Genomic DNA, 57317 nt, shown 5'->3' with positions numbered 1-57317 from the left:
CAGCGACTTCACCACCGGCAGGCCGATCGTCAGGTTCGGCACGAAATGCGCGTCCATGACGTCCACGTGCAGCCAGTCCGCGGTCGCCACGGCGGCGGCCTCGTCGGCGAGTCGGGCGAAATCGGCGGACAGGATGCTCGGGGCGATCATCGGCTGGTGGACCACGGCTGGTGAGTCTAGGCTTCCGCGATTGCCCGGACCTGCCCAAGGGCGTGTTCGGCGTCGCCGCCCCGTTCCGGCCCGCGCCTTCCACCTGGTCTTTTCCGACTACTCACCCAAGTAGTTCCCCTGACGGTGTGGTGGCCATTACGTTCGGCGCGGGGGCAGCAACTGGGGAGCACTGGGGATGAATGCCGATTTTCACGACAAGATCGCACTGGTCACGGGAGCCTGCACGCCGCTCGGCGTGGAACTGGTCGAGTCGCTGGCCGGGCAAGGGGCTCTGGTCGCGGCCGTGGACAGCGACGGAGCCGGGCTCGCGGGCCTGGTCGAACGGCTGCACGGCGACGGGTTGAGGATCGCCGGGCGGCAGATCGACGTGACGTCGAGCGCAGCCGTCGACGCGTTGGTCGACCAGGTCGAACGCGAGTTCGGCCCGATCGACGCGCTGGTGACCACGGCGGGCGCGTTGCGGCCGGGTCCGGCCCTGTCGGTCAGCGACGAGGACTGGGCGCACAGTTTCGCCGTCAACGTGGACGGCGTGTTCAACGTCTCGCGGGCGGTCGCCTCGCGGATGGTCCAACGGGGTCACGGGACGATCGTGATGGTGCCCGTGCAGGTGGTCGCGGTGCCCCGGTCGGGGATCGCGGCGTACGCGGCGTCACGGGCGGCGGCGGTGGCGTACATCGAGTGCCTCGCCGTGGAGGTCGCGGCGCACGGTGTGCACTGCGCGGTCGTCGCGCCGGCCGACATGTCGGCGGTGGCCGACGAGGTCCGGTTCGTGATCTCCGACCCGGTCCCGGGCCCGATGTCGGACGCGGTCGGGGCCTGAAGGTCCGGAAGGAACCGGGCTCGGGAGGTCCCGGGCTCGGAAGGTGTCCGGCTCGGGAGGTCTCGGGCCGGGACGGCGCGCGGGCAGGTCAGACCGTCGAGGTCTCGGCGGTCTCCTGCTCGTGCGCCCACCTCGCCAGCTCCACCCGTGAGCTGATGCCGAGCTTCTTGAAGATGCCCCGCAGGTGGTAGTTCACCGTGTGCGGGGACAGGTACAGCTGCTTGGCCACCTGCCGGTTGGTCATCCCGGCGCCGACCAGTCGGGCGATGTCCCGCTCCGGCTCGGACAGCCGCCGCCACTGCGGCCCGGTCGGATCGGACCACCCGCGCAACCGGGCCACCTCGCCGTCCGCGCCCATCTGCTCGAAGATCCGCAACGCCCGCGTGGTGTGCGCCTCCGCGCGGTCGGCCTCCCCGGCCTCGGCGAGCAGCACGGCCAGGTCCTCGTTGGCGTTCGCCCTGGCCCACGGGTGCCGGTGCCGCCCGGCCGCCGCCAGCAACTCCTCCGCGCTGCCCTCCAGCAACGCCCGCGCGTGGACCGCGCCGACCGACACCGCCGCGAAACCGGGGTTGTCGGTCGCCAGCCGCTCGGCCGCGCCGACGACGTCACCGGCCAGCTCCCGGTCGCCGACCGCGGACGCCTGCCGCACCAGCCACGGCGCGGCGCCCGGCTCGTCCACGAGCATCCGGCGGACGACCCCGGCGTCGGCGATCCGCTCACGGGCCTGGTCCACGACCCGCTCCGGCCCGCCCTCGGCGTGCGCCAGCAGCAGCTCGACCCAGTCGTACTGGCCGGAGTGCAGCACCGCCTCGCCCGCCGCGAGGTCGGCCCGGAAGCGGCGCACGTGCTCGGCCGCCGCGGCGACGTCGCCCCGCTGCAACGCCACCGTCGCCGCCACGGTCGACGCGAACGGCACCAGGATGCGCAGGCCGCGGTCGCGGGCGGCGCACAGGCCGTCGTCCGCGGTGGCCGACGCCAGGGCCAGCTGCCCGGCCTGGGTGAGCACCCTGGCGCGGGCGATGGTCCGGGCGGTCGGCGCACCGGTCGTCACCGCTTCGTCCTCGTCGTCGGCGACGTGGTCGCGCACCAGGCGTTCGGCCTGCTCGAACTCGCCCAGCGCCGACAGCCGCATCGCGTGCGACACCGCGGCCTGCGACTGCCACCACGCGGTGGGCCGGTCCACTCCCCACCGGGTCGACTCGCGGCCCCAGTACATGGCCTCGGCCAGGTTCCCGGCGCTCCACTCCAGGCACGAGTGGACGGTCGCGGCCATCACCACGTCCGCGTCGCTCGGCTCGCGTTCCCGCGCCGTCAGCATGGTCATCGCCCACGCGCCCGCCGGGACGCCGGTGGCGAAGTACAGCGACAGCAGCCGTCCCGCCGCCGCCAGCCGGCGCAGCGGTTCGGGCACACCCTCGGCCTTCTCCGCGTGCTCCATCTCGGCCGCCGCGTCGGCGGGCCGCCCGTCGGCCAGCAGGATGCCGCCCAGCACCACGTGCAGCTCGGCGGCGGCGCCGGCGGGCACGCCCTGCGCCAGGCTCTCGCGGGCCAGGGCGATGGCGGAGCCGAGCTTGCCGTTCCCGGCCGACGCCCGGACCTCGTCCACGGCGTCCACTCCCCTGCCTCCCGCCGGCTCGTGCTCATCGGGGGACGCGCGCAGGACGGCCGTGTCGTGGCGCAGGGCGTGCCGCACCGATTCCGGCATCGACTCCACCACGGCCCGCCAGACCAAGTCGGAGACGAACTCCAGTCGTTCACCGACTCGCACCGCCAGTCCGGAAGCGAGCACTTCGGCCACCGCCGGTCGCAAGGCGTCCACAGTTTCACCCATTCGAGTGACAACCTCACGCAAAGGGAATACCCGCCCAATCACCGCGGCGACCCTCAGCAACCGGGTGGCGTCGGCGGACAGCGCGTCGACCTGTCCTCGCACCAGCTCCCCCACCCGGCGCGGCAGCCACCCGCCGCGCAGCCGGGCCACGCCCCCGTCCACCTCCAGCTGCCCTTCCTCGCGCAACCCCGTGATCAGCTCGGCGGCCAGGTGCGGGTCGCCGCCCGCGGTGGCGACCAACGAGGCCAGGTCGGGGTGCGGGGTGGCACCCAGGAGGGAGGTGGTCATCAGCCCGATCACGTCATCGCCGACCGGTCCCAGTTCGAGCACGCAGCCGTGCGCGGCCAGCGCGGCCCGCACTTCGGAACCCGCGTACGCGCTGGTCAACGTGATCATCGCGGTGATCCGCCGTGCCCGCAGCCGGGGCAGCAGGGCGAGCAGGGCGGCCGGGTCGCGGTGCGCCTGGTCGACCGCGATCAGCGTGCCGCTGTCGGCGCGGTCGAGCGCGCGCGCCACGTCGGCGGACGCGGCCAGGTGCTCACCGCAGGACAGGACGACGGTGTAACCGAGGTCCCGGGCGGCGCGGACCGACTCGTGCAGCAGGAGCGATTTTCCGGAGCACGGCGGCGCGTCGATTGCCATCAGGCCACCCGGTGCGGACAGGAAGCGGAGAACCGAAGCCCATTCACAATCCCGGCCGTACAATTTCGACACAATCCAGACTGCTACGTATCTCGACCGACTGTCAATTCAGCCGCGAGCGCCGTTCCGCCCGTTTTCCCCGAATGCGGCGAATGGCGCAACCCCGTCCAGTTCCCGGAGCACCGAACCGGGATCGGTCGCGAGGACCGCCCCGGCGGAGCGCAGCACGGCCAAGTGGCCGGTGAACGCGGGATGGGCGGCCTGGTCGTCGGACAGCTGCGGCAGCACCACCATCGGCGTGCGGCGGCCCAACGCCTCGCACAGGACCGTCAGCGCCTGGTTGTCACCGATCCCGAGGGCGAGCTTGGCCAGTGAGTTCGCCGTCGCCGGCGCGAACACGACCGCGTCCGGCACGGGGTGCGGTTTCGGCTCGGTCGGCAGCCGCGACGTCGAGCGCACCGGCAGGTCCGTCGTCGCGGCGAGCGCCGCCGCCTGCGGCTCCAGCCAGCGGGCGACGGTCGGGGTCAGCGTGACGGCCAGCCGCCAGCCCCGCTCGGCCAACGGCCGCGCCAGGCCGTCCACCAGCCACCGCTCCACCCCGCCCGCCGCGGAGGCGACCAGCCCGAGCACCGGGCCGGCCGCCGCTGTTCCCGCCACCTGGCCCGCTGTCACGCGGGCCGTTGGAGCAGGGCGCAGAACATCGCGTCCGTGCCGTGCTTGTGCGGCCACAGCTGCACCTGGGGACCGTCACCCAGCTCGGGCACACCGGGGAAGTACTCGCGGGCATCCAGCCAGTCCGCGCCGGTGCGGCGGGCCACGTCGGCGACCACGCCCACCGTCTCGGACAAGTGCGGCGTGCACACCACGTACGCCACCACGCCACCCGGCCTGACCAGCGTCAACGCCGCCGTCAGCAGTTCGCGCTGCAACCGGGCCAGCGGTGCCACGTCCGACGGCTGCCGCCGCCACCGCGCCTCCGGCCTGCGCCGCAACGCGCCCAGCCCGGTGCACGGCGCGTCCACCAGCACCCGGTCGAACGACCCCTCGGGCAGGCCCGACTCGCGCCCGTCGGCGACGTGCACGGTCATCGGCACGTCACCCGCCGCCTTGCGGATCAGGTCCGCCCGGTGCGGCGCCTTCTCGACCGCGTCCAGCGACGCGCCGGTCAACGCCGCCAGCGCGCCCAGCATCACGGCCTTGCCGCCGGGGCCGGCGCACAGGTCGAGCCACCGCTCGTCCGGGCCGTCCAGCGGCACGCGCGTCAACGCCACCGCGCACAGCTGGCTGCCCTCGTCCTGCACCGTCGCCAGCCGCTCGCGCACCGGGTCCAGGTCGCCCGGGTCGCCCGCGCCGGTGTCCAGGTGCACCCCGTACGGCGAGTACGGCGCGACCTCGCCGCCGGTCATCGCGGCCAGTTCGTCCGAGCTGCACTCGCCGGGCCGCGCGGCCAGGTGCACGGCCGGGCGCATGTCGTCGGCGGCCAGCGCGTCGCGCAACGGCTCACCGCGACTGCCCAAGGCCTCGGCGAACGCCTGCGCGATCCACCTCGGGTGGGCGTTGGCCATGGCCAGGTAGCCGATCGGGTCGGCGTCCTCGTCCGGCGCGAGCTCCTCCACCCAGCCCGCCTCGTCCTGGCCGGTGACCCGGCGCAGCACCGCGTTCGCGAAACCGGCGGCCCCCGAACCGCGGTCGGCGCGCACGAGGTCCACCGTGGAGGCGACCGCGGCGTGCGCCGGGATGCGGGTGCGCAGCAGCTGGTAGGCGCCCAGCCGCAGCGCGTCGAGCACGGCGCCGTCCACTTCGGACAGCGGGCGGTCGGCGCACGCGGTCAGCACCGCGTCCAGCAGGCCCTGCGCGCGCAGCGAGCCGTAGGTCAGCTCGGTGGCGAGGGCCGCGTCCCGTCCGGTGATCTTGCGTTCCCGCAGGATGCCGGGCAGCACGAGGTTCGCGTAGGCGTCCCGCTGGCGGACGGCGCGGAGCGTGTCCAGCGCGGCCTGCCGCGCGGGGTCGCCGACGGGCGGGCGGGGCGGGGTGCCGGTGCGCCCGCGCGGCGGGTGTGCCCGCTGCGGCCGGGACGGCCGGGAAGACCTCTGGGTCATGAAATCCGCTCCCCCGCCTCGATCCGGGCGCCGCGCGCCCAGTCGGTCGCCGACATCCGCTTCTTGCCCTGCGCCTGCACGTCGCCGAGCACCACCGGGTCGGTGGCCGTGCCGACGAGCACGCGTTTGCGCTCCACCCTGATGTCACCGGGCGGTAGCGGTTCGTCCGACTCGACCGGGACCACCGGGCCGAGCTTGATCCGTTCACCGCGGAACTCGGCCCACGCGCCCGGGTCCGGCGTGACCGCGCGGGCCACCCGGTCGAGGGCGGCGGCGGGCGTGCCGAAGTCCAGCCTGGCGTCGTCGACGCTCACCTTCGGCGCGTAGCTCACGCCCTGGTCGGGCTGCTCCACCGCCCGCAGCGTGCCGTCCGCAATACCGTCCACAGTGGACAGGAGCAGCTTGGCGCCGGACTCGGCGAGCCGGCCGAGCAGTGCACCGGCCGTGTCCCGGTCGCGCACCTGCTCCGTCACCACGCCGTACACCGGGCCCGCGTCCAGCTCCTTGACGATGCGGAACGTGGTCGCGCCGGTGATGTCGTCACCGTGCCGCACGGCCGCCTGCACGGGCGCCGCGCCGCGCCAGGCTGGCAGCACCGAGAAGTGCAGGTTGACCCAGCCGTGGGTCGGGATGGCCAGCGTCGACTCGGGCAGCAGCGCGCCGTAGGCCACCACCGGGCACAGGTCGGGCTCCAGCTCGGCCAGCCGCGCCCGGAACACCGGGTCGCCCGCCTTGGCCGGCGCCAGCACCTCGATGCCGTGCTCGTCCGCCAACGCCGCGACCGGCGACCGCTCGACGCGGCGGCCACGCCCGGCGGGCGCGTCCGGCCGGGTGACGACCGCGACCACCTCGTGCCGGTCGGAATCGAGCAGCGCGCTCAGCGACGGGAGGGCGACGTCGGGCGTGCCCGCGAAGACCAGGCGCATGTCAGACCCCTCCGGACGGCACGTGGGGGCTTGGTCGAGACGGCCGGGTTTCTTGGTCGAACACGCACTCTCCTCGCATCTTCCGCGGATCCGCAGACCGCAAGTCTAGGAGAGCGCCCCCGAGGCGGCTCGGGGGCGAGTCATCGCGCGCCGGGCAGCGGCGATCACGCACCGAACAGGGGGTGCGGCGACTGCTTGATCGCCGGCACGCCGCCGTCGAACCACGACTGCTGCCGGATGGCCTTCATGGCCTCCTTGCGGGTCGCGTCGTCCAGCCGGTCCAGGAACAGCACGCCGTCCAGGTGGTCGGTCTCGTGCTGGACGCAGCGCGCCAGCAGGTCCGAGCCCTCGACCTCGACCGGCTCGCCGTGCATGTTCCAGCCCTTGGCCACGACGTGCAGGTGCCGCCGGCAGTCCCAGGACATGCCGGGGATCGACAGGCAGCCCTCCGGACCCTCCTGGTACTCCTCGCCGACCACGTCGAACGTCGGGTTGACCAGGTGCCCGGCGAACCCGTCGCAGTGGTAGGTGAACACGCGCAGGCCGACACCCAGCTGGGGCGCCGCGAGCCCGGCGCCACCGGCCTCGCTCATCGTGTCCCACAGGTCCTTGACCAGCTTGCGGAGCTCGGCGTCGAAGTCGGTGACCTCGACGGCGGGCGTCCGCAGCACCGGGTCGCCGAACAGCCGGATCGGTTGGACGGTCACGCGCACTCCTCGCAGCCTGGGGAGTCCAGTCTACGAAAGCCCGCCCGGTGCCCCGGTCACGGCCGGGGAAGGACCACCCGGGCCGCGCCGCCGCCACGCCGGGACGTCTCCGCCGCCGCGCGCCAGCGGCCGTCGGGCAGGCGTTCGACCGCCGTGACCGCGCCGATCTCACCGGCCGCGGTGAACCGGTGGCCCAGCAGGCGCAGTGCCTCGGCTTCCGGCGCGGCCAGGAACGCGGCCTCGGCCTGGGTGTTGGCGGCGTTGCGCTGCGACGCCCGCGGTGCGGCGATGGCCTGCACGAGCGGCAGGCCGCGGTCCAGCCGTCGGGTCAGGACCTGGAGCACGGTGGTGATGATGCTCGCGCCGCCGGGTGAGCCGAGCGCCAGCACCGGCCGGTCGTGGTCCAGCACGATCGTCGGCGACATCGAGGAACGCGGTCGCTTGCCCGGACCGGGCAGGTTCGGGTCCGGCACGCCCGGCGTCACCGGGGTGAACGAGAAGTCGGTCAGCTCGTTGTTCAGCAGGAACCCGCGGCCCGGCACCACGATGCCGCTGCCGCCCTCCTGTTCGATCGTCAGGGTGTAGGCGACGACGTTCCCCCAGCGGTCGGCGACCGTGAGGTGCGTGGTGTCGGTGCCCTCGTACGGGGTGGCGGCGGGTTCGGCGGTCGTCGCGCACGGGGTCGGGTGGCGCGGGTCGCCGGGCGCGACCGCGCCGGTCATGGCCGCCGTCGGCGAGATCAGGCAGGCCCGGCTGTCGGCGAAGCCCTGCGACAGCAGCTCGCGGGTCGGCACGTCGCTGAACGCCGGGTCGCCCACCCAGCGGTTGCGGTCGGCGAACGACAGCCTGCTCGCCTCCAGGAACCGGTGCAGGTACTGGACCGGGGTCTCGGCGGCGAGGTCGGTGGTCTCCAGGATGTTCAACGCCTCGCCCACGGTGGTGCCACCGGACGACGGCGGCGCCATGCCGAACACGTCCAGGCCGCGGTAGCGGAGGTGGGTGGGCTCTCGCAGCGGCGCGTCGTACCCGGCGAGGTCGGACGCGGTCATCCCACCGGGCCGGACCCGGCGGGTCGCCCCGGGTGCGACCGGTGGCCGTTGCACGGCTTCGACCACGTCGCGGCCGACGTCACCCCGGTAGAGCGCGGACACGCCGTCCTCGCGCAGCTCGCGGTAGGTGTCGGCGAGGTCGGGGTTGCGGAACGTGCTGCCGACCGCGGGCGGCGCGCCTTCGGGCAGGTAGAGCGCGCGGGTCGAGGTGAAGTCGGCGAACCGGGCGGCGTTGTCGGCGACCTGGCGGTGGAACGTGGCGTCGACCGTGAACCCGTCCCGCGCCAGCTCCTCCGCGGGGCGGACCGCGCAGTCGAGCGACCAGGTCCCCCACCGCCGCAGCGCCTCGTGCCACGTGCGGGGCGTGCCCGGCACACCGACCGACAACCCGCTGGTGACGGCCTCCGAGAATGGGATCGGCGCGCCGTCCTCCACGAACAGGTCGGCGCCGGCCGCCGCGGGCGCCGTCTCCCGGCCGTCCACAGTGGACACCCGGCGGGTGCGGGCGTCGTAGTGGACGAAGAACCCGCCGCCGCCGATCCCCGCCGAGAACGGGTCGGTGACGCCCAACGCCGCGGCCACCGCCACCGCGGCGTCCACGGCGTTCCCACCGCGGCGGAGGACGTCGATGCCGATCTGCGACGCGTCGGCGTCCACGCTGGACACCACCCCGCCGGAGCCGACGGCCTCGGGGACGCGCGGCGCGTCGGTGGCGGCGGGTGCGGTGGCGGGCAGGAGCGGGACGAGGAGGAGGGCTGCAAGGGCGCTGGCGACCTTCGACCGGAGCATCGTTCCCTTGTACTCCACACCGGACGAAAGCAGAACCGCCTACTCGGGGGACGACGTCAGAGGACTTCGAGGGGGTCGAGCTTCACCCGGACCACGTCGGGTTCCTTGCGGGCGCTCCGCACGGCCAGCACGTCGGCCAGCACGGCCGCGAGGGCGCGGCCTTCCGTCCTCGGCACCCGCACCAGCGCGCGTTCCTTGTCCTCGGACAGCGGCACCGGCCCCAGGATCTGCCCGTTCGGGGGCAGCCGCAGCTCCTCCAGCACACCGGCCAGCGCGTCCGGCGCCCCGTCCACGGTCGCCATCCGCACGGCCGGCGGGAACCCCAGCTCGCTTCGGGCCGCCAGCTCCTGGCCGGCGTGCCACACCGGGTCCCAGCGCACCAGGGCCTGCACCGGCGCCAGCGAGGAGTCGGCCACCACGACCACCCGGCCCGCCGCGTGGACCAGCGCCGCCGCCGTCATCCAGCGACGGAGGGTCTCCTCGGCCGCCCTCAGGTCGGCTCGGCCCAGCAACGCCCACCCGTCCAGCAGCAGGGCCGCGCCGTAGCCCCCTTCGGCCACCGGTTCCGCGCCGGGCGTGGCCACCACCAGCGACTGGCCGCCCGGCACGGTGGCCAGCACCTCGTCGCCACCCGACGTCCGCACCGGCACCCCGCTGAACGCCCGCCCCAGCTCCTCCGCCGTGCGGCGGGCGCCGATGACCTGGCCCCGCAACCGGCGCGAGCCGCAGTTCGAGCAGCGGAACGCCGCCTCCGTGGCGCCGCACCACCGGCAGTACGCGGGCCTCGGCACGCCGTCCTGGGTGCCGCCCGGCAACGCCAACGGCCCGGCGCACCGACGGCAACGCGCCGGCGAGCGGCACTGCCCGCACGCCAGGGCGGGCACGTAACCGCGCCGGGGCACCTGGACGAGCACCGGTGTGCCCGCCGCCAGGGCGGCACGCGCCGCGTCGAAGGCGATGGACGGCAGCCGGGCCGACCGGGCCGCCGCGTCCTTCACCTCCTGCCACTCGTGATCGCCCACGGCCGCCACCCGCGGCGCGACCGAGCGCAGCGTGTCCCTGGCGGCCACGACCTCGTGCGCCCACCCGCTGTCGACGAGCAGCTGCGCCTCCGCCGTGCGGGCGAAGCCGCCGATCAGCAGCGAAGCACCGGTCAGGTGCGAGCGCTGGACCAGCACGTCGCGCACGTTCGGGTACGGCATCCTCGGCTCGGAGTGCAGGTCGTCGCCGTCGTCCCACACCGCCACCAGTCCCAGGTCGTGCACCGGCGCGAAGGCCGTACCGCGCGTGCCGAGCACCACCCGCACCACGCCGCGCCGCACGGCCAGCCACCGCTTGTACCGCTCGGACGGCCCGAGGTCCGCCGACAGCGACACCACGCCCGCCTCGCCGACGAGCGCCACGCAGGCCTGGTGCAGACGCGCCAGGTCGCGGTGGTCCGGCACGACGACCAGCGCGCCCTTGCCGGTCGAGGCCACCGACGCCGCCGCCTCGGCCAGCCGCGCGGGCCAGTCCTCGGCCGGCAGCGCCTGCCACACCGCCCGCGCGGCACGGCCGGAGCGCAACGCGTCCAGCAGGTTGGGCCCGAACGGGTAGCGCGACCACCCTTCGTCCGACGGCGCCTCGGGCACCGGGGCGGGCTCACCGGAGGGCTTCGCCTCGACCCGCGCGTGCCGGGGCGGTACCGCCATCCGCAGCACGTCGACCAGCGACCCCGCGTACCGGTCCGCCACGACCCGCGCCAGCTCCGCCACCTCCGGCGACAGCACCGGTTCCGGCGAGATCACCCGGTCCAGGAACGTCAACTTGCGCCCGTACTCCGACGACCCGACCCGCTCCAGCAGGTACCCGTCGACCAACTGCCCGGCGAACCGCACCCGGACCCGGCAGCCGGGCACCGCGTCCGCGTCCTGCTCGGTGGACACCTGGTAGTCGAACGCCCGGTCGAGGTGCGCCAGCGGCACGTCCACGCAGACGCGGGCAACCGGCAGCGAGGCGGCGGGAACCTGCTCCCCGCGCCTGGTAGTCGCCTTGCCCGCCACGGGTGGAGGTCTACCAGAGACCGGCGGGAACGTTCATCGGACAGGGGGTCATCGGGCCATTATCGAACACGTGTTCGAGGTTCGCAAGATCACGACCGGGTGATCACCGGCGCCACGCTCTCCCGGCCGTTCTCCACGTGACCCGCCAACCTGCGGCGGAAGGCGCCGGACGACACCGTGAGGTCGTACCAGCCGTGCCGGAACGCGGTCAGCCACGGCACCAACCGCCGCTTGCCCGGCCGCACCGTCACCTTGAAGTCGCGCCCGTCGCCCACCAGGGAGAAGGTCACGTCCGCCGGCCCGGCGTTCGCCAGGGTCATCGACAGCACCCGGCTGTGCCCGTGCACCGACGACTCCACCGCCGCGTGCTCTCCCCTGGTCCCGGCGAACTCGCGCCGGAACCCGTTCGGCCCGACCACCGCGAACCGGTACTCGTGCTCGAACGGCACCGCGAACTCCACCGAGGACCGCACGTCGAGGTGCACCGCGTCCCCCGCGTGCGGGTGCAACGCCAGGCGCACGCTCTCGTCCCCGGAGTTCCGCAGCCCCAGCCGCACCTCGCCACCGACCACCGCGCCGGACGCGTCCGGCTGGTAGGGCAGCGGACGGGCCGGCCGCCACCCCGGGAGGTGTGCGCCCACCGGCCGCCGCCGACCGAAGTCGAACGCCGACGTCAAATCTCCGCACGCGGTCCGCTGCGGGGCGCCGATCCCCGGCGCCGACACGCCCAGCCACCGCTCCACGAACCGGGCCGCGGACGACTGGTCGAACACCTGCGAGTCCACGTACCCGCCGACCGTCCAGGGCGACACCACGACCACCGGCACCCGTGGCCCCAGCCCGAACGGCCCGCCCGCCGCGCCACCGCTGCCGTGCTCGCCGTCGTGTCCGCTGCCGTAGTCGATGAACAACGCGGTCGAGTCCCACACCTCCGGCACGGACGCCAGCGCGTCCAGCACCTCGTAGGCCCAAGAGGCGGCGGGCGGCGGCACCAGGTACGACACCTGCGGCAACCCGCCGGACTCGACGTCGGCGCGGAACGACGGACCGTCCTGGTAGACCCGCCACGATTTGCCGGCGTCCCGCAGGTGCACGGCGTAGGTCGCCCACGGGTACCCGGAACCGTGGAAGGCGTCGCACACCGTGAAGGTGTCCGCCAGGTCGTCGTAGTGGTCGTTCTCCCCGGTCAGGAACACGACGTGCCGGAGGGCGGCCATGCCGCCGCGCACCGGCTCGCGGGCCGCCGCCTCGTGCACCGACCGCGGCAGGGTGGTGCGACGGGGAACCTGCATGACGTGGTGTCTAACGCCTGCGGGTGAACTCGGGAGGTCCTGCGGACCACGCCGGTGAAGCCGGTGACGGACATCGGCGCGAAAGCCCGGAGACGACCGTGCCGCCGATCCGGGACCACGCCGACCGGTTTCGTCGGTCGGCGGTCCGGGATCGGCGGCACGCTCAGGCGTCGGCCAGGGCGGTCACGCGCCCGCGGCGGCGCGGAGGGCGTCGGCGCGGTCGGTGTTCTCCCACGGCAGGTCGAGGTCGGTGCGGCCGAAGTGGCCGTACGCGGCGGTCGGCGCGTAGATCGGGCGCAGCAGGTCCAGGTCGCGGATGATCGCGGCCGGACGCAGGTCGAAGACCTCGCCGATCGCCTGCTGGATCTTGGTCGGGTCCACCGTCTCGGTGCCGAAGGTCTCCACGAACAGACCCACCGGGGCGGCCTTGCCGATGGCGTACGCCACCTGGACCTCGATGCGGGTGGCCAGGCCGGCCGCCACAGCGTTCTTCGCCACCCAGCGCATCGCGTACGCCGCGGACCGGTCCACCTTCGACGGGTCCTTGCCGGAGAACGCGCCGCCGCCGTGGCGGGCCATGCCGCCGTAGGTGTCGACGATGATCTTGCGGCCGGTCAGGCCGGCGTCACCCATCGGACCGCCGATGACGAACCGGCCGGTCGGGTTGACCAGCAGCCGGACGTCGGTGGTGTCCAGGCCGAGCGCGTCGACCTCGGGGGCCACCACGTGCTCGCGGATGTCGACGCCGAGCAGCTTCTCCAGGTCGATGCCGTCCGCGTGCTGCGTGGACACCACGACGGTGTCCAGCCGCACCGGCTGGTCGCCCGCGTACTCGATGGTGACCTGGGTCTTGCCGTCGGGGCGCAGGTACGGGACCGTGCCGTCCTTGCGGACCGCGGTCAGCCGGCGGGACAGCCGGTGCGCGAGCGCGATCGGCAGCGGCATGAGCTCGGGGGTGTCCGTGCAGGCGTAGCCGAACATGAGGCCCTGGTCGCCCGCACCCTGCTTGTCGATCTCGTCCGCGGTGCCCTCGACCCGCTTCTCGAACGCGGTGTCCACGCCCTGCGCGATGTCGGGCGACTGCGAGCCGATGGCCACGTTCACGCCGCACGAGAAGCCGTCGAAGCCCTTGGCCGACGAGTCGTAGCCGATCTCGACGATCTTGTCGCGGACGATGGACGGGATGTCGGCGTACGCCTCGGTGGTGACCTCGCCGGCCACGTGCACCTGGCCCGTGGTGACCATCGTCTCCACCGCGACGCGCGAGCGCGGGTCCTTCGCCAGCAGCGCGTCGAGGATCGAGTCGCTGATGGCATCGCAGATCTTGTCCGGGTGCCCCTCCGTCACCGACTCACTGGTGAACAGCCTGCTGCTGTGCTCGCTCACGACACTCCCTAACTGTCCGATCTGCGAATGCTTGAAGAATACCGAGCGCCTGGGCGCGTACGGGTCAGAGTCCGAGCGCAGGCGCGACGGCGTCCCACAATGTGGACGCCAGTCGAGCCTTCGACCCGTGCGGGATCGAGGTCTCGGCGCCGTCGGCGGACAACAGCCAGCCGGCGTTGTCCTCGACCTCGAACGCCCGGCCGTCGCCGACCGCGTTGACCACGAGCCAGTCGCAGCCCTTGCGCTTGAGCTTCGCGCGACCGTACTCCAGGACGCCCGTGACGCCGTCCCCGGTCTCGGCCGCGAACCCAACGATGACCTGCCCGGACCGCCGCGCGGCGACCAGTTCGGCCAGGATGTCGGGGTTGCGGGTGAGCGCGACCGGTTCGGGGTCCCGCTCGGTCTTCTTGATCTTGTGCTCGACCAGTGCCGCGGGCCGGAAGTCGGCGACCGCGGCGGCCATCACGATGACGTCGGCCCGCGCGGCCACCTCGTGCATCGCGGCGCGCAGCTCCAGCGCGGAGCCGACGCGCACGACGTCCACCCCGGCGGGCGCGACCAGGTCCGCGGTGTGCGCGGCGACCAGCGTCACCCGCGCGCCGCGCTGGGCGGCGACCCGGGCGAGCGCGTAGCCCTGCCGGCCGGACGAGCGGTTGCCCAGGAAGCGCACCGGGTCGAGCGGTTCACGGGTGCCACCGGCGGACACGGCGACGTGCACGCCTTCCAGGTCGCGCGGCAGCGCGTCGGGGCGCGCCAGCAGCAACCGGGCCAGGTCGACGATCTCGGCCGGCTCGGGCAGCCTGCCCTTGCCGGTGTCCTTGCCGGTCAGCCTGCCGCTCGCGGGCTCGGCCACGACCACGCCGCGGGACCGCAGCAGCGCCACGTTGGCCCGCGTCGCCGGGTGCTCCCACATCTCGGTGTGCATCGCCGGGACGAGCAGGACCGGGCAGCGCGCGGTCAGCAGCGTGTTGGTGAGCAGGTCGTCGGCCAGGCCGTGGGCGGCCTTGGCGATCAGGTTCGCGGTGGCGGGCGCGACGACGACCAGGTCGGCGGACTGGCCGAGCTTCACGTGCGGCACGGCCGGGACGTCCTCGAACACGCCGGTCTGCACGGGCTGGCCGGACAGCGCCTCGAACGTGGCCGCGCCGACGAACTTCAGCGCGCCGTCCGTCGGCACGACGCGCACGGAGTGGCCGGACTCGGTGAGCCGGCGCAGCACCTCGCACGCCTTGTAAGCGGCGATGCCCCCACCGACCCCGAGAACGATCCTCGGGACGACAGGGGCGTCAACGGCCTCGGTCACTCGCCCTCGGTGTGCTCGAGCAGACCCGCGTGGATCTCCCGGAGCGCGATCGACAGCGGCTTCTCGCGCGGGCCCGGCTCGACCAGCGGGCCGACGTACTCCAGCAGGCCCTCGCCCAGCTGGGCGTAGTAGTCGTTGATCTGCCGCGCCCGCTTGGCCGCGTAGATCACCAGCGCGTACTTCGAGCTGACCTGCTCGAGCAGGTCGTCGATCGGCGGGTTGGTGATGCCCTCCGGGGCACCCGAAAGCGGGCCCAGCTCGGTGTGCGTGGTCACTCGTCAACGCTCCTGCGGTCGGTGTGTTCGTGCCCGGTCGGTCGTGCACCCGGTCGTACGCGGTGGGTCGTCCCGTGCCGCTCGACGCGTGCGGTCACGCGCCGGGCACCGGGCCGACCACCAAGTTTAGCAAGCTCGCGGCGGCGGACTTCACGTCGTCGTTCACCACGACCTCGTCGAACTCCGGTTCGGCCGCCAGTTCCTCCCTGGCGATCTCCAGCCGGCGGGCCACCACGGCCGGGTCCTCCGTGCCGCGGCCGGTCAACCGGCCGACCAGGTCCTCCCATGACGGAGGGGCCAGCATGACGAGCTGCGCGTCCGGCATCGCGAGCCGGACCTGCCGCGCGCCCTGCAACTCGATCTCCAGCAGGGACGGCGTGCCGGCGGCCAGCGCCCGCTCGACCGGTGCCCTGGGTGTGCCGTAGCAGTTGCCGGCGAACTCGGCGTGCTCCAGGAGCTCGCCGTCGGCGATCATCTTGTGGAACTCGGGGACGTCCACGAAGTGGTAGTGGACCCCGTCGACCTCGCCCGGCCTCGGCTTCCTGGTGGTCACCGAGACGCTGAAGTGGATCTCCGGTCCCATTCGGCGCAGCTCGCCCAGCACGCTGGACTTGCCGACGCCGGACGGGCCGGACAGAACGGTGAGGCGGGGCCGGACGCGGACGTCCGACCCCACCCCGGTGCCATCACTCACTCGCCGCTGAACTCGGTGAGCAGCGCCTTGCGCTGCCGCTCACCCAGGCCGCGCAGCCGACGGCTCGGAGCGATCTCAAGGCGCTCCATGATCTGCTGCGCACGCACCTTGCCGACGCCCGGAAGGGCCTCAAGCAGCGCGGACACCTTCATCTTGCCAAGGACCTCGTCGCTCTCGGCGGCCTTCAGCACGTCCGTCAAGGTCGTGCCGCCACGCTTGAGGCGCTCCTTGAGCTCAGCCCGAGTGCGACGAGCGGCAGCAGCCTTCTCCAGCGCTGCGGCCCGCTGCTCCTCGGTAAGCTGGGGAAGGGCCACGATTTCCTCCGTGGTGTGGGAATTTCAATTCTGGATCGGTGCCGCGACCGTACCGAGCGCAATTGCCTGGGTACAACGTGGGTCCCAGTCAGGTGAATCTTTCAGCGCTGGAGTTGGTAGCGGCGGGTGGTAGTAGTACCAACACCCTCCGACTGGCCCATCACCCGCCACCGGTAATGCCATGCGCACATCCTGTGTGGTATGCGCCTGGCGGGTGCTGGACCTGCCGGTGGCCAGGACCGTACCAGGGACCGTTTGCGCAGGTGAGCGGACCACGTGAAGCGTGTCGCGATTTGGTCGTGATCACATCTCCAGGGACGCCCGGATCGCGTCCACCGCAGACCGCAATGATGCGGCCTCAGGGCCGTGCCTGAGCACGTCCCGGGAGGACGTCGGCAGCACTCCGCGCAGGTCGGATCCGAACAGCGCGCGCAGGTCCGCGACCGTTGCGCCCTGCGCCCCGAAACCCGGCGCGAGGATGGGTCCGCGCAGGTCAGAGAGGTCGACGTCGAGTTCGTCCAGGGTCGCGCCGACGACGAGGCCGACGTCCCCGAACGGCTCCGCGCCCGCGTTCGCACGGGCCGCCGCGTCCACGACGGACTGCGCGACGGAGCGCCCTCCCGGGCCCACCGCGCGCTGCACGGAAGCGCCCTCCGGATTCGAAGTCAACGCGAGCACGAATAGTCCGCGACCGCTCGCCGCGGCGGCTTCCAGGGCCGGGTCGAGCGATCCGAACCCGAGGTACGGCGACACGGTGACCGCGTCGCCGGCGAGCGGCGAGCCCTCGGTGAGGTAGGCCGCCGCGTACGCGGCCATGGTCGAGCCGATGTCGCCGCGCTTGGCGTCGACCAGGACCAGCGTGCCGCTGTCCCTGAGGTCCGCGATGACCCGTTCCAGCACCGCGACGCCCCGCGAGCCGTGCGCCTCGAAGAACGCCGACTGGGGCTTGACCACCGCGACCCGGCCGCCGAACGCCTCCACGCAGGTCAGCGCGAACCGCTCCAGCCCCGCGGCGTCCTGGGAGAGCCCCCAGGACGCCAGCAGGCCCGGGTGCGGGTCGATGCCCACGCAGAGCGGTCCGTGCTCGGAGATCGCCTTCGAGAGGCGTGCGCCGAACCTCACGCGTCACCCCGCAGCGCCGCCTGGAGGGCCTGGAGCGGCCGGACGCCGATGTCGCCGCGGATGGCGGCCTCGATGCCGTGCACGGCCGCCGCCGCGCCCTGGATCGTGGTGACGCACGGGATGTCCTTGGCCACGGCCGCGGTGCGGATCTCGTAGCCGTCGATGCGCGGCCCGTTGTTGCCGTACGGCGTGTTGATGATCATATCGACGGTGCCCGCGAGGATGGCGTCCACGATGTTGTCGGCGCCCTCGAAGTGCTTGCGGACGACCGTGCACGGGATGCCGTTGCGGCGCAGCACCTCGGCCGTGCCGGCCGTGGCCAGCACCTCGAAGCCCAGGTCCGCGAGCCGCTTGACCGGGAAGATCATGGCCCGCTTGTCCCGGTTGGCCACCGACACGAACACCCTGCCCGACGTGGGCAGTGAGCCGTACGAGGCCGTCTGCGACTTGGCGTAGGCCATGCCGAACGACACGTCGATGCCCATCACCTCGCCGGTCGACTTCATCTCCGGGCCGAGCAGCGAGTCGACGCCCTTGCCCTCCGGCGTGCGGAACCGGTGGAACGGGAGGACGGCCTCCTTGACCGCGACCGGCGCGTGCGCGGGCAGCTTCGCGCCGTCGCCGGTCTTGGGCAGCAGCCCTTCCGCGCGCAGCTGGGCCACGGTCGCGCCGAGCATGATCCGGGCGGCGGCCTTGGCCAGCGGCACCGCCGTGGCCTTGGAGACGAACGGCACGGTGCGGGAGGCGCGCGGGTTGGCCTCCAGGACGTAGAGCACGTCGTCCTTCAGCGCGTACTGCACGTTGAGCAGGCCGCGCACGCCGATGCCGTCGGCGATGGCCCGCGTCGACCGCCGGACCGCCTCGATGTCCGACTCCCCGAGGGTGATGGGCGGCAGCGCGCACGCCGAGTCGCCGGAGTGCACGCCGGCCTCCTCGATGTGCTCCATCACACCGCCGATGAACACGTCGGTGCCGTCGTAGAGGGCGTCCACGTCGATCTCGATGGCGTCGTCGAGGAACCGGTCGACCAGCACCGGGTGCTCCGGGCTGACGTCGGTCGCGCGCTGGATGTAGCCGCGCAGGGACTCCTCGTCGTAGACGATCTCCATGCCGCGCCCGCCGAGCACGTACGACGGCCGCACCAGCACCGGGTAGCCGATCTCGTCCGCGATGGCCTTGGCGTGCGCGAACGACGTGGCCATGCCGTACTTCGGCGCGGGCAGCCCGGCGTCGGTGAGCAGCTGGCCGAACGCGCCGCGCTCCTCGGCGAGGTGGATGGCGTGCGGCGGGGTGCCGACGACCGGCACGCCCGCGTCGGCGAGCCGCTGCGCCAGGCCCAGCGGTGTCTGGCCGCCGAGCTGCACGATCACGCCGGCGACCGTGCCGGAGCGCTGCTCGGAGTGGAACACCTCCAGCACGTCCTCGAACGTCAGCGGCTCGAAGTACAGCCGGTCCGCCGTGTCGTAGTCGGTGGAGACGGTCTCCGGGTTGCAGTTGACCATCACGGTCTCGTACCCGGCCTCGCGCAGCGCCATGGCCGCGTGCACGCACGAGTAGTCGAACTCGATGCCCTGGCCGATCCGGTTCGGCCCGGAGCCGAGGATCAGCACCTTCGGCTTGTCGCGCTGCTCGGCCACCTCGGTCTCGGCCTCGGGATCGAGCTCGTAGGCCGAGTAGTGGTACGGGGTCTTGGCGGCGAACTCGGCGGCGCACGTGTCGACCGTCTTGAACACCGGCCGCACGCCGAGCTTGTGGCGGAGGGCGCGGACGCCGTCCTCACCGGCCAGCTCGGACCGCAGCGCGGCCACCTGCCGGTCGGACAGCCCGGCCCGCTTCGCCTTGCGCAGGAGGCGTTCGTCGAGCACCGGCGCGTCCTCGATCTCGCGGCGCAGCCCGACCAGCCACGCCATCTGCTCGATGAACCACGGGTCGATGCCCGACGCCTCGTGCACCTGCTCGATGCTCGCGCCGAGCCGCAGCGCGCGGTCCACCGTGTACAGCCGGCCGTCGTGGCCACCGCGCAGGGCGTCCATGGTGGACTCCAGCGACACGTCGGGGTCCGGAGTGGTCCAGAACCCGGCGGCCTTCGTCTCCATGGAGCGCAGCGCCTTGCCCAGCGCCTCCACGAAGCTGCGGCCGATGGACATGGCCTCGCCCACCGACTTCATGGTCGTGGTGAGCGTGCTGTCCGCGCCGGGGAACTTCTCGAACGCGAACCTCGGCACCTTCACCACGACGTAGTCGAGGGTCGGTTCGAAGCTGGCCGGTGTCTCGCCCGTGATGTCGTTGCGGATCTCGTCCAGCGTGTAGCCGATGGCGAGCTTCGCGGCGATCTTGGCGATCGGGAAGCCGGTCGCCTTCGACGCGAGGGCGGAGGAGCGGGACACCCGCGGGTTCATCTCGATCACGACCATGCGGCCGTTGCCGGGGTGGATGGCGAACTGGATGTTGCAGCCGCCGGTGTCCACCCCGACCTCGCGGATGACCGCGATGCCCACGTCGCGCATGTGCTGGTACTCGCGGTCGGTGAGGGTCATCGCCGGCGCCACGGTCACCGAGTCGCCGGTGTGCACGCCCATCGGGTCGATGTTCTCGATGGAGCAGACGACGACCACGTTGTCGTTGCGGTCGCGCATCAGCTCCAGCTCGTACTCCTTCCAGCCGAGCACGCTCTCCTCGATCAGCACCTCGGTGACCGGCGACTCGGCCAGGCCGGAGGCGGCCAGCCGCTCCAGCTCCTCCGGGGTGTGCGCCATGCCCGAGCCGAGGCCGCCCATGGTGAACGACGGCCGGATGACGACCGGCAGGCCCAGCTCGGCCACGGTCGCGCGGACGTCCTCCATGGTCTTGCAGACCGCGCTGCGCGGCACGTCCGCGCCGATCTTGCGGACCAGGTCCTTGAAGATCTGCCGGTCCTCGCCGCGCTGGATGGCGTCGATGTCCGCGCCGATCAGCTCGACGTCGTACTTCTCCAGCACACCGCGCTCGTGCAGCGCGATGGCCGTGTTCAGCGCCGTCTGGCCGCCCAGCGTGGCCAGGATGGCGTCCGGCCGCTCGGCCGCGATGACCTTCTCCACGAACTCCGCGGTGATGGGCTCGACGTAGGTGGCGTCGGCGAACTCGGGGTCCGTCATGATCGTCGCCGGGTTCGAGTTGACCAGGGAGACCCGCAGGCCCTCCTCGCGCAGCACCCGGCACGCCTGGGTGCCGGAGTAGTCGAACTCGCAGGCCTGGCCGATGACGATCGGGCCGGAGCCGATGACCAGAACGTGCTTGAGATCAGTCCTCTTCGGCATGGTCAGCGACCCTCGCTCATCATCGTCACGAACTCGTCGAACAGCGGGGCGGCGTCGTGCGGACCGGCCGCCGCTTCCGGGTGGTACTGCACGCTGAACGCGGGCACCTCCAGGGCGCGGACGCCCTCGACCGTGCCGTCGTTCGGGCAGTAGTGGCTGAGCAGCACGCGGCCGAAGTCGGAGGTGAACTCCTCCCCCGGCTCGCCCTCCAGCGCGAAGCCGTGGTTCTGCGACGTGATCGCCACCTTGCCGGTGGACACGTCGATGACCGGGATGTTGATGCCCCGGTGGCCGTAGCGCATCTTGTACGTGTCGCGGCCCAGCGCGCGGCCCAGGATCTGGTTGCCGAAGCAGATGCCGAACAGCGGGATGCGCCGGTCCAGCACGCCCCGGGTCAGCTCGACCGCGTGCGCCTGGGTGGCCGGGTCGCCGGGGCCGTTGGACAGGAAGACCCCGTCCGGCTTGACCGCCAGCAGGTCGTCCACGGTGGAGGTCAGCGGCAGCACGTGCACCTCGATGCCGCGGGCGGCCATCATCCGCGGGGTGTTGGACTTGATGCCCAGGTCCAGCGCGGCGACGGTGAACCGGCGCTCGCCGACGGCCTCGACCACGTACGGCTCGGCCGTGGTCACGTCGCCCGCCAGGTCGGCGCCCTTCATCGTGGGCGCGCTGCGGACCCGGTCCAGCATCTCCTCGACGCCGCCCAGGTCGTCACCGGAGAACACGCCCGCGCGCATCGCGCCCTGCTCGCGCAGGTGGCGGGTGAGCATCCTGGTGTCGACGCCGGCGACGCCGACGATCCCCTGGTCCACCAGCTCCTCGTCCAGGCCGCGCTTGGACCGCCAGTTCGACGGCACCCGCGAGGGGTCGCGGACGACGTACCCGGCGACCCAGATGCGGCCGGACTCGTCGTCCTCGTCGTTCCAGCCGGTGTTGCCGATCTGCGGCGCGGTCTGCACCACGATCTGGCGGTGGTAGGACGGGTCGGTGAGGGTCTCCTGGTAGCCGGTCATCCCGGTGGAGAACACCACCTCGCCGAGGCTCGCGCCGACGGCGCCGTACGCCTCACCGCGGAACACGCGGCCGTCCTCCAGGACCAGCGCCGCGTTCCTGTCGATCTTGCCGAGGTCGGTCATGCGGAGTCTCCCAGCGCTTGCACCCACTGCTCGTACACGTCCTTGTCGTCGCCCCGGAACCCGGTGTCGAGCACCTTGTCCCCGAGCCGCCAGCGCACGACCAGCAGGCCGTCCGCCGTCATCACCTTGCCCGCGAGGCCACGCGCCGTGCGGGCGCCCGTCACCTGCTCCACCGGGATCCACAGCGCGCTCGCGCCCGTCCGCTCGACCAGCACGCCGTTCTCGGTGAGCTTGAGCGCGGCCTCGGCGCGGTGGCCGATGTCGCCGACCGCGACCCGGTCCTGCCAGTCGTCGCCGATGGTGGTGCCGACGTAGACGCCGGTCGTCTCCAGCACCGTGGCACCGGTGTCGGCGGGCGGGCTCGGGAACTCCGGCAGCACCTCGGCCTGCACGCGGGCGCGGCGCTGCCAGCCGCGCCACATGCCGTACAGGCACAGCAGGAAGACGGCCAGCAAGCCCAAGGACAGCAACAACCTGGTCATGCCGGAATCCTTCCGCCGACGGCCGTCACGCGCCCGCGCAGCAGCGTCGCCACCACCGCGCCCGGCAGCTCCATGCCCTCGAACGGCGTGTTGGCCGCGATGCTGGCGAACGCCGCGCCGCGCACCGTCCAGGAGGCGTCCGGGTCGACCAGGGTCAGGTTGGCCGGCTCGCCGACCTCGATCGGACGGCCCTGGTCGGGCAGGCCCGCGATCTCGGCGGGCCGCTCGCTCATCACCCGCGCGACGCCGCGCCAGTCCAGCAGGCCGGTGTTGACCATCGTCTCGACCACGATCGACAGCGCGGTCTGCAACCCGAGCATGCCGGGACGGGCCGCGGACCACTCGCAGTCCTTGTCCTGCACGGCGTGCGGCGCGTGGTCGGTGGCCACGCAGTCGATGACGCCCTCGGCCAGCGCCTCCCGCAGCACCTTCACGTCGGCCGCCGTGCGCAGCGGCGGGTTGACCTTGTTGACCGGGTCGTAGGTGCCCAGGCGGTCGTCGGTCAGCAGCAGGTGGTGCGGCGTGACCTCGGCCGACACCTCCGTGCCGCGGGCCTTGGCCCACCGGAGCACGTCGGCCGTGCCGGTGGTGGAGACGTGGCAGACGTGCAGCCGGGCGCCCGCGTGCAGCGCCAGCAGGCAGTCCCGCGCCACGATCGACTCCTCGGCGGCGGCCGGCCAGCCCTGGAGGCCCAGCCGGGACGCCTGCTCGCCCTCGTGCGCCTGCGCGCCGACGGTGAGCCGGGGCTCCTCCGCGTGCTGCGCGACGACGACGCCCAGCGCCCTGCTGTACTCCAGCGCGCGCCGCATGATCAGCGGGTCGTGCACGCAGTGGCCGTCGTCGGAGAATACCCGCACGCCGGCCTTGGCCATCGTGCCCAGCTCGGCGAGCTTCACGCCCTCCAGGCCCACGGTGACCGCGCCGACCGGGTGCACGTCCACCAGGCCGACCTCGCGGCCACGGCGGGCGACGTGCTGGACCACGACCTCGTTGTCCGCGACCGGGTTCGTGTTGGCCATGGCGAAGACGGCCGTGTAGCCGCCCAGCGCGGCGGCGGCGGAGCCGGTGGCGATGGTCTCGGTGTCCTCGCGGCCGGGTTCCCGCAGGTGGGTGTGCAGGTCGACGAAACCGGGCAGCAGGACCGCGCCGTTCCCCTCGACCACGTCCGCTTCTTCGGTGATCCCACCGATCCCGGCGATCACGCCGTCGCGGATCAGCACGTCGACCGGATCACCCTCGCCGTACGGCCGTACTCCCCTGAGGATCAAAGAGATCGCGGGGCTACTCGTGTTCATCTGTTCGGTCGCAAGCTCCCTCACGGGGTTTCCTCCTCGTGGGCAAGCAGGTGGTAGAGGACGGCCATGCGCACGTGCACGCCGTTGCGCACCTGGTCGGTGATGGCGGCACGGGGCGAGTCGGCGACCGCCGAGGCGATCTCCATGCCGCGCAGCATCGGACCGGGGTGCAGCACGACCGCGTGCTCCGGCAGCAGCTTCAGCCGGTTCTCGCTCAGGCCGTAGGCGATGGAGTACTCACGGGCCGACGGGAAGAACCCGCCGTGCATCCGCTCGGCCTGAACCCGCAGCAGCATCACGGCGTCCTGGCTGGGCAGTTCGGCGTCCAGCTCGTGCGAGACGGTGACGGGCCAGCTCTCCACGCCCGTCGGCAGCAGGGTCGGCGGCGCGACCAGCGTCACGTCCGCACCCAGCGCGGTGAGCAGGTGCACGTTCGAGCGGGCGACCCGGCTGTGCAGCACGTCGCCGACGATCGCGATCCGCCGGTCCCGCAGGTCGCCGAGGCGTTCCCGCAGGGTCGCCGCGTCCAGGAGGGCCTGGGTGGGGTGCTCGTGCATGCCGTCGCCCGCGTTGACGACCGACGTGCCCGCCTCCCGCAGCCAGCCGGCCAGCCGGTGCGCCGCGCCGGACGCCGGGTGCCGCACGATGACGCAGTCCGCGCCCGCCGCGGCCAGGGTCAGCGCGGTGTCCCGCAGCGACTCGCCCTTGCTCACGCTGGAGCCGGAGGACGAGACGTTCACCACGTCCGCGCTCATCCACTTGCCCGCGATCTCGAAGCTCACGCGAGTGCGGGTGGAGTTCTCGTAGAACATCGTGATGACCGTGCGACCGCGCAACGTCGGCAGTTTGCGCACTTCACGGCCTTCGAGGGACTGCTTGAGGTTCGCCGCGGTGTCCAGGATGGCGGTCGCCTGCGCCGGGTCGATGCCCTCGGTGGTGAGCAGGTGCTTCACCGCAGCACCACCCCGTCCCGCTGGTCGAACTCCTCCAGCAGCACGTGGACCTCCTCGGTACGGGCCGTGGGCACGTTCTTGCCCACGTAGTCCGCGCGGATCGGCAGCTCGCGGTGGCCGCGGTCGACCAGGACGGCCAGCTGGACGGCCCGCGGCCGGCCGTGGTCGCGCAGGGCGTCGAGCGCGGCGCGGATCGTGCGACCGGAGAACAGCACGTCGTCCACCAGGACCACGAGCTTGTCGTCGACGCCGCCCTCGGGCAGCTTGGTCGCCTCCAGCGGGCGGGTGGGGCCGCGGCGCAGGTCGTCCCGGTAGAGGGTGACGTCCAGCGTGCCGGTCGGCACCTCGACACCGGCGAACTCGGCGATCCTGACGGCCAAGCGGCGGGCCAGCGGCGCTCCCCGGCTCGGAATCCCCATCAGGACTACTGCGGGTGCGCTCGGTGCATCAAGAGCGGTCTTCTCGATGATCTGATGGGCCATTCGGGCGACGGTGCGCGCGACGTCGCCGGCCGACAGGAGCTCGCGCTCCCGGGCCGGGTCCGTCGCGCCACGTTGACGTGGCGCCACGGTTGGACCTCCTTCCCCGCCTCGCTGGACGGGTCCTTAAAGGACGTCGGACACCCGGCTGCGACCGGGCTGACCAGGACCGTATCAGGCTCGGGCGGTCAATCTTCCGGGTGGTGTGCGTGGTCTCGCCCACCTGGGCCGGCGAGATCAGCTTGACCTGGTGACCACGGAGAGCAATCATTACTCTGCGTATTGATCTAAGCCTCCCCGCGGCAGTCCCCTACCGGCTGACGGGGCGAATGAACGGAGAACCGCCACATGGGCGACTACGCCAAGGCGCTGGGGGCAAAGCTCCGCGCGATCCGCCAGCAGCAGGGCCTGTCTTTGCACGGCGTCGAGCAGAAGTCCGGCGGTCGCTGGAAGGCCGTGGTCGTCGGCTCGTACGAGCGCGGCGACCGCGCCGTGACCGTGCAGAAGCTCGCCGAGCTGGCCGACTTCTACGGCGTCCCGGTGGCCGAGCTGCTGCCCGAGGGCCGGGTGCCGTCCGGCGCGGAGCCCGCCACCAAGATCGTCATCAACCTGGAGCGGCTGCAACAGCTGCCCGCGGAGAAAGTCGGGCCGCTGGCCCGGTACGCGGCCACCATCCAGAGCCAACGCGGCGACTACAACGGCAAGGTGCTGTCCATCCGGACCGAGGACCTGCGTTCGCTCGCCATCATCTACGACATGACCCCCGGCGAGCTGACCGAGCAGCTCATCGACTGGGGCGTGCTGCCCCCCGAGGCCCGTCCGGCCAAGGAGGACTGAACGCGGAAGGGCCACCCGCCGGTTCGGACGGGTGGCCCCTGCGCGGTGCTTGAGCGGGTGCCGGGCTGGTGCTCGAGCCGTCGGGCTAGAGCACGGCCCTGAGCTGGTCTGCGATGACCGCGATCCGGCCGAGCACACCGTTGACGAACCGCGGCGAGTCGTCCGTGGACAGGCCCTTGGCCAGCTCCACCGCCTCGTCGATGGCGACCGCGTCGGGCACGTCGGCCGCCCACAGCAGCTCGAACAGCCCGATCCGCAGGACCGCCCGGTCCACCGCGGGCATCCGCTGGAGCGTCCAGCCCTCGGCGTGCTCGGAGATCAGGTCGTCGATGCGCGAGCGGTGCGCCGTGACGCCTTCCACGAGCGTGATCGTGTAGTCGTTCACCGGCGGGACGTCCGTCGAACCGACCCGGTCCGCGATCAGCGTCACCGGGTCGACGCCACGCAGGTCCGCTTCGTAGAGGACGTCGAGCGCGCGTTTCCGGGCCTTGCTCCGTGCGCCCATCTCAGCCGTTCACTCGGCCGAGGTAACGGCCGTCGCGGGTGTCGACCTTGATCTTCTCGCCGGTCGTGACGAACAGCGGGACCTGGATCTCCGCGCCCGTCTCCAGCGTGGCGGGCTTGGTGCCGCCGGTGGAGCGGTCGCCCTGGAGGCCCGGGTCGGTGTGCTGGATCACGAGCTCGACCGAGGTCGGGAGCTCGATGTAAAGCGCGACGCCCTCGTGCATGGCGACGATCGCTTCCTGGTTCTCCAGCATGTAGTTCGCCGCGTCGCCGACCGTCTCGGCCGGGATGCTGATCTGGTCGTAGGTGTCGCCGTCCATGAAGACGAAGTCGGCGCCGTCCTTGTACAGGTAGGTCATGCCGCGCTTGTCGACGGTGGCCGTCTCGACCTTGGTGCCCGCGTTGAAGGTCCGGTCCACGACCTTGCCCGACAGGACGTGCTTCAACGTGGTGCGCACGAAGGCGCCGCCCTTGCCCGGCTTGACGTGCTGGAACGCGGTGACGGTCCACAGCTGGCCGTCGAGGTTCAGCACCAGGCCGTTCTTCAGGTCGTTGGTGGTGGCCACGGTGGTGGGCTCTCCTGTTGCGTGAGTGAGGGGACGTCGGCTCGGCCGACTGATCCGACTTCAGACGATCCGACTAGCAGAGCTCCACGAGCTCCTTCATGGTCAGGGTGAGGAGCTCCGGGGCGCCTTCGCGCACCACGAGCGTGTCCTCGATGCGGACACCACCCCTCCCGGCCAGGTACACACCGGGCTCGACGGTGACCGCCATACCGGGCAGAAGTGTACCGTCACCCGCCCTGGAGAGAGTGGGAGCCTCGTGGATCTCCAGGCCGACGCCGTGGCCGAGGCCGTGCACGAACTGCTCGCCGAACCCGGCGGCCTCGATCACGCCGCGCGCCGCCGCGTCCACGTCCGGGATGCGGGCCCCCGGTTCGAGCGCCGCCCGCCCGGCCGCCTGCGAGGTCGCGACCAGTCGGTACAGGTCGCGCTGCCAGTCCGCGGCCCGGCCGACGACCAGGGTGCGGGTCATGTCCGAGTGGTAGCCGTCGACCAGCGCGCCGAAGTCCAGCTTGACGAAGTCGCCGTCCTGGACCACGGCGTCCGTCGGCCGGTGGTGCGGCACCGCCGAGTTGGCGCCCGCCGCCACGATCGACTCGAACGAGGGACCGGCCGCGCCGTGGTCGAGCATGCGGCTCTCCAGCTCGCGGGCGATGTCCTTCTCGGTGCGGCCCGCGCGCAGGCCGCCGTGCTCGATGAGGTCCGCCAGCGCGCGGTCGGCCGCCGCGCACGCCATCCGCAGCGCCTCGACCTCGGCGTCGTCCTTGACCACCCGCAGCTGCTCGACCAGGTCGGACGCGCGGAGCAGCTCGACGCCGTGGCCGGCCTCCGTCAACCCGTCCAGGCCGTCCACGGTGACGTGGCCGCTCTCGAACCCCACCCGGTCCAGGCCCGCCTTCGACGCCCGCTCCACCAGCGCCACGTCGCACGGCCGGTCGATGACCCGTTCCAGGTCGGGCACCTGCGCCGCGGCCTGGGTGAGGTAGCGGCCGTCGGTGCAGAACACCGCGCCGTCGTCCGAGTCGGCGTGCACCAGCAGCGCCGCGTTCGACCCGGTGAACCCGGTCAGGTAGCGGACGTTCAGCAGGTTCGTCACCAGCAGGGCGTCCAGCTCCCGGTCCCGGAGCGTGGCGCGCAGGGCGGCGCGGCGAGTGGAGTGCGGCATACAGGCAGCCTAAGGCCCGGCGAGCCACCTCACACTGCCGCTCGATCGGGTGAACCGTGCTGGATCGTGCGACGTTTCTCGTGACTCGCCGTGCCGTCGTGCACGGCTCCTGACGAGCACTATGTGCGGCCGTCCGTCACCCCTAGGGTGGAACGCATGCGCACGTGGCTGGTCCGAGGTTTCTGGATGGGGTTGTTCCACGGCGGGGTGCAGACCGGCACCTCCGCGGTGAGCGTGCACAGCCCCGAGGCGGCCTCGTCGATCCGGTACATCGCGATCGCGCTGGTCGTCGTGATCGGCCTGCTGTGGGGTGCGCTGGACGCGTGGCGGCAGCTCGAAGGGCGCGGCATGGTGTGGTTCACCGCCGCCCTGGTGGCCGGGCCGCTGGCCGGGATCGCGGGCGTGGTCGGCCGGTCGCTGGTGGACCAGACCGGGCTGGAAGCGCTGTGGCCCGCGCTGACCGGCGGTGCGGCGTTCACCGCGCTGCTGGTCATGGCGACGGCGGCGGTCGGGATCGGCATCGGCAACGCGCTGCCCCAGCCGGACGGGTCGCGGCAGCCCGACGGGTCGCGTTAGCCCGACCCTTCCGGCCCCGTCAGCCCGACCCTGCCAGCCCGACCCGCCAGCCCGGTCAGCCCGACGGGTCGCGTTAGCCCGACCCGGCCGGCCCCGTCAGCCCGTCCGCCGTCAGCGGCGCAGGTCGCCGCCCTTCGCGTACGCCTCCCACGCGGCCTTCGTGACCAGCGTCGGCTCGGAGGAGTTCAGCGCGGTGATCTCGTCGGCGGCCGGACCCGAGCCGATGACCCACAGCTCGTCCGCGTCGTCGTCCCTGCTGAGCAGCAGCCCGATCCGGCCGTCGGGCGCGCGCAGCGCCTTGGCGCCCGCCGGGATGGTGGCGACGACCGGCAGCACGTCCACCACCGGAGGGCGCCGGTCCAGCACCTTCGCGGCCAGCCGGTCGGTCACCGAGCGGCGCTCGATCCGGATCACCTTGCCGCGCAGCACGAGGTCCATGGTGTTCCGCGGTGACGGCACGGCGAACCCGTGCAGCACCGCCGCCGACGACTCGTCCGTGCAGCCGGGCACGCCCACCAGGTCGAGGCCGAACTGCTGGAGGTCGGTCGGCGCGGCGGCCGGGCCGTCCACGGTCGCGCGGATGACGTCCACCGCGATCCGGCCGCACGGGTCCTCGCCCGACACCGGCGCGTGCCCGAGGGCGGTGCGGACCAGGCCGGGGCCTTCCCGCCACTGGCCGGGGATGTGCACCTTGGGGTGCGGGTTGGCGGTGAAATCCTTGTTCCAGAACGTCAGGGTGGTCCCCGCCTCGGTCTCGTGCGCGATGACGAACGCCCGCAGCACGTCGACGTACATCCAGTCGGCGCTGAACGCGTCGACCACCGAGCGGGTGCGCTTCGTGCGGGTGTCGGGCACGGACTGGAAGCCGTCGGGGCCGAGGGCCTGCACCCCGGAGGCGAACGTCGCGTCCTTCGAGCGCAGCACGAACTGGCCCGCGCCGTTCCACCCGGCCGCCTCACCGGTGGTGTCGGTGAACATCAGGTAGAACCAGTCCTCCACGACCAGCACCGACGGCTGGCCCGCGCCGTAGGTGTTGTCCCGGGTCTTGTCGTAGGACGGGCTCACGATCGGCGCGCCGCCCGCGGCCCGCGCCCACGACAGGCCGTCCGTGCTGGTGGCGACGCCGATGGCGTTGCCGTGCGCGTGGTCGCCCGCCGCGCCGGTGTAGTAGAGGAAGTACGTGCCGCCGATCTTGACCACCGACGGGTCGCAGGTGTGCACGCCGTCGAAGCCGGTGACGCTGCCGGACAGCACCGGCATGGCCGGGGCGCCGTTCGGCGCGACGAACGGTCCGGCCGCCGAGCCGCTCTCCGAGTAGAGCAGGTCGTCGCCGGCGGGCACGGCGGCGCCGAGCTGGCTGCACCACCACATCCGGTGCCGCCCGCCCTCCAGCAGGACCGTCGGGCCGTAGTTGTACGGCGAGTCCCCGCCGCCGTAGGCGACCACCGCGGCGCTCCACCGGCCGCGGTCGGTGGCCAGCGCCACCGGCGCGGGTCTGCGGGTGCTGCTGGGTGCGCTGCCGGTCGTGCTGTCGCTCGTCGCGGCCGGGCTCGACGCGCTGCTGCTCCCGGAGGCCTCCGGTGCCGGGTCCGCTGCACCCGGGGCGCAGGCCGCCAGCACGGTGACGACGAGCGCGGACCCGAGGAACTTCGCCGCTCCGGGACTGGCCATGGCGGGGCGGATCTCCACTTCTCCAGACGGATGCACATCGGGACACGGCGCGCGGGGATTCGGCACAACGCCCGGTGTCGTAACAGTGTAGAGATCGACTCGACCGTTCGGTTGTCAACCGGACGAGGCCACCAGCTCCACTTCGAAGCCGTCCGTGTTCTCCAGGTACCCGGCGTAGTGCTCCGGGCCACCCGCATGGGGATACCGGTCCGCGAACAGCGGCGACCACCCGTGGTCGGTGGCCGCGCTCACCAGCCGGTCCACCTCGGTCCGTTCCGCCACGTGGAACGCAAGGTGGTTGAGGCCGGTGCCGAGGCGGTGGTGTGCGTCCATCGCGGGTGACTGCTCGACCACCATGTAGGTGGGGCCGAGCCGCCAGCTCACGCCCGCGGGCCAGCGCTGGTACTCGGCCCAGCCCAGTTCGCCGAGCAGCCAGCCGATGCTCTGCTCGGCGCGGGCCAGGTCGGGCACCCACAGTTCGACGTGGTGCAGGTGCCCGGCGCTCATCCCGGCTTCGCGGCGGGCGTCACAGCAGGACGCTCCCACCCGACCTCGGCTCGGCCGCCACCGCGGAGTAGGCCGCCGCGATCAGCGCCGGGTCCGGGCCTTCCAGCCGACCGGGCTTGGCCAGGCCGTCGAGCACGACGAACCGCAGCACGCCGGACCTGGTCTTCTTGTCGGACCGCATGCCCTCCATGAGCTGGCCGAGCGCGTCCGGGTCGTAGCCGGTCGGCAGGCCGAGCGACGTGAGGATCGAGCGGTGGCGGTCGGCGGTGGCGTCGTCCAGCCTGCCCGCGAGGCGGGCCAGTTCGGCGGCGAACACCAGCCCGACGCTGACCGCCGCGCCGTGCCGCCAGCGGAACCGCTCGCGGCGCTCGATGGCGTGCGCGAGGGTGTGGCCGTAGTTCAGGATCTCCCGCAGGTCCGATTCACGCAGGTCGGTCGACACCACGTCGGCCTTGACCTGGATCTTGCGCCGGACCAGCTCCCCGATCACGTCACCGGTCGGGTCCAGCGCGGCCTCGGGGTCGGCTTCGATCAGGTCGAGGATCACCGGGTCGGCGATGAAACCGCCCTTGACCACTTCGGCCATGCCGGCCACGAGTTCGTTGCGCGGCAACGTCTCCAGCGTGGCCAGGTCGACCAGCACCGCGTTCGGCTCGTAGAACGTGCCGACCAGGTTCTTGCCCGCGTCGGTGTTGATGCCGGTCTTGCCGCCGACCGCGGCGTCCACCATCGCCAGCAGCGTGGTCGGCACGTGGACCAGCTTCACGCCGCGCATCCACGTGGAGGCGACGAACCCGGCCAGGTCGGTCACCGCGCCACCGCCGAGGCCGACCACCGCGTCGGTGCGGCCCAGGCCCATCCGGCCGAACACGTCCCAGCAGTACCCGGCGACCCGCAGGTCCTTGCCGTCCTCGGCGTCGGGCACCTCGACGCGGTGCGCGTCGATCCCGGCCTCGGCCAGCGCCTCCCGGACCGCTTCGGCGGTCTCGGCCAGGGTGGGCGTGTGGACGATCGCCGCCTTGGCCGTGCCCTTCAGGGTCTCCACCAGGTCGCCGAGCAGGCCGCGGCCCACCACCACGTCGTACGGTCGTTCCGCGGCCACGCGGATCCGCACCGGCTCGCCCATCACCACTCCCCTCGTCGGGTCACCATTCGACCACGTCCGCTCCGAGCGCCTCGGCGCCCCACACCCCGGCCAGCACGTCGGCCTGGGCCTTGACCGCCCGGCGCGCCGCGCCCTTCACCTTCGACCAGCCCTTGACCTGGAACGTCACCGTCCGGCCGCGGAACCCGTGCCGCCACGTCCCGGCCACCCGGCCGTGCAGGACGAGCGCGCCGGGGCTGCCGACCGGCCGCCACACCTGCCGGGCCACGTCCGGGTCGGCGACCAGGTGGCGCGGGCCGAGGAGGTACGGGTCGCGCGGGAACAGCAGCAGGCCGGCGGGCGGGTCCGGTGCTTCGCGCACGTCCTCGTGCGCCAGCAGCAGCCGCTTGCCGTCGACCCGGACCGGGCGCAGGTCCGGCCAGGCGTCCTGAGGTCCCGCGCCGAGCCACTTCTCCGCGTCCGCCTTGGCGAACGGGCCCACCAGCCGCGCGTAGTCCCGCAACAAGGTCGGTTCGCCGGGCGCTTCGACCGGTGGTTTCGCGGTCGGGCGGCGGAAGGTGAGCTTCGCGCCGAGGTGTTCCAGCTCGATGCCCGCGAGCAGCGTGCCGAGCCGGAACACGTTCTCGATGACGTGCTCGACCCCGCACCCCGGGCAGTGGGGCCTGACGACGTCTGGCAGACCCGGGCTGATCGCCGCGGAGAGCTCGCCCTTGGTGGCCGTGTCGCCGGGGAACTCGCGGTGCATCGCGTCCACGACCAGGTCGACGTGGTCCAGGTCGGGCACCGGGAACGCGCCGCACCACGCGGCCAGCTGCTCCGGCGTGCGCGGGCGGAGTTGGCGGCGCAACGCGGGCAGGTCCTCGCGGCGGTGCAGGTGGGGCGCCCCGCGCAGGCTCAGCACGCGGGCCAGGTCCTCGGTGCCCTCGCGACGGCCTCGGACGCCGAGCGCCGCCGCACCCGTCTTGGGCGGGCTGTCCACGACGCCCAGCGCGAGCACCGCGTCGGCGTCGTCCCCGTGCAGGCCCTGCACGGCGGCGCGGTGCGCGAGGACCCGCGCTCCCGTCAGTTCCACGGACCCATTCTCACCGGATCGGGTCGTGTCAGGCCTGGTGGGCGAGCACGGCGTCAACCACCTGCTCCGGGGTGAGGTCGTCGGTGACGACCTCGATGGTGGCGACCTCCCGGTACAGCGGCAGGCGGGCGTCCAGCAGGGACTTGAACGTCGCCCGCGGGTTCACGCCGGCCAGCAGCGGTCGGGCGGCGGACATGCCGGTGCGCTTCACGCCCTCGGCCATGCCGACGTTGAGGAAGACGACGGTCTCACCGGTCAGGCGGTCGCGGGTGGCCGTGGACAGCACCGCGCCGCCGCCGAGCGCCAGCACGCCGTCGTGGGTCTTCAGGCCTTCGGCGACGGCTTCCTCCTCCAGCGCGCGGAAGGCGGGCTCGCCGTCGCCGGTGAAGATGTCGGAGATCGGCTTGCCCGCGGTGGCCACCACGTCCTCGTCGGTGTCGCGGAAGCCGATGCCGAGGCGTTCGGCGAGCAGCTGACCGACCGTCGTCTTCCCGGCGCCGGGCGGGCCGAGGACGACGAAGCGGGGGCTCACAGCCCTTCCCAACGGGCTTCCAGCGCCTCCAGGTAGGAAGCGACGTTGCGCCGGGTCTCGGCGATCGAGTCGCCGCCGAACTTCTCCAGCGCCGTCTCGGCCAGCACCAGCGCCACCACGGACTCCAGCACCACGCCCGCGCGCGGCACCGCGCACACGTCCGAGCGCTGGTGGATCGCGACCGCGGGCTCACCGGTTCGGACGTCCACAGTGGACAGAGCACGGGGGACGGTCGAGATGGGCTTCATGGCCACCCGGACGCGCAGCGGCTCGCCGTTGGTGATGCCGCCCTCCAGGCCGCCGGCCCGGTTGGACCGCCGGGTGACGCCCTTCGGCCCGGTCCCCCGGTCGATCTCGTCGTGCGCCTCGCTGCCCCACCGCTCGGCGGTGGTGAAGCCGTCGCCGATCTCCACGCCCTTCATCGCCTGCACGCCCATCAGCGCGCCGGCCAGGCGGGCGTCGAGGCGGCGGTCCCAGTGCACGTGCGAGCCGAGGCCCGGCGGCAGGCCGTAGGCGATCACCTCGATCACCCCGCCGACGGTGTCACCCGCCTCCTTGACCGCCTCGACCTCGGCCACCATCGCCTCGGTGCCGCGCGGGTCGAAGGCCCGGACCGGGCTCGCGTCGACGGCGGCCAGGTCACCGGGGCCCGGCACGGGGGCGTCGGCGGGGGTCTTGGCCTTGCCGATGGAGACGACGTGGCTGACCACGTCCACGTCGAAGACCTGCTTGAGGAAGTGCCGTGCGACCGTGCCGAGCGCGGTGCGGGCGGCGGTCTCGCGGGCGCTGGCGCGTTCCAGCACCGGTCGGGCCTCGTCGAAGCCGAACTTCTGCATGCCGGGCAGGTCGGCGTGGCCGGGGCGGGGCCTGGTCAGCGCCTCGTTGCGGCCGGTCGGCTTGAGCAGGCCCGGGTCGACCGGGTCGGCGGACATCACCGTCTGCCACTTGGGCCACTCGCTGTTCCCGATCCGGACCGCGACCGGGCCGCCCTGGGTGAGCCCGTGGCGGACGCCGCCCAGGATCTCGACCTCGTCGGCCTCGAAGCCCATCCGGGGGCTGCGGCCGAAGCCGAGCCGGCGGCGCTCCAGTTGAGCGGTCAGGTCGGCAGTGGTGACCTCGACCCCGGCGACCATGCCTTCCAGCACGGCGACGAGGGCCGGTCCATGGGACTCCCCAGCGGTGATCCAGCGCAGCACACGGCGAATCCTTTCACAGTGTGAATCCAGGCCGGGAGAGCCCAGGTGGGAGACCACGGGGCCGTCCCGTCAGGTGGGACCGCCACCGGCTCGGCGCGGCGTCCTTCAGCCGGCGGACACGGCGACCAGCCACGTCGCCGCCAGCAGGCCCGGTCCATGCGGGACGGTGGTGGACGGCCACCAGCTGCCCAGGACGACGGTGATCACGCTCGCCAGCAGCGCGCCCGCCGGTAACGCGAGCCAGGACACCGAGGCCAGCACCGCGCCCAGCGGGCCGGCCAGCTTCACGTCTCCCCCGCCCATCGCCGACGGCGCGACGACGCGGACGAGCAGGTGGAAACCGCCGAACACCAGGCAGCCCGCGAGGGCGCGCCCCATGTCCGCACCGCACAGCCACAGCGTGAGGCCGACCACCGGGTACGCGGGCAGCGTCAGGGCGTCCGGCAGCCGACCGTGACGGAGGTCCGTCACGGTCAGCAGCACGCCCAGCCACCCCAGCAGCAGCGGCACGGGGAGCCAGTGCGGAGGGGACAGTGATCGGGCCGCGAGCCACAGCACGGCGGTCGGCACCGCGCACCACAACCAGCACACGTCGGCGCCTCGGGGAAGGCGGCGGAGCAATCCGGCACCGAGAGCGCCGGCCAGGAAACCTGAGATGACCATGCACCCAGCGTGGCGATGTGGACACTCCTGGTGCAACGAGGAAGGCGGATGAATCGTCCATTCATCCGCCTTCGCCCGCCTCGCCGAGGAGTCGACCCGTGCGGAGGATCAACCCCGCCGGTTCACCGCCGCCGATTCACCGCTGTCGCTTCACCGCTGTCGCTTCACCGCTGTCGCTTCACCGCTGCCAGGAGAACAGCGCTTCTCCCGCCACCACCGGACCACCGGCCTGGTCCAGCAGCACCTCCGGCGCCGCGTCCAACGCGATCACCGGGCAGATCGGCGCGAACCCCGCCGCCTCCACCTCCGCCGGGTCCCACGTCACCACGACCTGTCCCGCGCGCACCGCCTCGCCCTTGACCACGTGCAGCGCGAAGCCCTCACCCTTGCGCTTCACCGTGTCGATCCCCAGGTGCACCAACACCGCCGCGCCGTCCGGGGTGGCCACCACGAACGCGTGCGGGTGCAGCGTCACCACCGTCCCGTCCACCGGGGACACCACGTCGGCGCTCACCCGGTCCGGCTCCACCGCCACGCCCGGACCCACCATGGCCTGCGCGAACACCGGGTCCGGCACCTCGGTCAGCGGCACCACGCGACCGCTGACCGGGCTGGCCACGCGCAACGTCACAGCAGGTCCTCGATGTCGCTGGCGATGGTGTCGGCCTCCGGGCCCACCACCACCTGCACGACGTTGCCCGAGCGCATCACACCGTGCGCGCCCAGCCCCTTCAAAGCCTTCTCGTCCACCAGGGAACCGTCCTCCAGCTCACAGCGCAGGCGCGTGATGCACGGCTCGATCTCCACGACGTTGTCCGCACCACCGAGCGCGGCGAGGATCCGCTCCGCCTTGTCGTCCGCCACTTGAAGTCCCTTCTCGACACCTGGCCTGAGGGTGCCACCGCTCGGGCACGGTCCCGTAACGGCGGTTGACACCCGGTTGGCGAGCGGAGCATCCTCCCCGTCACCAACTGGTCTAGACCGGAAAGTACCAATCCGGGATTGACGACGCGAGCACCGGGGAGGTGTCGTGAACCGCGCCGAGATCGCCACCGAGATCGTCGAAGGGCCGAAGCCCAAGCACGCGCAGCTCCGCGACATCCTGCGGCGCATGGCCGAGCACGACCTGCCGCCCGGCTCCCCGATCCCGTCCGAGCGCGACCTGGCCGAGCGGTACCGCGTCTCCCGCATCACGGTCCGCGCCGCGGTCGGGCAGCTCGTCGCGGAAGGACTCCTGACCAGGGCGAAGGGCCGCGGCACGTTCACCGCCCGACGCCGGCTGGACGTCCAGCTGTACCTGGAGTCGTTCACCGAGGACATGCGTCGGCGCGGTCTCACCCCCGCGACCGAGGTGCTGGCCTGCGCCGAGGAGGTGCCGCCGCCCGACGCGGCCACCGCGCTCGGCCTGCTGCCGCACGAGCCGGCGTGCAAGCTCGTCCGCCTGCGCCGGGCCGACGGCGTGCCGCTGGCCGTCGAACGTGGTTGGTACAACCCGCGGGTCGTGCCCGACCTCGACCGGCACGACCTCACGACCTCGCTCTACACCCTCATCGCGGACCACTACGGCGTTCAGCTCGACCACGCGGCGCAGACCGTGTGGGCCGAGGCCGCCGACCCCGAGACGGCGAAGCTGCTGGGTGTTCGGGCCGGCAGCCCGCTGCTGGTGTTCCACCGCGTCGCCGGCTCACGAGGCAGGCCCGTGGAGGACATGACGTCCTGGTACCGGGGCGATCTCTACCAGGTGACCATGCAATTGGACCGGACCGTCCCGGAATCCGGCCCGCACCACTCCGCCAAAGGAGGTACCCCATGAGCGCCAGCGCCCCACAGGCGACCGGCGGTCGTGAGATCAAGGGACTGGCCGGGCTCCAGCGCTTCGGTCGCAGCCTCATGCTGCCGATCGCCGCGCTGCCGGTCGCCGCTCTTCTGCTCCGACTCGGCCAGCCCGACCTGCTCGGCAAGGACGGGCTCGGCTGGAACGCGGTCGCCGGTGTCATCGGCGGGGCGGGCGACGCCCTGTTCGCCAACCTGCCGCTGCTGTTCGCGGTGGGTGTGGCGATCGGCTTCGCCCGGCGAGGTGACGGCTCCACCGCCCTGGCGGCGGTCGTCGGCTTCGTGGTGACCGAGGCCGTGTTCAAGGCGATGTCGCCGCTGGTGCTTCCGCTGCCGGAAGGCGCTGCCGCGGACGCCAAGCAGGAGCTGATCAACTACTCGGTGCTGACCGGCATCGTGGTCGGTCTCATCACCGCCGTGCTGTGGCAGAAGTACCACCGCATCAAGCTGCCCGCCTACCTGGCGTTCTTCGGCGGCCGGCGGTTCGTGCCGATCATGGTCGCGGGCGTGATGATCGTGGTCGGTGTCCTCATGGGCCTGATCTACCCGTGGTTCGACGCGGGCCTGACCTGGGTCGGCGAGAGCATCTCCGGCAGCACGATCATCGGCGCGGGCGTCTACGGCACGATCAACCGCCTGCTGATCCCCCTCGGCCTGCACCACATCCCGAACACGTTCATGTGGCAGGTGTTCGGCGAGTACGAGGGCAAGACCGGTGACATCCAGCGGTTCTTCGCTGGCGACCCGTCCGCGGGCACGTTCATGACGGGCTTCTTCCCGATCTTCATGTTCGCCCTCCCCGCGGCGGCGCTGGCCATCGTGCACACGGCCCGCCCCGGCCAGCGGAAGATCGTCGCGGGCATCATGGGCTCGGCCGCGCTGACCGCGTTCATCACGGGTGTGACCGAACCGCTGGAGTTCGCGTTCATGTTCGTGGCGTGGCCGCTGTACGTGATCCACGCGTTCCTCACCGGCACGTCGCTGGCCATCAGCAACGCGCTGGGCATCCACGACGGGTTCGGGTTCTCCGCGGGCGCCATCGACTACGCCCTCAACTTCAACATCGCGACCAAACCCCTGCTGATCCTGGTGCTGGGCGTGATCTACGCGGCCATCTACTACTTCCTGTTCCGCTTCGTCATCACGAAGTGGAACCTGAAGACGCCGGGGCGCGACGAGGACGAGGATCCGGAAGCCGACCAGAGCGTCGTCGACGACGCCGAGGCCACGTCCGGCAAGAACGGCAAGAACGGCAAGAAGGGCCGGCGGGACGCCACCGCGTCCTGATCGGTGACGGGAAGACGAGAGGACGGGTCATGCCTGAGCGACGGGTCACCGTGGCGAGCAAGGTCGGACTGCACGCACGCCCTGCCGCACTCCTGGCGAAGGCGGCGGCCGGGCAGTCGGTGACGGTCACCATCCGCAAGGACGACGGCCAACCGGTCGAGGCGGCGAGCGTGCTGAACCTGATGACGCTCGGCGCGATGCACGGCGACGAGGTCGTGCTGGCCGCGGACGGCGACGGTGCGGACGCGGCGCTGGAGGCGATCGCCGAGATGATCGCCACCGACCTGGACGAGGGCTGATCCCCTCGACACCACCGGCTGGGCCCTGCTCGCACCCTCGCGCGGGCAGGGCCCAGTGGCGTCTTCACGGTGTCCGAGCGTTGGGTTCGCGTGTTCTGAGCGTTGAACTCACGCGTTCCGAACGTAGGACACGGTGGTTCTGAACGTAGGACTCTCGGGTTAGCAGGGGAGCGGGAGGAGGTTGTCGGTCGCCTCGCGCAGGGCGGCGCGCATGGCTTCGCGGGGTGCCGGGAGGCCGGTGAACTGCTCGGCCTGGCCGAAGGCCTGGTGCAGGAGCATGTCCAGGCCGGTGGCCAGGGTGCGGCCCCGCTTCTCCACCGCGCAGGCCAACGGCGTCGGCCACGGGTGGTAGATGACGTCGAGGACGGTGGGCGCCTCGGCCAGCGCCGCGGCGATCGGCTCGGTGGCGGCCGGCGGCACGGTGCTGACCAGCACGTCCGAGGACGACGCCAGCGCGGCGAAGTCGGCGGTGTCCCACGTGACGGTGTCCAGGTCCAGGCCGAGGCCGGACGCGCAGGTTTCAGCCTCCGCGGCGCGGGAGGCCGAGCGGACCACCAACGAGACCGACCGGACGCCCACGGACGCCAACGCCACCAGCGCGGCCGTGGCGGTGCCGCCCGCGCCCAGCAGGACGGCACGCGTGCCCGACGTGAAGCCGCACACCGCGCGGAGAGCGCCCAGCACCCCGTCCACGTCGGTGTTGTCCGCACGCCAGCCGTCGGCGACCGGCACCAGGGTGTTCGCGGCGCCCACCTGGGCGGCCCGTTGGGTGGACGAGGTGGCCACCGCCAGGGCCGCCCGCTTGTTGGGCATGGTCACCGACAGACCCGCCCACGACGAGTCCAGCCCCGCCACCAGGGCCGGAACGCCGTCCGCCGCGCACTCGACCCGCGTGTAGGTCCAGTCGGACAGCCCGAGCGCCGAGAAGGCGGCGTTGTGCAGCACGGGCGACAAGGAGTGGGCCACCGGCGAGCCGATGACCGCCGCACGGCGCGTCACGTCAGAAGACGCCGTCCGCGCGGGCCTTGTCGACCAGCACCAAGTGCTCCTCGTACGTGTTCGTGAAGCACGTCGTGCCGTCCTTCTCGCACTTCACGAAGTACATCCACGGCCCCTCTTCGGGCGCGATCGCGGCGGCGACGGCCTGCTGGCCGGGCGAGCCGATCGGCGTCGGCGGCAGCCCCTTCACCTGGTACGTGTTGTAAGGCCCCGAGGCGTAGCGGTCCTCGTCGCTGGTGGTGACGATCGGCCGGTCGAGCTTGTAGTTCACCGTGGAGTCGAACTGCAGGATCTGGCCCTCCGCGAGCCGGCTGTACACGACCCGCGAGATCTTGCCGAAGTCCTCGGTCAGGCCTTCCTTCTCGATCAGGGACGCGATGACCAGCACCTCGTACGGCCGGAAACCGGTCTTCGTCGTGCCGCTCGGGATGCCGTACCCCTGCAACCGCGACAGGGACGTGGCGATCACGCTCTTCAGCACCTCGGTCGCTTCCGCGCCCGGCTTCACGTGGTACAGGCCGGGCACGATGAGGCCTTCGAGCCGGTTCTCCTTCGGCGCGTTCACCACGTCGCCCAGCGCCCACTCGGGGATGCCGAGCGCGGCCGGGTCGGCGTTGTCCGCCGCTTCCCGCAGCTGCTGGAGCGTCACGCACTTCTTCGTGCCGTCCAGCTCGACGCACGACGCGTCGGACAGCTGCGACAGGATGCCCTTGGTGACGGAGCCGTCCAGCGCGGTGATGTCGTGCAGGACGTTGCCGCCCTTGACCTCCAGCGGCACGACCTTCGCCGCCGGGTCCACCATCCGCGAGACGGCGGCCTCGCCGGACATCTTCGTCTTCATCAGGTAGAAGCCGGGCTGGATGGCGGTGACCCGCCCGTCGTCCGCGCCGGCCTCGGTGAACGCCCGCGAGCTCGCCACCACGCCCTGGTCCTTGAGCGTGGTCGCGATGGTGGTGACCAGGTCGCCGTCCTTGACCTCGACCACCACGTCCGCCTCGCCCGCGCCCGCGAAGTCGTCGTACGAGCCGATGCCGCTCAGCGTCTTGTACCCGTAGTACGCGCCGACACCGCCACCGGCCAGCACGAGCGCCACGACGACCCACAGGATCGTGCGCTTGCGCCTGCGCTTGGCCCGACGGGCGGCAGCGTCGTTCTTGCCGCGAGCACGCTCGTCGTGGCGCGCGTCGGGATCGGTGAACAACCCGAGGTCGTCGTTCACGAGCCGTCCTTAGCTCCGGGGGCCCGCTCCTCAGCGGCGCGGGCCACGTGTCGCGCCCGTCCGTCCAGCCAGGACTGCAGGATCTCGACCGCGGCAGCCTGGTCGACGACGGCGCGTTGCTTCTTGCCTCGCACCCCTCGCTCGGCGAGCACCCGGCTCGCCGTGACGGTGGTCAACCGCTCATCGGTCAGCCGCACCGGCACGGGGGTGACGCGCTCGGCCAACGCCGCAGCGTACGCCGCCGCCGCCGATGCCGCAGGCCCGTGCTTGCCGGCCAGCGTGCGTGGCAGTCCGACCACGACTTCCACCACGTCGTGCTCGGTGACGAGAGCCGCCAGATCGGCCAGGTCCCGGCCGGTCTTCACGTCACGTCCCAGGGTAACCAGCGGCGTCGCGAGGAACGCGCCGGGATCGCTCAGCGCGACCCCGACGCGGACCGCGCCGACGTCGACGCCCAGCCTCCTGCCGAGGCCGGGGTCGTCGACGCCGGGGCGATCAGCGCTGCTCAAGGGCGCGGTCCACCTCGGCGCGGAGGGCGGTGATGGCCTCGGCGACACCGCCGGGGTTCGTGCCGCCGCCCTGGGCGAGGTCCGGCTTGCCGCCGCCGCGACCGCCCACGGCCGGGGCGAACGCGGGCATCAGCTTGCCGGCGGCCAGGCCCAGGTCACGGGCGGCGGCCGTGGTGGCCACCACGAAGGCGACCTTGTCGCCGTCCGGGGCGAACAGGCCGACCACGCCGGGCTTGGCGCCGAGCCGGTTGCGCACCTCGCCGGCGATGGTCCGCACGTCGGCGGCCGACGTGCCCGCCGGCAGCTCCAGGGCCACCAGGGCCACGCCGCGCACGTCCAGGGCCTGGTCGGCCAGGGAACCGGCGTCGGCGACGAGCTGGGCGGCCCTGACCTTCTCCAGCTCCTTCTCGGCCACCCGCAGCCGCTCCACCAGGGCCTCGACCCGGGCGGGCACCTCGGCGTCGGGCACCTTCAGCATGGCGGCGACGTTCTGCACCAGTGCCCGCTCCTGGGCCAGGTACTTGAACGCCTCGATGCCGACGTAGGCCTCCAGGCGGCGCACGCCGGAGCCGATGGACGACTCGCCGATCATCGTGACCGGGCCGATCTGGGACGAGTGCTCGACGTGCGTGCCACCGCACAGCTCGCGCGACCACGGTCCGCCGATCTCGACCACGCGCACGGTCTCGTCGTACGTCTCGCCGAACAGGGCGACCGCGCCCATCTCCTGGGCGCCACCCATGTCGGTGTACACGACCTGCACCGGCAGGTCCTTGCGCACGGCGAGGTTGGAGACCTCTTCGATCTCGCTGCGGGTCTCCTCGGAAAGACCACCCGTCCAGGCGAAGTCCAGCCGCAGGTAGCCCGGCTTGTTGTACGAACCGCTCTGGAGGGCGGACGGGCCGAGCACCTGGCGCAGGGCGGCGTGCACGACGTGCGTGCCGGAGTGGCCCTGGCGGGCGCCGATGCGCCACTCCGGGTCGACCCTGGCCTCGACGTGCTCGCCCTCGGCGATCTCGCCGCTGATCACGCGCACCTGGTGCACCCACAGCTTGCGGGCCACCTTCTGGACGTCCACGACCTCCAGCTCGGCGCTGCCGGACACGATCACGCCGGCGTCGCTCTCCTGGCCGCCGGACTCGGCGTACAGCGGCGTGCGGTCGAGCACGACCTCGACGATGTCGCCCTCGCGGGCCGACTTGACCCGCTTGCCGTTGCTGACGATGCCGCGCAGCGTGGCCTCGCTGGCCAGCTCCTGGTAGCCGGTGAACTCGGTGGCGCCGAGTTCGAGCAGCTCCCGGTACACGGTCTGGTCGCCGTGCCCGGTCTTCTTGCCGGCGGCGTCGGCCTTGGCGCGGGCGCGCTGCTCGGCCATCAGCTTCCGGAAGCCGTCCTCGTCCACGGTGAGGCCCGCCTCGGCGGCCATCTCCAGGGTGAGGTCGAGCGGGAAGCCGTACGTGTCGTGCAGCTGGAACGCCTTGTCACCCGGAAGGGTGGCCCGGTTGTCGGCCTTGACCTCGGCGGCGGCCGTCTCGAAGATCCGCGAGCCGGCGTCGAGCGTGCGGAGGAACGTGTCCTCCTCGGCCTTGAGCACCTGCTGGATCCGGGCGAAGCCGCTGACCAGGTCCGGGTAGGCCGGGCCCATGGCGTCGCGGACGATCTCGGCGAACGTCACCAGCACGGGCTCGGTCACGCCCAGCAGGCGGGCCGAGCGGATGATGCGGCGCAGCAGCCGGCGCAGCACGTAGCCGCGGGCCTCGTTGCCGGGGGTGACGCCGTCGCCGACCAGCAGCACACCGGACCGGGCGTGGTCGGCGATGACGCGGAAGCGGACGTCGTCCACCTCGTTGGCGCCGTACTTGCGGCCGGACAGCTCCTCGGCCTTCTGGATCACCGGGCGGACCAGGTCGGTCTCGTAGACGTTGTCCACGCCCTGGAGCAGGGAGGCGACCCGCTCGATGCCCATGCCCGTGTCGATGTTGCGGGTGGGCAGCTTGCCGATCGGCTTGTGCCCCAGCTTGGGGCTCAGGTCGCCGCGCACGTCCTGCATGAAGACCAGGTTCCAGATCTCCAGGTACCGGTCCTCGTCGGCCACGGGGCCGCCCTCGCGGCCGTACGCCGGGCCGCGGTCGTAGTAGATCTCCGAGCACGGGCCGCCGGGACCGGGCACGCCCATGTCCCAGTAGTTGTCCTTGCCGTCGCGGCGCTGGATGCGCTCCTGCGGCAGGCCGGCGACCTTCTGCCACAGCTCGATGGCCTCGTCGTCGTCCAGGTAGACGGTGACCCAGATGCGGTCGGGGTCGAAGCCGTAGCCGCCGTCGTCCTGGGACTTGGTGATCAGCTCCCAGGCCAGCCGGATGGCGTCTTCCTTGAAGTAGTCGCCGAACGAGAAGTTGCCGGCCATCTGGAAGAACGTGTTGTGCCGGGTGGTCTTGCCGACCTCGTCGATGTCCGGCGTGCGCACGCACTTCTGGATGCTGGTGGCGCGCTTGAACGGCGGCGGGGCCTCACCGAGGAAGTACGGCTTGAACGGCACCATGCCGGCGTTGACGAACAGCAGGTTCGGGTCGTCGAGGATGAGCGAGGCGCTGGGCACGTACTTGTGGCCGGCGCGCTCGAAGTGCTCGCGGAAGCGCTTGATGATCTCGTGGGTCTGCACGGGTCTTGATCCTTCGGGAGGGTGGCGAACCTGGGCGCGGTGAGGCGACCGACGGGGCTGTCCGCCTCAGTCGATCGCCCGGCGCGCTCGCCGACCCGGCGTGACGCCCGTCTGACGTGCCACGGTGTCGTGCAACTCGTCTTCGCGCTCGGACATCCCGGCGCGCACGTCGGCGCCGAACGAGCCGAGGGCGCCGGCCAGCTGGCGCAGGCCCTGCCCGACGTTCTCGCCGATGCCGGCGGGCGTGGCGGCGTGCGCGGCCTGACCCGCCTTGCGGCTGGCGGCCACGCCCGCGGCGATACCCAGTCCGAACCAGAACAGCCGACTCATCGCCTACCCCTGCGTCGCGTGTGCTTGTTGGGCGCTTCCTTCGCCGCGCGCCGGGCGCGGACGGCCTTGCTCACGCCGTAGGACAGCGCGGCGGCCTTGACCAGCGGCCCGCCGAGGGTGGCGGTGAACAGCGAGGTGAGCGCGGAGACGTTGCCGGTGACGGCGCGGGCGTTGGCGGTGATCCCGTCCACCCGCTCCAACTGCGTGTTCACGTGCGAGATCGTCGTGTTCGCGCCGGTGAAGAGCGGATCGCTGTTCTCGTGCGCCTTGCGGATCGCGACCGTGGCCTCGTCCAGCGTCCGGCCCAGCTTGATCAACGGGATCGCCAGCAGGAGCACAAGCAGCACGAACGCACCGGCGGCGACCAGCGCGGCGATCTGCCCTGGCGACACGGATCCTCCTGGATGGATTGCGAGGCTTGATGGTGTCCTCGAACGGTGGTCAAGGTTACCGCGCCGCCCTCGGCGGCCTCGAACGAGATCAGCGGTGGGCGCGTGGGTGCCGTGCCAAGGGTTGGGACGGCCGCCCAAGTCCCCCCATTTGGCGTCGATTCGATCGTGGTCGCGGCGGCTAGCGTTGGTCGCGCAGTGATCGTCACGTCACACGTCGTCACGCAGAGCTTGACAGACACGACACCGAGTAGATGAGGTAAGCCTAACCTTAGTCGAATCGGAGGTGCCGTGTTCGCCGTCAGTTCCGCCGGCCGGTCGATCCGGGCGGGCCGACCGATCCCGCCCGGCCCGCCCGCCGACGTGCTGGCCGAGGCGCACCGGCTGCTCGGCGAGCTGTCCGAGCACGGCATCGGCGCGGACGCCGCCCTGGCCCGCGTCACGACCGCACTCGCCGCCGGCGGTGTCGACCTGACCAGCCCGTTCGCCGCCGCCCACCTGCAACCGCCACCGCTGGCCGTTGCCGTGTCCGCGGACGCCCTGGCCAGCGCGGGCAACGCCTCGCTGGACACCTACGACTCCGGGCCGGCCGCCATCGCCGTGGAGCGGTGGGTGGTCGCGGCCCTCGCCCGCTTCGCCGGGTTCGACGCGGAGGCCGACGGCGTGTTCACGCCGGGCGGCACGCTGTCCAACCTGACCGCCCTGCTGCTCGCCCGGGACGCGGCGGCGGCACGGCTCGGCGTCGACGTGCGGTCCGACGGGGTCGCGGCGTTACCCGATCCGGTGGTCTTCTGCTCGGAGCTGGCCCACTTCTCCGTGTCGCGGGCGTGCGCGGCGCTGGGCATCGGCGAGCGCGCCGTCCGCGCGGTGTCGGTGGACTCGCACCGGCGGATGAGGCCGGACGCGCTGGCGGCGATGCTGAGCGCGGGCGGCACGCCGGTGGCGGTCGTGGCGACGGCGGGCACCACGGACTTCGGCTCGGTCGACCCGCTGCCGGAGCTGGCGGCGCTCGCCCGCGAGCACGGCGCCTGGCTGCACGTGGACGCGGCGTACGGCTTCGGCGCGGTGTTCTCGTCGAAGCTCGCGGGGCTGGTGGACGGCCTGGCGCTGGCCGACTCGGTGACCGCGGACCTGCACAAGATCGGCTGGCAGCCGGCGGCGGCGAGCGTGCTGCTGGTGCGCTCGGCGGCGCTGTTCGGCCCGCTGGAGCGGTCGGTGGCTTACCTGAACCCGGAGGACGACCGGGCCGAGGGCTACGACGGCACGCTCGGCCGCTCGTTGCAGACCACGCGCCGCCCGGACGCGGTGAAGGTGGCCGCGACGCTGCTCGCGCTGGGCCGGGCGGGCCTGGGCGCGCTGGTGGACCGGTGCCACGAGCTGGCCGGCCACGCCGCCGCGCTGATCGCCGCCGACCCGGCGTTCGAGCTGGTCGGCGGCGCCACGTTGACCACGGTGGTGTTCCGGTACCGGCCGGCGGACGACTCGGTGGCGGACGAGGTGAACGCGCGGCTGCGGCGGGCGCTGCTGCGCGCGGGCGAGGCCCTGATCGGCCGGACCCGGGTCGACAAGGTGACGTGCCTGAAGTTGACCCTGCTGAACCCGAACGCCCGGGAGTCGGACCTGGTCGCGCTGCTGGCGCTGGTCCGCGCGGCCGGATCCGCCGCCGAACGACTCGTGGAGGGAGCGGCATGAGACCAGACCCGCTGGAAGGCGACGCGCGGGCGACCGCGGAGCACGCGCACCTGGAGGCGCTGCTGCGGTGCTGGGTGCGGGAGCGGAACGTGCCGGTCGCGGACCGGGTGCGGATCGACGTGCTGGGGCTGCCGTTGGAGGCGGAGGTGCGCTACGCGTCGCCCGCCGGGCGGCACCGGTTCGGGGCGGTGACGCTGGCGGGCAAGCCGGTGGACCCGGTGGTCGCGGTGGCGCTGGTGGGCGCGGAACTCGGCGGTGACACGGCCGACCTGGTCGAGCGCACGGCCGAGTCGGTGCGGCGGGTGGCCGGGTTCGTGGCCTACCGGCGCCGTGCGCCCGTGGGGCCGGCGGACCGGTTCCTGGACGCCGAGCAGCGGTTGATGCTCGGCCACCTGCACCACCCCGCGCCGAAGAGCCGGGACGGCCTGTCGGACGCGGACAACACCCGGTACGCGCCGGAGCTGCGCGGCTCGTTCCCCCTGTTCTGGTTCTCGGCGGCCGAGGAGGTCGTGTCGCACGGGTCGGTCGCCGGCCCGGACGCGGTGACGCTGATGTCGTCGCTGGCCGGCCGCAGCCCGGAGAGGGGCCGGGTGCTGGTGCCCGCGCACCCCTGGCAGGCGCACGACCTGCTGCACCGGCCCCGGATCGCGTCGTTGGTCTCGCGCGGGCTGCTGGAGCCGCTGGGCGAGTTCGGGCCGGCCTGGTCGCCGACGTCCAGCCTGCGCACGGTGTACCGGACGGGCGCTCCCGTGATGCTGAAGCTGTCGCTCGGGCTGCGGATCACCAACTCGCGGCGCGAGTCGACGTCGACCGAGCTGCGCCGGGGCTCGGAGGTCCACCTGCTGCTGGAGTCCGGGTACGCCTCCGGCACCGAGAAGGCGCACCCGGAGTTCGGCGTCGTGCGCGACCCGGCGTGGATCGCGGTGGACGAGGGCGGCGAGGTCACCGGGCTGGACGTGGCCGTGCGCGAAGTGCCGGAGGACATCGGCGATTCGCGCTGCCTGGCCGGGATGGTCGCGCCGAGGCCCGGTATCGGGCGCTCCCTGCTGGGCGAGCTGGTGCTGCGGCTCGACGCCGCCGAGTGGGTCGCCGACTACACCGACCACGTGCTGGCGCCGATGCTGCGGCTGTACGCGGAGACCGGCATCGGGCTGGAGGCGCACCAGCAGAACACGCTGGTGCGCCTGGACCCGGCGGGACGGGTCGTCGGCGGGAGGTACCGGGACAACCAAGGCTACTACCTGGCGTCCTCGCACCTGCCGAGGGTCCTGGAGCGGCTGGGCGCCGCGGAGTCCACGCTGGCCGTCGTGGACGACGCGATCGTCGACGACCGGCTCACCTACTACCTGCTCCACAACCAGGCGCTGGCGGTGATCGGGTGCATCGGCGTGGAGGGCCTGGCCGACGAGCGCACCCTGCTGCGCGTGATGGCGGCACGGCTGGAGGCGGCGCTGCCCGCGCTCGCCGAGGCGGGTCCGGACGGCGACCGGCTGGCCCGGCGGTGGCTGGAGGCCGAGGTGCTGCCGTGCAAGGCGAACCTGCTGACCAGGCTGGAGGGCATCGACGAGGTGCTGGCGCCGCTGGACGCGCAGTCCGTGTACTTCGACGCGCCGAACCCGTTGCGGGAGGGCAGGTGCGCCCGGTGAGCCACCTCGACGCCTACCGGCCGACCGACGACCTGTCCGCGGTGCCGGGTCCGCCGCTGCCGGTCCTCGCCGACGGCTGGCACGCCCGCGCGGTCGACCCCGACACCCCCGACCTCGACCTGGTGCACCGCTGGATGCAGGCGCCGCACGTGGCCGCGTTCTGGCACCAGGCGTGGCCGCGCGACCGGTGGGAGGACGAGGTGCGGCGGCAGCTGTCGGGGCGGCACTCGCTGCCGGTGCTGGCGAGCCGGGGTGACGACCCGGTGATCTACCTGGAGGTGTACCGGGCGGCGCGGGACGTGGTCGCGCAGGTGTACCAGGCCCGGCCGCACGACATCGGGCTGCACGTCGCCGTGGGCGAGTTCGGGATGACCGATCGCGGGCTGGTGCGGGCGTTGCTGCCGGTGCTGACCGAGGCCCTGTTCGACGCGGACCCGCGGTGCACCCGGGTGCTGCTGGAGCCGGACGTGCGGAACCGGCGGGCAATCGCCTCGTTCACCGCGGGAGGGTTCGCGGCGGTCGGTGAGGTCTTGTTGCCGGACAAGGTCGCCCTGCTGATGGTGCGGACCCGGTGATCGCCAGGGGGGCGGTCGCCGACGTGGTGGCCGTCGGGTGCGGTCCGTTCAACCTCGGCCTGGCCGCACTGGCGTCCACTGTGGACGATCTGGACGTGGTGGTGCTGGAGGCGCGCCCGGAACTGCGCTGGCACAGCGGGATGATGTTCCCGGACGCCGTGCTGCAGGTCAGCTTCCTGGCCGACCTGGTGACGTTGGTCGACCCGACGCACCCGCTGTCGTTCCTGGCCTACCTGCGGGACGCGGACCGGCTGTACCCGTTCTACGTGCGGGAGAGGTTCCACCCGACCAGGCGCGAGTACGAGGACTACCTGCGGTGGGCGGCGTCCCGGCTGCCGGTGCGGTTCTCGCACCCGGTCACGTCGGTGCGGTGGGCCGACGACCGGTTCGTGGTGTCCGGGGAGCGGTTCTCGGTGGAGGCGCGGCACCTGGTGCTCGGTGTGGGCACCACGCCGTTCGTGCCGCCGGCGTTGGCGGGGCTCGGCGACCGGCTGGTGCACAGCTCCGACTACCTGCACCGGGAGGTTTCCGGCGATCGGGTGACCGTGGTCGGGTCGGGGCAGTCCGGTGCGGAGATCGTCCTCGACCTGGTGCGGCGCAACCCGGACGGCGGCCCGGCGGTGGCGTGGCTGACCCGGACGCCGGTGTTCGCGCCGCTCGACTACACCAAGCTGGTGCTGGAGATGACGACGCCGTCGTACGTGCGGCACTTCCACTCGCTGCCCCAGGAACGGCGGGACGCGCTGCGGGCCGAGCACTGGCGGCACTACCGGGCGATCTCGTCGGAGACGCTGGAAGAGCTGCACGACCTGCTGTACCGGCGGGAGTGGGAGCACGGGCTCGCGCCGGTCGAGCTGCGGCCGGGCGTGGCGGTGGTGTCCTCGGAGGTCGAGTCGGGCGAGGTGGTGCTGACGTGCGTGCACCGGGACACCGGCCGGACGTTCCGGCACCACACCGACCTGGTCGTGGCGGCCACCGGGTACCGGCAGGCGCCGACGCCGTTCCTCGCGCCGCTGGAACCGCTCGTGCACCGGGACGACCAGGGCCGGTACGTCGTCGCGCTCGACCACTCGATCTCGCTGGACCCGTCCGTCACCGGCCGGGTGTTCGTGGCGAACGCCGACCTGCACAGCCACGGCGTCGCCGCGCCCGACCTCGGCATCGGGGCGGTGCGCAACGCGACCATCGTCAACGCGGTGACCGGCCGCGAGGTCTACCCGCTGCCCAAGCACACCGCCTACACCAGCTTCAGCGCCCCCGAGGGCTGCGGGCGACCGGGAGACGACCTTGAGTGACCTGTGGCGCGAGTGCTCGGCGGCGTTGCTGGCGAAGGCGATCGGCGAGTTGTGCTTCGAAGGGCTGCTCGGTCCCGCCGCGCTCGGCGGCGGCGGGTACGAGCTGCGGTTCGGCGACGCCGTCTACGCGTTCTCCGCGACGCGGACGGCGTTCGGCGGGTGGGCGGTGGAGCCGGGATCGGTGCGCCGGGCGGCGGCGGGCATCCTCGGTGACGACGTGGTCGAGCCGTGCGACGACGTGCAGCGGTTCGTGGTGGACGCGTTCCGGCACCTGCGGGTCGACCCGGCCACGACCGCCGGTTTTCTGGCCGAGGTGACGGCGACGCTGGCCGCCGACGTGGCGCTGGCCTCGACCGCGCGGCCGGCGGCGGAGCTGGCGTCGTTGCCGCAGGCCGAGCTGGACGGGCACCTCACCGGGCACCCGTGGCTGATCGCGAACAAGGGTCGGGTCGGGTTCTCGGCGGACGACCTGGCGCGGCACAGCCCCGAGTCGCGGGTGCCCGTGCGGCTGCCGTGGGTGGCCGTGCACCGGGGGTCCGCGGAGTTCCGCGGCACGTCGGAGCTGTCGGAGGAGGGCGTCCGCGCGCGGGAGCTGGACCCGATGACGGTCGAGCGGTTCACCGAGGCGTTGCAGGAGGCCGGTGTCGACCCGGCGGCCTACGTGTGGCTGCCCGTGCACCCGTGGCAGCTGGACCACGTCGTGCGGACGTTGTGGGCGCCGGAACTCGCCACCGGTCGGCTGGTCGAGCTGGGCGAGGCGCCGGACTGGTACCTGCCGACGCAGGCGATCCGCACCATGTCCAACGTGGACTCCCCGGGCCGCTACCAGGTCAAGCTGCCGCTGAAAATCCTGAACACGTCGGTGTACCGGGGTATCCCGCCGCACTGCACGCTGGCCGCGCCGGTCGTGACGCAGTGGCTGGCCGGCCTGTGGCAGGCGGACAAGCTGATCGGCGAGTGGGGCACGGAGCTGTTGGGCGAGGTCGCTTCGGTGACGGTGCGGCACCCGCAGCTGTCACGGGCGGGTGACGTGCCGTACCAGTGGCTGGAGACGATGGGGTGCATCTGGCGTGCGCCGGTGGCGCTGCGGCCCGGCGAGCGCTCGTGGTCGTTGGCGGCCCTGCTGCACGTGGACCGCGCCGGTCGGCCGCTGGTGCTGGAGCACATCGGGGACACGGACCCGGCGGTGTGGTTCGCGGCGCTGCTGCGGGCGCTGTTCCGGCCGTTGCTGCACGTGCTCTACACGTACGGGATCACGTTCAACCCGCACGGCGAGAACGTCGTGGTGATCACGGACGGGGACGGCGTGCCGACCAGGGTCGCGCTGCTCGACCTGGTGGACGACGTGAACGTGTCGGTGGACCGCGTCCCGGCGCGTGGCCTCGAACCGGACGCCCACGACCCCGTGCTGCCGCGCAAGCCGTGGCCGGTCCTGCGCCAGTACATCGTGGACGCCCTGCTCGTGGGCGTCTTCCGCCCGCTGTCCCGCCTGCTGCCGCTGTCCGAGGACCGGTTCTGGGGCATGGTCCGCGGCGAGGTCGACGCCTACCGCGACCACTTCCCCACCCTGGCCGGCCGGATGGACGAGGGCTCGCTGACCGTCCGCGACTTCTTCCGCTACCCGCTGAACAGCTACCGGATCACCCTCGGCTACCAGGACCTGACCGCCCGCCCGCCGGTGCCGAAGACGGGCACCCTGCCCAACCCGCTGCACGACGTGCGGCCGATCCCACCGCCCGACGGCTGGTGAAACTCGGCCGCCTCGCCCGGTATCCCCGGCCGGGCGAGGCGGCCGGAGTCCTAGAGGCGGGCGAGGGTCAGGTAGGCGAGGCCGAAGTGGTCCCGGTAGCCCTTGAGCCAGCCGTCGCGGTGGTCGTCGACGATCGCGCGGACCTCGTCCGCCTGCGGGTGGTCGGGGTGGTCGAGCAGCCAGCGTTCCCGGGAGGCGCACCAGCGGGACTCGAAGCTGTCCCACTCGTCCAGGGTCGCGGTGGCCAGGTTCAGCAGCCGGTAGCCGCAGGTCATCGCCAGGTCCACCAGCTCGGCGAGAGTGCCGAACCCGTCCTCTCCGAAGATCTCGGCCGACCGCGCGTTGGGCGGCTGCTCCCAGAAGCCGTCACCGAGCAGCAGGGTGCCGCCGGGGCGGAGGCGGGCGTGCATGGCCTCCAACGTCTGCTTCGTGCCGCCCCAGGCGTGCGACGCGCCGATGGAGATCACCACGTCCGCCGGCTCGGCCGCCCAGGTGGTGACGTCCGCCAGGTCCAGTGTGACGCGGGACGCCAGGCCGCGGGCCTCGACGTTCGCCCGGCCGCGGGTGATGGCGTACTCGTCGCTGTCGACGCCGAGCCCGCGCGCGTTCGGCTCGTGCTCGACCGCCCTGAGCAGCAGTTCCGCCCAGCCGCAGCCGTAGTCGACCACCGTCGCGCCGGGACGCAGGTGCAGGCTGTTGATCAGGTCGTGGGCCTTGCCGTCGGACAGGGGGGTGTTGAAGTCGAGCAGGGCATGGCCGTTCAGCGGCACGTCAGTCACGGGGCACACCGTGTCAGAACGCGCGCGGATCGGAAATGGATTTACTCCTCGCCCCGGACCACGCGGCGCAACTTCGGCAGGCGTTCGGCGATCACGCGCTCCGCGCCACGACCGGTCGGCTGGTAGTAGTCGCGGCCGACCAGGTCGTCCGGCGCGTACTGCTGGGTCAGCACGCCCTCCGGCACGTCGTGCGGGTAGCGGTAGCCCTGGGCGTTGCCGAGCTTCGCCGCGCCCGCGTAGTGGCCGTCGCGCAGGTGCGCGGGCACGGAACCGATCGCACCCTTGCGGACGTCCGCCATCGCCTCGCCGATCGCGGTCGTCACGGCGTTCGACTTGGGCGCGGTGGCGAGGTGGACGGTGGCCTGTGCCAGGTTCAGCGCGCACTCCGGCAGCCCGATGAGCTGCACGGCCTGCGCCGCGGCCACGCACGTCTGCAAGGCGGTCGGGTCGGCCATGCCGACGTCCTCGCTGGCGTGGATCACCAGCCGCCGCGCGATGAACCTCGGGTCCTCCCCCGCCTCGATCATCCGGGCCAGGTAGTGCAGCGCGGCGTCCACGTCGGAACCGCGGATCGACTTGATGAACGCGCTGGTCACGTCGTAGTGCTGGTCACCCTGCCGGTCGTAGCGCACGGCCGCCTTGTCGACCGTCGCCTCCAGCGTCGCCAGGTCGAGCACGCCGCCCGCGCCGACCGAGTCCGCCGCCGCCTCCAGCGCCGTCAACGCGCGCCGGGCGTCACCGCCGGCCAGCCGCACCAGGTGGTCCTCGGCGTCCGGCTCCACCGTGATCGAGCCGTTCAGGCCGCGTGCGTCCTCGACCGCCCGCCTGACCAGCACGCGCACCGCGTCGTCGGACAACGGCCGCAGTTGCAGCACCAGCGACCTCGACAGCAGCGGCGAGACGACGGAGAAGAACGGGTTCTCCGTGGTCGCCGCGACCAGCAGCACGATCCGGTCCTCCACCGCGCCGAGCAGGGCGTCCTGCTGGGTCTTGGAGAACCGGTGCACCTCGTCGATGAACAGCACGGTCGACTCGCCGGAGCGGACCAGGCGGCGACGTGCATCCTCGATGACCGCGCGCACCTCCTTCACGCCCGCCGACAGCGCCGACAGGGCCGAGAACCGCCGGCCGGTGGCCTGGGAGACGAGCGTGGCGAGGGTCGTCTTGCCGGTGCCGGGCGGGCCGTAGAGCATGATCGAGGCGGGCGACGAGCCCTCGACCAGCCGGCGCAGCGGCGCGCCTGGTCCGAGCAGGTGGTCCTGCCCCACGACCTCTTCCAGCGTGCGCGGGCGCAGCCGCACGGCCAGCGGCGCGTTGGCGGCGATGCGGGCGGCCTTCTCCTCCGGGTCGACGCCGAACAAACCCTCGTCGAACAGCCTTTCGGTCACGTGTTCGACTGTAGCTCTCCTGTGCACAGCCGCTGTCCGAGCGTGCAACGCCGGTTCCGCCGCAGGTCGTGGGCGGTGCAGGGTGGCGGCATGAGCAAGCTGAGTCCGGAGCAGGTCGCCCGGCACGCGCACGACGCGGGGTTCCGCGGGCAGGACCTGACGATCGCGGTGGCGGTCGCGCTGGCCGAGTCCGGCGGTGACCCGCGGGCGCACAACGCCACCCCGCCGGACGACTCGTACGGCCTGTGGCAGGTCAACATGCTCGGCGCGATGGGGCCGGCGCGGCGGCGCGAGTTCGGGCTCGACTCGAACCGGGAGCTGTTCGACCCGGCGGTGAACGCGCGGGCGGCGAACAGGATCTCCGGTGACGGGCAGTCCTGGACGCCTTGGACGACGTACACGAGCGGGGCGTACAAGCGGCACCTGGACGAGGCGCGGCGGGGCGTGGACGCGATGAAGCGCGGCGGCGCGAGCGGTGGCGGCGGTGGTTCGGGCGGTGGCGGGTCGCGCGGCGGTGGCGGGTTCTCGGTCGACGTTGGCGTGCTGCGCGACTACGCGCGGCGGACGCAGGGCACCGCCGACGACCTGACCGCGCTCGGCCGGCGGCACGTCCGCGAGGTGCGGGAGATCGCCGAGGACAGCTTCGGGCGCATCGGCAGGCAGTCCGGGTTCGCCGCCGCGCTGGACGACTTCGGCGCGGCGCTGCGCAAGCAGGTCAAGGGCGTCGCGCGCAACACCGACGCGCTGGCCACGTCCGCCTCCCGTTCCGCCCGGTCGTACCAGGAGCAGGACGAGGACACGGCCCGCGCGGTCACCGGCGGAGGAGAGGCGTAGTGGACACCCGCGAGATGGCACGGCACTTCGCCGAGAGCATGATCGGCCACCGGAACTCGTTGGCGGGCAAGGCGGAGGACGCGGTGAAGGTGCAGTACGCGCTGAACCGGACCGCGTCCGGCCTCACCGACCGGCACGAGGACCAGACCAAGGCCGCCAAGACGGTGCTGGAGCACTGGAAGGGCGACAACTCCGAGGGTTTCGAGAAGCGCTCGAACCGGCTGGGCAGGCAGCTGCGGGTGACCGCCGACGCCGCCCGTGACGCGGAGGAGATCGTCGCCGGGGTGACGAGCGCGTTGACCACCGGTCACGCGCGGGCGCGGCGGGCCGTCGAGGAGTACCTGGACCGGGCGAGCGGGCTGCTCGACGCGGGCAAGGCCGTCGGCACGCAGGCCGCGCTCCTCAAGGCCGTGGCCGAAGCCGCCGACCTGGAACCGGGGTACACCAAGGAGACCAGGGCGACCGTCCGGCACGTGCGGGGCGAGATGGAGGACGCCGCCCGCAAGCTGCGTGCGTTGGAGAAGGAAGTCGAGCACGACGGCATCGCCGACAGCCGACCGGAATCACGCCGCGGTCGCACCCAGCCTTCGCACGCCCGCGACCGGGGTCGGTCCCGCACGATCATCTCGGCCGCCCGGCGTGAGCTGGGCACCCGCGAGAACCCGCCCGGCAGCAACCGCAACCCGTACGGCCCGACGGCGGCGTGGTGCTCGTCGTTCGCCACGGCAATGTGGCGCAAGGCCGGGGTGGACATCCCGGTCCTGCCGTTCACCGGTGACGTGTTCCGCTGGGGGCAGCGGAACGGGAAGGCGTACACGAGCCTGAGCGCCGCGCGGCCGGGAGACGTGCTGCTGTTCGGGACCGGGCCGGGCAGCACGGCGACCAGCAAGCACATCGGGATCGTGGAGAAGGTCTCCGACGGCACGGTGACGCTGATCGAGGGCAACTCCGGTGACAGCGTGCGGCGGAACACGCACAAGCTCAGCTCGGCGACGTTCTACGGAGGGGTGCACCCGTGATCACCGGCAGCGCGCACGACCCGGACACCGGGATCGCGGTCGAGGTCGGCCCCGGTGGTGGGCTGCGGGACCTGACGCTGGACGCCCGGTCGCTGCGGCTGGGGCAGACCCGGTTGGCGAAGGCGATCCTGGCCCTGGTCGACACGGCCACGGCCCGCGCGAACGCCCGGGTCCACCGCTCCCTCGGTGACGTGAGTGCCCTGGGGCTGGCGGTGGGGACGCGGATGGCCGAGTCGGTCGAGGACACGACTCCCGAGACGTGGCGGGTGTGATGGGACTCGATGTGACGGAAGAGCTCGGTGTGATGGGGGATCGTGTGATGGGCCTCGGTGAGCGGTTGGACGCCATCCGGCGGGAGGCGTCGGCGTCCGGGGTGACCGTGGTGGTCGACCTGCACGGCAGGCCCGTCGATCTGGAGTTCACCCGTGAGGCGCTGACCCTGCGGCCCGACGAGCTGGCCGGTGTCGTCCGCCGCCTGGCCGACGAGGCCGCCGCGGCGGCGGTGGCGGATGGCATGGCGGTGGTGAGCGAGGTCGTGCCCCCAGAGTGGATTGATCAGGCGTTATACCCGGTCGCGTGATGATCCGGGAATGCCTGTTCGAATACCGTTGGGGCCATGGATGTTTCGCCCGTGCCGCTGCTGACCGAGGACGACGTGTTCGCCGCCGTCGCCGCGGTCGAGGCGTCCGCGCGGGCGTTGCACCGGCGGCGGCTGGAGTTGCTGTCACAGGTGTTGCGGTGCGGGTATGACCTGGACGCGTACCGGCGGTTGGTGCGGGCGAACCCGGCGGAGGTGAAGCAGTGGATCGCGCAGGTGGAGTTGTACCTGCCGCTGCCCGACTGGTCGCAGGAGACGTTGGTCGAGGCGGCGCGGTCGGTGGAGCCGAAGGTGATCCGTCAGCTCGCCGACCGCATCCGCGACCGGATCGAGCAGGATTCCGTGGACGAGTTGGACGAGCCCGCCGCCGAACCCGGGGATGTGTTGTACGTGCGGGACCTGCCGGGTGGGCGGGTGGAGTTCTGGGGTGAGTTGTCGGCGGAGACCGGCACCCGGTTCACCGCGATGCTGGAGCCGTTGGCGACGCCGCGTCCGGAGGGGCCGAAGGACCGGGCACACCGGTTCGGTGAGGCGTTCGCCGACGTGATCACGCTGGCGTCGCGGTCGGGTGATCTGCCGTCGGAGGCCGGGGAACGGCCGCACATCAGCGTCACCCTCGACCTGGAGACGTTGCGGCGGGGTGTGGGGCACGCGGTGCTCGACGGTGACCGCTATCTGAGTGCGGCGCAGGCGCGGCGGATCGCGTGTGACGCCAAGGTGATC

General features: G+C 72.7%; 57 protein-coding genes (1 of these 57 running past the window's edge). 16 read left to right on the top strand and 41 right to left on the bottom strand.

From position 1 onward, the window contains the following. On the bottom strand, positions 1 to 150 hold the 5' end (the start) of the coding sequence (gene rpe / locus OQ02_RS23595; protein WP_156077251.1) for a ribulose-phosphate 3-epimerase. 501 nt of this gene lie to the left of the window's left edge; the window shows 150 of its 651 coding nt (coding positions 1-150); the start codon lies at positions 148 to 150; the stop codon falls past the left edge of the window. Between the two features lie 196 nt (positions 151 to 346). Here rpe and OQ02_RS23590 point away from each other — a divergent pair, with 196 nt between their 5' ends. Next, a complete protein-coding gene (locus tag OQ02_RS23590) occupies positions 347 to 991 on the top strand; it encodes an SDR family NAD(P)-dependent oxidoreductase (RefSeq protein ID WP_051772711.1) in 645 nt (214 codons plus the stop codon). Positions 992 to 1079: 88 nt separating this feature from the next. Here OQ02_RS23590 and OQ02_RS23585 read toward each other — a convergent pair whose 3' ends face one another. The 20 genes from OQ02_RS23585 to pyrR form a co-directional block, all read right to left on the bottom strand. Then, complete coding sequence (locus OQ02_RS23585; protein ID WP_033440730.1) at positions 1080 to 3464, bottom strand: helix-turn-helix transcriptional regulator; 2385 nt, start codon at positions 3462 to 3464, stop codon at positions 1080 to 1082. Positions 3465 to 3572: 108 nt separating this feature from the next. Beyond that, positions 3573 to 4136, bottom strand: coding sequence for a flavoprotein (locus OQ02_RS23580; protein ID WP_051772710.1), 564 nt, complete (start codon positions 4134 to 4136; stop codon positions 3573 to 3575). Continuing rightward, positions 4133 to 5563 (bottom strand): RsmB/NOP family class I SAM-dependent RNA methyltransferase, encoded by a 1431-nt coding sequence (locus OQ02_RS23575; RefSeq protein ID WP_081915882.1) that lies wholly within the window; start codon positions 5561 to 5563, stop codon positions 4133 to 4135. The genes OQ02_RS23580 and OQ02_RS23575 overlap by 4 nt, the downstream gene beginning before the upstream one ends. Further along, the gene (gene fmt / locus OQ02_RS23570; protein ID WP_033440729.1) at positions 5560 to 6489 is read right to left on the bottom strand and encodes a methionyl-tRNA formyltransferase; all 930 of its coding nucleotides are present in this window, start codon (positions 6487 to 6489) and stop codon (positions 5560 to 5562) included. Before fmt ends, OQ02_RS23575 begins: the two co-directional genes overlap by 4 nt. 164 nt (positions 6490 to 6653) lie before the next feature. Beyond that, positions 6654 to 7196, bottom strand: a complete 543-nt coding sequence (def, locus tag OQ02_RS23565; RefSeq protein ID WP_033440728.1) for a peptide deformylase — start codon at positions 7194 to 7196, stop codon at positions 6654 to 6656. 56 nt (positions 7197 to 7252) lie between these two features. Further along, complete coding sequence (gene ggt / locus OQ02_RS23560; protein WP_033440798.1) at positions 7253 to 9034, bottom strand: gamma-glutamyltransferase; 1782 nt, start codon at positions 9032 to 9034, stop codon at positions 7253 to 7255. A 56-nt stretch (positions 9035 to 9090) separates the two neighbouring features. Beyond that, a complete protein-coding gene (locus OQ02_RS23555; protein ID WP_033440727.1) occupies positions 9091 to 11076 on the bottom strand; it encodes a primosomal protein N' in 1986 nt (661 codons plus the stop codon). 89 nt (positions 11077 to 11165) lie between these two features. Continuing rightward, a complete protein-coding gene (locus tag OQ02_RS23550; RefSeq protein ID WP_051772709.1) occupies positions 11166 to 12368 on the bottom strand; it encodes a phospholipase domain-containing protein in 1203 nt (400 codons plus the stop codon). 183 nt (positions 12369 to 12551) lie between these two features. After that, positions 12552 to 13754, bottom strand: a complete 1203-nt coding sequence (gene metK, locus OQ02_RS23545; RefSeq protein WP_033440726.1) for a methionine adenosyltransferase — start codon at positions 13752 to 13754, stop codon at positions 12552 to 12554. A gap of 64 nt (positions 13755 to 13818) precedes the next feature. Then, complete coding sequence (gene coaBC / locus OQ02_RS23540; protein ID WP_033440725.1) at positions 13819 to 15057, bottom strand: bifunctional phosphopantothenoylcysteine decarboxylase/phosphopantothenate--cysteine ligase CoaBC; 1239 nt, start codon at positions 15055 to 15057, stop codon at positions 13819 to 13821. After that, on the bottom strand, positions 15054 to 15332 hold the full coding sequence (gene rpoZ, locus OQ02_RS23535; RefSeq protein WP_051772708.1) for a DNA-directed RNA polymerase subunit omega: 279 nt from the start codon (positions 15330 to 15332) through the stop codon (positions 15054 to 15056). Before rpoZ ends, coaBC begins: the two co-directional genes overlap by 4 nt. 94 nt (positions 15333 to 15426) lie before the next feature. Then, positions 15427 to 16026 carry a guanylate kinase gene (gene gmk / locus OQ02_RS23530; protein ID WP_033440724.1) on the bottom strand — a complete coding sequence of 200 codons (600 nt, stop codon included), beginning with the start codon at positions 16024 to 16026 and terminating at the stop codon, positions 15427 to 15429. After that, entirely contained in the window at positions 16023 to 16340 is a 318-nt protein-coding gene (gene mihF, locus OQ02_RS23525; RefSeq protein ID WP_033440723.1) for an integration host factor, actinobacterial type, read from the bottom strand. The genes gmk and mihF overlap by 4 nt, the downstream gene beginning before the upstream one ends. A gap of 303 nt (positions 16341 to 16643) precedes the next feature. Next, entirely contained in the window at positions 16644 to 17462 is an 819-nt protein-coding gene (pyrF, locus tag OQ02_RS23520) for an orotidine-5'-phosphate decarboxylase (protein ID WP_033440722.1), read from the bottom strand. Continuing rightward, positions 17459 to 20758, bottom strand: a complete 3300-nt coding sequence (gene carB, locus OQ02_RS23515) for a carbamoyl-phosphate synthase large subunit (RefSeq protein ID WP_033440721.1) — start codon at positions 20756 to 20758, stop codon at positions 17459 to 17461. Before carB ends, pyrF begins: the two co-directional genes overlap by 4 nt. A 2-nt stretch (positions 20759 to 20760) precedes the next feature. Then, positions 20761 to 21894, bottom strand: coding sequence for a glutamine-hydrolyzing carbamoyl-phosphate synthase small subunit (gene carA / locus OQ02_RS23510; RefSeq protein ID WP_033440720.1), 1134 nt, complete (start codon positions 21892 to 21894; stop codon positions 20761 to 20763). After that, entirely contained in the window at positions 21891 to 22376 is a 486-nt protein-coding gene (locus tag OQ02_RS23505; RefSeq protein ID WP_033440719.1) for a PH-like domain-containing protein, read from the bottom strand. The genes carA and OQ02_RS23505 overlap by 4 nt, the downstream gene beginning before the upstream one ends. Beyond that, positions 22373 to 23671, bottom strand: coding sequence for a dihydroorotase (locus OQ02_RS23500; protein WP_197043458.1), 1299 nt, complete (start codon positions 23669 to 23671; stop codon positions 22373 to 22375). The genes OQ02_RS23505 and OQ02_RS23500 overlap by 4 nt, the downstream gene beginning before the upstream one ends. A gap of 20 nt (positions 23672 to 23691) precedes the next feature. Further along, a complete protein-coding gene (locus tag OQ02_RS23495) occupies positions 23692 to 24624 on the bottom strand; it encodes an aspartate carbamoyltransferase catalytic subunit (RefSeq protein ID WP_033440718.1) in 933 nt (310 codons plus the stop codon). Beyond that, the gene (gene pyrR / locus OQ02_RS23490; protein WP_033440717.1) at positions 24621 to 25193 is read right to left on the bottom strand and encodes a bifunctional pyr operon transcriptional regulator/uracil phosphoribosyltransferase PyrR; all 573 of its coding nucleotides are present in this window, start codon (positions 25191 to 25193) and stop codon (positions 24621 to 24623) included. Before pyrR ends, OQ02_RS23495 begins: the two co-directional genes overlap by 4 nt. A gap of 258 nt (positions 25194 to 25451) precedes the next feature. Here pyrR and bldD point away from each other — a divergent pair, with 258 nt between their 5' ends. Beyond that, on the top strand, positions 25452 to 25940 hold the full coding sequence (gene bldD / locus OQ02_RS23485) for a transcriptional regulator BldD (protein WP_015103676.1): 489 nt from the start codon (positions 25452 to 25454) through the stop codon (positions 25938 to 25940). Positions 25941 to 26025: 85 nt separating this feature from the next. On the opposite strand, the gene nusB is transcribed toward bldD, so the two are convergent. The 3 genes from nusB to OQ02_RS23470 form a co-directional block, all read right to left on the bottom strand. Beyond that, positions 26026 to 26445, bottom strand: coding sequence for a transcription antitermination factor NusB (gene nusB, locus OQ02_RS23480; protein WP_033440716.1), 420 nt, complete (start codon positions 26443 to 26445; stop codon positions 26026 to 26028). Between the two features lies 1 nt (position 26446). Beyond that, the gene (gene efp, locus OQ02_RS23475) at positions 26447 to 27010 is read right to left on the bottom strand and encodes an elongation factor P (RefSeq protein ID WP_033440715.1); all 564 of its coding nucleotides are present in this window, start codon (positions 27008 to 27010) and stop codon (positions 26447 to 26449) included. Positions 27011 to 27083: 73 nt separating this feature from the next. Next, on the bottom strand, positions 27084 to 28172 hold the full coding sequence (locus OQ02_RS23470; RefSeq protein WP_033440714.1) for a M24 family metallopeptidase: 1089 nt from the start codon (positions 28170 to 28172) through the stop codon (positions 27084 to 27086). Positions 28173 to 28328: 156 nt separating this feature from the next. Between OQ02_RS23470 and OQ02_RS23465 the strand changes: the two genes are divergently transcribed. Next, the gene (locus tag OQ02_RS23465) at positions 28329 to 28748 is read left to right on the top strand and encodes a B-4DMT family transporter (protein ID WP_156077245.1); all 420 of its coding nucleotides are present in this window, start codon (positions 28329 to 28331) and stop codon (positions 28746 to 28748) included. Positions 28749 to 28859: 111 nt separating this feature from the next. Here OQ02_RS23465 and OQ02_RS23460 read toward each other — a convergent pair whose 3' ends face one another. The 9 genes from OQ02_RS23460 to OQ02_RS23420 form a co-directional block, all read right to left on the bottom strand. Beyond that, the gene (locus OQ02_RS23460; protein ID WP_033440793.1) at positions 28860 to 30419 is read right to left on the bottom strand and encodes a beta-xylosidase; all 1560 of its coding nucleotides are present in this window, start codon (positions 30417 to 30419) and stop codon (positions 28860 to 28862) included. 114 nt (positions 30420 to 30533) lie between these two features. Then, positions 30534 to 30926, bottom strand: a complete 393-nt coding sequence (locus OQ02_RS23455) for a VOC family protein (protein ID WP_033440713.1) — start codon at positions 30924 to 30926, stop codon at positions 30534 to 30536. A 19-nt stretch (positions 30927 to 30945) separates the two neighbouring features. Further along, a complete protein-coding gene (aroB, locus tag OQ02_RS23450) occupies positions 30946 to 32052 on the bottom strand; it encodes a 3-dehydroquinate synthase (RefSeq protein ID WP_033440792.1) in 1107 nt (368 codons plus the stop codon). A 19-nt stretch (positions 32053 to 32071) separates the two neighbouring features. Beyond that, positions 32072 to 33103 carry a DNA glycosylase AlkZ-like family protein gene (locus OQ02_RS23445; protein ID WP_033440712.1) on the bottom strand — a complete coding sequence of 344 codons (1032 nt, stop codon included), beginning with the start codon at positions 33101 to 33103 and terminating at the stop codon, positions 32072 to 32074. Positions 33104 to 33131: 28 nt separating this feature from the next. Next, positions 33132 to 33635 (bottom strand): shikimate kinase, encoded by a 504-nt coding sequence (locus OQ02_RS23440; RefSeq protein WP_033440711.1) that lies wholly within the window; start codon positions 33633 to 33635, stop codon positions 33132 to 33134. Next, positions 33632 to 34831, bottom strand: a complete 1200-nt coding sequence (gene aroC, locus OQ02_RS23435; protein WP_033440710.1) for a chorismate synthase — start codon at positions 34829 to 34831, stop codon at positions 33632 to 33634. Before aroC ends, OQ02_RS23440 begins: the two co-directional genes overlap by 4 nt. 105 nt (positions 34832 to 34936) lie before the next feature. Beyond that, positions 34937 to 35494, bottom strand: coding sequence for a prepilin peptidase (locus OQ02_RS23430; protein WP_033440709.1), 558 nt, complete (start codon positions 35492 to 35494; stop codon positions 34937 to 34939). Between the two features lie 178 nt (positions 35495 to 35672). Next, positions 35673 to 36125: a PTS sugar transporter subunit IIA gene (locus OQ02_RS23425; RefSeq protein ID WP_033440708.1), complete on the bottom strand. Its 453-nt coding sequence runs from the start codon at positions 36123 to 36125 to the stop codon at positions 35673 to 35675. After that, complete coding sequence (locus tag OQ02_RS23420) at positions 36122 to 36358, bottom strand: glucose PTS transporter subunit EIIB (RefSeq protein ID WP_033440707.1); 237 nt, start codon at positions 36356 to 36358, stop codon at positions 36122 to 36124. The genes OQ02_RS23425 and OQ02_RS23420 overlap by 4 nt, the downstream gene beginning before the upstream one ends. Positions 36359 to 36605: 247 nt before the next feature. Between OQ02_RS23420 and OQ02_RS23415 the strand changes: the two genes are divergently transcribed. The 3 genes from OQ02_RS23415 to OQ02_RS23405 are packed head-to-tail and all read left to right on the top strand — an operon-like array spanning position 36606 to position 38913. Continuing rightward, the gene (locus OQ02_RS23415) at positions 36606 to 37307 is read left to right on the top strand and encodes a GntR family transcriptional regulator (protein ID WP_081915890.1); all 702 of its coding nucleotides are present in this window, start codon (positions 36606 to 36608) and stop codon (positions 37305 to 37307) included. Next, on the top strand, positions 37304 to 38614 hold the full coding sequence (locus tag OQ02_RS23410) for a PTS transporter subunit EIIC (protein ID WP_051772707.1): 1311 nt from the start codon (positions 37304 to 37306) through the stop codon (positions 38612 to 38614). The genes OQ02_RS23415 and OQ02_RS23410 overlap by 4 nt, the downstream gene beginning before the upstream one ends. A 29-nt stretch (positions 38615 to 38643) precedes the next feature. Continuing rightward, positions 38644 to 38913 carry an HPr family phosphocarrier protein gene (locus tag OQ02_RS23405; protein WP_033440705.1) on the top strand — a complete coding sequence of 90 codons (270 nt, stop codon included), beginning with the start codon at positions 38644 to 38646 and terminating at the stop codon, positions 38911 to 38913. 159 nt (positions 38914 to 39072) lie between these two features. On the opposite strand, the gene OQ02_RS23400 is transcribed toward OQ02_RS23405, so the two are convergent. The 6 genes from OQ02_RS23400 to OQ02_RS23375 form a co-directional block, all read right to left on the bottom strand. Next, entirely contained in the window at positions 39073 to 39912 is an 840-nt protein-coding gene (locus OQ02_RS23400) for a shikimate dehydrogenase (protein ID WP_033440704.1), read from the bottom strand. 1 nt (position 39913) lies between these two features. Next, on the bottom strand, positions 39914 to 41131 hold the full coding sequence (mltG, locus tag OQ02_RS23395; protein ID WP_033440703.1) for an endolytic transglycosylase MltG: 1218 nt from the start codon (positions 41129 to 41131) through the stop codon (positions 39914 to 39916). Further along, positions 41128 to 41640, bottom strand: a complete 513-nt coding sequence (ruvX, locus tag OQ02_RS23390) for a Holliday junction resolvase RuvX (protein ID WP_033440702.1) — start codon at positions 41638 to 41640, stop codon at positions 41128 to 41130. Before ruvX ends, mltG begins: the two co-directional genes overlap by 4 nt. Further along, complete coding sequence (alaS, locus tag OQ02_RS23385; protein ID WP_033440701.1) at positions 41627 to 44299, bottom strand: alanine--tRNA ligase; 2673 nt, start codon at positions 44297 to 44299, stop codon at positions 41627 to 41629. The genes ruvX and alaS overlap by 14 nt, the downstream gene beginning before the upstream one ends. A 66-nt stretch (positions 44300 to 44365) precedes the next feature. Beyond that, positions 44366 to 44629 (bottom strand): hypothetical protein, encoded by a 264-nt coding sequence (locus tag OQ02_RS23380; RefSeq protein WP_033440700.1) that lies wholly within the window; start codon positions 44627 to 44629, stop codon positions 44366 to 44368. Further along, complete coding sequence (locus OQ02_RS23375) at positions 44626 to 45021, bottom strand: DUF948 domain-containing protein (protein WP_033440699.1); 396 nt, start codon at positions 45019 to 45021, stop codon at positions 44626 to 44628. Before OQ02_RS23375 ends, OQ02_RS23380 begins: the two co-directional genes overlap by 4 nt. Before the next feature lie 288 nt (positions 45022 to 45309). Between OQ02_RS23375 and OQ02_RS23370 the strand changes: the two genes are divergently transcribed. From OQ02_RS23370 to OQ02_RS23350, 5 genes are read left to right on the top strand one after another with little or no spacing between them, the layout of a single operon-like run. Further along, complete coding sequence (locus OQ02_RS23370) at positions 45310 to 46710, top strand: pyridoxal phosphate-dependent decarboxylase family protein (protein WP_051772706.1); 1401 nt, start codon at positions 45310 to 45312, stop codon at positions 46708 to 46710. After that, positions 46707 to 48356, top strand: a complete 1650-nt coding sequence (locus OQ02_RS23365) for an IucA/IucC family protein (RefSeq protein WP_033440698.1) — start codon at positions 46707 to 46709, stop codon at positions 48354 to 48356. Before OQ02_RS23370 ends, OQ02_RS23365 begins: the two co-directional genes overlap by 4 nt. Then, a complete protein-coding gene (locus OQ02_RS23360; RefSeq protein ID WP_081915889.1) occupies positions 48353 to 48931 on the top strand; it encodes a GNAT family N-acetyltransferase in 579 nt (192 codons plus the stop codon). The genes OQ02_RS23365 and OQ02_RS23360 overlap by 4 nt, the downstream gene beginning before the upstream one ends. Further along, on the top strand, positions 48928 to 50226 hold the full coding sequence (locus OQ02_RS23355; RefSeq protein ID WP_231500180.1) for a lysine N(6)-hydroxylase/L-ornithine N(5)-oxygenase family protein: 1299 nt from the start codon (positions 48928 to 48930) through the stop codon (positions 50224 to 50226). The genes OQ02_RS23360 and OQ02_RS23355 overlap by 4 nt, the downstream gene beginning before the upstream one ends. Next, positions 50219 to 51976 (top strand): IucA/IucC family protein, encoded by a 1758-nt coding sequence (locus OQ02_RS23350; RefSeq protein WP_033440697.1) that lies wholly within the window; start codon positions 50219 to 50221, stop codon positions 51974 to 51976. Before OQ02_RS23355 ends, OQ02_RS23350 begins: the two co-directional genes overlap by 8 nt. Before the next feature lie 50 nt (positions 51977 to 52026). On the opposite strand, the gene OQ02_RS23345 is transcribed toward OQ02_RS23350, so the two are convergent. Together OQ02_RS23345 and OQ02_RS23340 are read right to left on the bottom strand one after the other, a co-directional pair. Continuing rightward, a complete protein-coding gene (locus tag OQ02_RS23345; RefSeq protein WP_081915878.1) occupies positions 52027 to 52755 on the bottom strand; it encodes an SAM-dependent methyltransferase in 729 nt (242 codons plus the stop codon). A 41-nt stretch (positions 52756 to 52796) separates the two neighbouring features. Next, entirely contained in the window at positions 52797 to 54143 is a 1347-nt protein-coding gene (locus OQ02_RS23340) for a replication-associated recombination protein A (protein ID WP_033440696.1), read from the bottom strand. Between the two features lie 90 nt (positions 54144 to 54233). Here OQ02_RS23340 and OQ02_RS23335 point away from each other — a divergent pair, with 90 nt between their 5' ends. The 5 genes from OQ02_RS23335 to OQ02_RS23315 form a co-directional block, all read left to right on the top strand. Further along, on the top strand, positions 54234 to 54977 hold the full coding sequence (locus OQ02_RS23335; RefSeq protein WP_033440786.1) for a type VII secretion target: 744 nt from the start codon (positions 54234 to 54236) through the stop codon (positions 54975 to 54977). Next, positions 54977 to 55996 carry a CHAP domain-containing protein gene (locus tag OQ02_RS23330; RefSeq protein WP_033440695.1) on the top strand — a complete coding sequence of 340 codons (1020 nt, stop codon included), beginning with the start codon at positions 54977 to 54979 and terminating at the stop codon, positions 55994 to 55996. Before OQ02_RS23335 ends, OQ02_RS23330 begins: the two co-directional genes overlap by 1 nt. Beyond that, a complete protein-coding gene (locus tag OQ02_RS23325; protein ID WP_081915877.1) occupies positions 55993 to 56268 on the top strand; it encodes a hypothetical protein in 276 nt (91 codons plus the stop codon). Before OQ02_RS23330 ends, OQ02_RS23325 begins: the two co-directional genes overlap by 4 nt. A gap of 32 nt (positions 56269 to 56300) precedes the next feature. Then, positions 56301 to 56576 carry a hypothetical protein gene (locus OQ02_RS23320; RefSeq protein WP_156077244.1) on the top strand — a complete coding sequence of 92 codons (276 nt, stop codon included), beginning with the start codon at positions 56301 to 56303 and terminating at the stop codon, positions 56574 to 56576. 36 nt (positions 56577 to 56612) lie between these two features. Beyond that, on the top strand, positions 56613 to 57317 hold a 705-nt coding region (locus tag OQ02_RS23315), incomplete at its 3' end, for a DUF222 domain-containing protein (protein ID WP_156077243.1).

This window comes from Saccharothrix sp. NRRL B-16314, assembly GCF_000716595.1.
Classification (GTDB): domain Bacteria; phylum Actinomycetota; class Actinomycetes; order Mycobacteriales; family Pseudonocardiaceae; genus Actinosynnema.
The sequence above is the reverse complement of the archived record's forward strand: the minus strand, read 5'-3'. Positions and strand labels throughout refer to the sequence as shown.

Coding starts and splice junctions, on each gene's coding strand:
- OQ02_RS23590 (WP_051772711.1), top strand. CDS start 347: ATGAATGCCGATTTTCACGACAAGATCGCACTGGTCACGGGAGCCTGC.
- OQ02_RS23585 (WP_033440730.1), bottom strand. CDS start 3,464: ATGGCAATCGACGCGCCGCCGTGCTCCGGAAAATCGCTCCTGCTGCAC.
- OQ02_RS23575 (WP_081915882.1), bottom strand. CDS start 5,563: ATGACCCAGAGGTCTTCCCGGCCGTCCCGGCCGCAGCGGGCACACCCG.
- fmt (WP_033440729.1), bottom strand. CDS start 6,489: ATGCGCCTGGTCTTCGCGGGCACGCCCGACGTCGCCCTCCCGTCGCTG.
- ggt (WP_033440798.1), bottom strand. CDS start 9,034: ATGCTCCGGTCGAAGGTCGCCAGCGCCCTTGCAGCCCTCCTCCTCGTC.
- OQ02_RS23550 (WP_051772709.1), bottom strand. CDS start 12,368: ATGCAGGTTCCCCGTCGCACCACCCTGCCGCGGTCGGTGCACGAGGCG.
- carB (WP_033440721.1), bottom strand. CDS start 20,758: ATGCCGAAGAGGACTGATCTCAAGCACGTTCTGGTCATCGGCTCCGGC.
- carA (WP_033440720.1), bottom strand. CDS start 21,894: ATGACCGACCTCGGCAAGATCGACAGGAACGCGGCGCTGGTCCTGGAG.
- OQ02_RS23505 (WP_033440719.1), bottom strand. CDS start 22,376: ATGACCAGGTTGTTGCTGTCCTTGGGCTTGCTGGCCGTCTTCCTGCTG.
- OQ02_RS23500 (WP_197043458.1), bottom strand. CDS start 23,671: ATGAACACGAGTAGCCCCGCGATCTCTTTGATCCTCAGGGGAGTACGG.
- bldD (WP_015103676.1), top strand. CDS start 25,452: ATGGGCGACTACGCCAAGGCGCTGGGGGCAAAGCTCCGCGCGATCCGC.
- nusB (WP_033440716.1), bottom strand. CDS start 26,445: ATGGGCGCACGGAGCAAGGCCCGGAAACGCGCGCTCGACGTCCTCTAC.
- OQ02_RS23470 (WP_033440714.1), bottom strand. CDS start 28,172: ATGCCGCACTCCACTCGCCGCGCCGCCCTGCGCGCCACGCTCCGGGAC.
- OQ02_RS23465 (WP_156077245.1), top strand. CDS start 28,329: ATGCGCACGTGGCTGGTCCGAGGTTTCTGGATGGGGTTGTTCCACGGC.
- OQ02_RS23460 (WP_033440793.1), bottom strand. CDS start 30,419: ATGGCCAGTCCCGGAGCGGCGAAGTTCCTCGGGTCCGCGCTCGTCGTC.
- OQ02_RS23455 (WP_033440713.1), bottom strand. CDS start 30,926: ATGAGCGCCGGGCACCTGCACCACGTCGAACTGTGGGTGCCCGACCTG.
- aroB (WP_033440792.1), bottom strand. CDS start 32,052: ATGGGCGAGCCGGTGCGGATCCGCGTGGCCGCGGAACGACCGTACGAC.
- OQ02_RS23430 (WP_033440709.1), bottom strand. CDS start 35,494: ATGGTCATCTCAGGTTTCCTGGCCGGCGCTCTCGGTGCCGGATTGCTC.
- OQ02_RS23415 (WP_081915890.1), top strand. CDS start 36,606: ATGGCCGAGCACGACCTGCCGCCCGGCTCCCCGATCCCGTCCGAGCGC.
- OQ02_RS23410 (WP_051772707.1), top strand. CDS start 37,304: ATGAGCGCCAGCGCCCCACAGGCGACCGGCGGTCGTGAGATCAAGGGA.
- OQ02_RS23405 (WP_033440705.1), top strand. CDS start 38,644: ATGCCTGAGCGACGGGTCACCGTGGCGAGCAAGGTCGGACTGCACGCA.
- OQ02_RS23380 (WP_033440700.1), bottom strand. CDS start 44,629: ATGAGTCGGCTGTTCTGGTTCGGACTGGGTATCGCCGCGGGCGTGGCC.
- OQ02_RS23365 (WP_033440698.1), top strand. CDS start 46,707: ATGAGACCAGACCCGCTGGAAGGCGACGCGCGGGCGACCGCGGAGCAC.
- OQ02_RS23335 (WP_033440786.1), top strand. CDS start 54,234: ATGAGCAAGCTGAGTCCGGAGCAGGTCGCCCGGCACGCGCACGACGCG.
- OQ02_RS23320 (WP_156077244.1), top strand. CDS start 56,301: ATGGGGGATCGTGTGATGGGCCTCGGTGAGCGGTTGGACGCCATCCGG.